This is a genomic window from Plantactinospora sp. CA-294935 (assembly GCF_050936445.1).
Classification (GTDB): Bacteria; Actinomycetota; Actinomycetes; order Mycobacteriales; family Micromonosporaceae; genus Plantactinospora.
Window position 1 is genome coordinate 9,013,672 of record NZ_JBNJMU010000001.1, and the last position, 57,671, is coordinate 9,071,342.

General features: G+C 72.1%; 41 protein-coding genes (1 of these 41 running past the window's edge). 17 read left to right on the top strand and 24 right to left on the bottom strand.

Annotation, left to right across the window (positions count from 1 at the left end; translation table 11 throughout):
• The first annotated feature begins 73 nt into the window (after positions 1-73).
• From ACQEVC_RS39260 to ACQEVC_RS39290, 7 genes are all read left to right on the top strand, one after another.
• Complete coding sequence (locus ACQEVC_RS39260) at positions 74-784, top strand: Crp/Fnr family transcriptional regulator (protein ID WP_432888580.1); 711 nt, start codon at positions 74-76, stop codon at positions 782-784.
• Between the two features lie 116 nt (positions 785-900).
• The gene (locus ACQEVC_RS39265; RefSeq protein WP_318399226.1) at positions 901-1,479 is read left to right on the top strand and encodes a hypothetical protein; all 579 of its coding nucleotides are present in this window, start codon (positions 901-903) and stop codon (positions 1,477-1,479) included.
• Between the two features lie 384 nt (positions 1,480-1,863).
• Positions 1,864-3,075 (top strand): tetratricopeptide repeat protein, encoded by a 1,212-nt coding sequence (locus tag ACQEVC_RS39270; RefSeq protein WP_432888583.1) that lies wholly within the window; start codon positions 1,864-1,866, stop codon positions 3,073-3,075.
• 276 nt (positions 3,076-3,351) lie between these two features.
• Complete coding sequence (locus ACQEVC_RS39275; RefSeq protein WP_432891947.1) at positions 3,352-5,958, top strand: fibronectin type III domain-containing protein; 2,607 nt, start codon at positions 3,352-3,354, stop codon at positions 5,956-5,958.
• 33 nt (positions 5,959-5,991) lie between these two features.
• The gene (locus tag ACQEVC_RS39280; RefSeq protein ID WP_432888585.1) at positions 5,992-6,987 is read left to right on the top strand and encodes an AAA family ATPase; all 996 of its coding nucleotides are present in this window, start codon (positions 5,992-5,994) and stop codon (positions 6,985-6,987) included.
• A gap of 42 nt (positions 6,988-7,029) precedes the next feature.
• Positions 7,030-8,184, top strand: coding sequence for a DUF58 domain-containing protein (locus ACQEVC_RS39285; protein ID WP_432888587.1), 1,155 nt, complete (start codon positions 7,030-7,032; stop codon positions 8,182-8,184).
• Between the two features lie 41 nt (positions 8,185-8,225).
• Entirely contained in the window at positions 8,226-10,541 is a 2,316-nt protein-coding gene (locus ACQEVC_RS39290; RefSeq protein WP_432891950.1) for a DUF3488 and transglutaminase-like domain-containing protein, read from the top strand.
• A gap of 46 nt (positions 10,542-10,587) precedes the next feature.
• On the opposite strand, the gene ACQEVC_RS39295 is transcribed toward ACQEVC_RS39290, so the two are convergent.
• Positions 10,588-11,568 carry an LLM class F420-dependent oxidoreductase gene (locus ACQEVC_RS39295; RefSeq protein WP_432891953.1) on the bottom strand — a complete coding sequence of 327 codons (981 nt, stop codon included), beginning with the start codon at positions 11,566-11,568 and terminating at the stop codon, positions 10,588-10,590.
• Between the two features lie 84 nt (positions 11,569-11,652).
• Here ACQEVC_RS39295 and ACQEVC_RS39300 point away from each other — a divergent pair, with 84 nt between their 5' ends.
• Positions 11,653-12,486 carry a DUF1028 domain-containing protein gene (locus ACQEVC_RS39300; RefSeq protein ID WP_432888589.1) on the top strand — a complete coding sequence of 278 codons (834 nt, stop codon included), beginning with the start codon at positions 11,653-11,655 and terminating at the stop codon, positions 12,484-12,486.
• Positions 12,487-12,602: 116 nt separating this feature from the next.
• Here the strand turns inward: ACQEVC_RS39300 and ACQEVC_RS39305 are convergent, their stop codons facing one another.
• The 5 genes from ACQEVC_RS39305 to ACQEVC_RS39325 all read right to left on the bottom strand — a co-directional run bounded on the left by ACQEVC_RS39305 (position 12,603) and on the right by ACQEVC_RS39325 (position 18,058).
• Positions 12,603-14,792, bottom strand: coding sequence for a transglycosylase domain-containing protein (locus ACQEVC_RS39305; protein WP_432891956.1), 2,190 nt, complete (start codon positions 14,790-14,792; stop codon positions 12,603-12,605).
• A 5-nt stretch (positions 14,793-14,797) separates the two neighbouring features.
• A complete protein-coding gene (locus tag ACQEVC_RS39310) occupies positions 14,798-15,631 on the bottom strand; it encodes a serine hydrolase (protein ID WP_432888591.1) in 834 nt (277 codons plus the stop codon).
• Positions 15,632-16,114: 483 nt separating this feature from the next.
• Positions 16,115-16,795 carry a maleylpyruvate isomerase N-terminal domain-containing protein gene (locus ACQEVC_RS39315; protein ID WP_432888593.1) on the bottom strand — a complete coding sequence of 227 codons (681 nt, stop codon included), beginning with the start codon at positions 16,793-16,795 and terminating at the stop codon, positions 16,115-16,117.
• A gap of 210 nt (positions 16,796-17,005) precedes the next feature.
• The gene (locus ACQEVC_RS39320) at positions 17,006-17,350 is read right to left on the bottom strand and encodes a DUF1801 domain-containing protein (RefSeq protein WP_432888595.1); all 345 of its coding nucleotides are present in this window, start codon (positions 17,348-17,350) and stop codon (positions 17,006-17,008) included.
• A gap of 63 nt (positions 17,351-17,413) precedes the next feature.
• Positions 17,414-18,058, bottom strand: a complete 645-nt coding sequence (locus tag ACQEVC_RS39325; RefSeq protein WP_432888597.1) for a dihydrofolate reductase family protein — start codon at positions 18,056-18,058, stop codon at positions 17,414-17,416.
• A gap of 136 nt (positions 18,059-18,194) precedes the next feature.
• Between ACQEVC_RS39325 and ACQEVC_RS39330 the strand changes: the two genes are divergently transcribed.
• Positions 18,195-20,939, top strand: a complete 2,745-nt coding sequence (locus ACQEVC_RS39330; protein WP_432888599.1) for an ATP-binding protein — start codon at positions 18,195-18,197, stop codon at positions 20,937-20,939.
• 72 nt (positions 20,940-21,011) lie between these two features.
• On the opposite strand, the gene ACQEVC_RS39335 is transcribed toward ACQEVC_RS39330, so the two are convergent.
• Positions 21,012-21,917 (bottom strand): phosphatase PAP2 family protein, encoded by a 906-nt coding sequence (locus ACQEVC_RS39335; protein WP_432888601.1) that lies wholly within the window; start codon positions 21,915-21,917, stop codon positions 21,012-21,014.
• Between the two features lie 429 nt (positions 21,918-22,346).
• A complete protein-coding gene (locus ACQEVC_RS39340; protein ID WP_432888603.1) occupies positions 22,347-25,256 on the bottom strand; it encodes a glycoside hydrolase family 48 protein in 2,910 nt (969 codons plus the stop codon).
• 1,069 nt (positions 25,257-26,325) lie between these two features.
• On the opposite strand from ACQEVC_RS39340, the gene ACQEVC_RS39345 reads away from it, so the two are divergent.
• On the top strand, positions 26,326-27,822 hold the full coding sequence (locus ACQEVC_RS39345) for a GH1 family beta-glucosidase (RefSeq protein WP_432888605.1): 1,497 nt from the start codon (positions 26,326-26,328) through the stop codon (positions 27,820-27,822).
• A 147-nt stretch (positions 27,823-27,969) separates the two neighbouring features.
• Positions 27,970-28,998 (top strand): phosphotransferase family protein, encoded by a 1,029-nt coding sequence (locus tag ACQEVC_RS39350; RefSeq protein WP_432888607.1) that lies wholly within the window; start codon positions 27,970-27,972, stop codon positions 28,996-28,998.
• Between the two features lie 41 nt (positions 28,999-29,039).
• On the opposite strand, the gene ACQEVC_RS39355 is transcribed toward ACQEVC_RS39350, so the two are convergent.
• The 3 genes from ACQEVC_RS39355 to ACQEVC_RS39365 all read right to left on the bottom strand — a co-directional run bounded on the left by ACQEVC_RS39355 (position 29,040) and on the right by ACQEVC_RS39365 (position 33,531).
• Complete coding sequence (locus ACQEVC_RS39355; protein ID WP_432888609.1) at positions 29,040-29,462, bottom strand: roadblock/LC7 domain-containing protein; 423 nt, start codon at positions 29,460-29,462, stop codon at positions 29,040-29,042.
• Positions 29,459-31,903 (bottom strand): nitrate- and nitrite sensing domain-containing protein, encoded by a 2,445-nt coding sequence (locus tag ACQEVC_RS39360; RefSeq protein WP_432888611.1) that lies wholly within the window; start codon positions 31,901-31,903, stop codon positions 29,459-29,461. Before ACQEVC_RS39360 ends, ACQEVC_RS39355 begins: the two co-directional genes overlap by 4 nt.
• 215 nt (positions 31,904-32,118) lie before the next feature.
• Positions 32,119-33,531 carry an FGGY family carbohydrate kinase gene (locus ACQEVC_RS39365; protein ID WP_432888613.1) on the bottom strand — a complete coding sequence of 471 codons (1,413 nt, stop codon included), beginning with the start codon at positions 33,529-33,531 and terminating at the stop codon, positions 32,119-32,121.
• A gap of 309 nt (positions 33,532-33,840) precedes the next feature.
• Between ACQEVC_RS39365 and ACQEVC_RS39370 the strand changes: the two genes are divergently transcribed.
• Positions 33,841-36,072, top strand: a complete 2,232-nt coding sequence (locus tag ACQEVC_RS39370) for an anthranilate synthase family protein (RefSeq protein WP_432888616.1) — start codon at positions 33,841-33,843, stop codon at positions 36,070-36,072.
• A 313-nt stretch (positions 36,073-36,385) separates the two neighbouring features.
• On the opposite strand, the gene ACQEVC_RS39375 is transcribed toward ACQEVC_RS39370, so the two are convergent.
• Positions 36,386-37,510, bottom strand: coding sequence for a TetR/AcrR family transcriptional regulator C-terminal domain-containing protein (locus ACQEVC_RS39375; protein ID WP_432888618.1), 1,125 nt, complete (start codon positions 37,508-37,510; stop codon positions 36,386-36,388).
• Between the two features lie 46 nt (positions 37,511-37,556).
• Between ACQEVC_RS39375 and ACQEVC_RS39380 the strand changes: the two genes are divergently transcribed.
• Positions 37,557-38,225 (top strand): GNAT family N-acetyltransferase, encoded by a 669-nt coding sequence (locus tag ACQEVC_RS39380; RefSeq protein WP_432888620.1) that lies wholly within the window; start codon positions 37,557-37,559, stop codon positions 38,223-38,225.
• 129 nt (positions 38,226-38,354) lie between these two features.
• On the opposite strand, the gene ACQEVC_RS39385 is transcribed toward ACQEVC_RS39380, so the two are convergent.
• The 5 genes from ACQEVC_RS39385 to ACQEVC_RS39405 all read right to left on the bottom strand — a co-directional run bounded on the left by ACQEVC_RS39385 (position 38,355) and on the right by ACQEVC_RS39405 (position 44,147).
• Entirely contained in the window at positions 38,355-39,215 is an 861-nt protein-coding gene (locus ACQEVC_RS39385; RefSeq protein ID WP_432888622.1) for a DMT family transporter, read from the bottom strand.
• Positions 39,216-39,552: 337 nt separating this feature from the next.
• The gene (locus ACQEVC_RS39390) at positions 39,553-40,761 is read right to left on the bottom strand and encodes an ABC transporter ATP-binding protein (RefSeq protein ID WP_432888624.1); all 1,209 of its coding nucleotides are present in this window, start codon (positions 40,759-40,761) and stop codon (positions 39,553-39,555) included.
• Positions 40,762-40,768: 7 nt separating this feature from the next.
• Complete coding sequence (locus tag ACQEVC_RS39395; protein ID WP_432888626.1) at positions 40,769-41,608, bottom strand: carbohydrate ABC transporter permease; 840 nt, start codon at positions 41,606-41,608, stop codon at positions 40,769-40,771.
• Positions 41,609-41,723: 115 nt separating this feature from the next.
• Positions 41,724-42,704, bottom strand: a complete 981-nt coding sequence (locus ACQEVC_RS39400) for a carbohydrate ABC transporter permease (protein ID WP_432888628.1) — start codon at positions 42,702-42,704, stop codon at positions 41,724-41,726.
• A gap of 156 nt (positions 42,705-42,860) precedes the next feature.
• A complete protein-coding gene (locus tag ACQEVC_RS39405; RefSeq protein WP_432888630.1) occupies positions 42,861-44,147 on the bottom strand; it encodes an ABC transporter substrate-binding protein in 1,287 nt (428 codons plus the stop codon).
• Between the two features lie 524 nt (positions 44,148-44,671).
• Between ACQEVC_RS39405 and ACQEVC_RS39410 the strand changes: the two genes are divergently transcribed.
• From ACQEVC_RS39410 to ACQEVC_RS39420, 3 genes are all read left to right on the top strand, one after another.
• Positions 44,672-45,103: a hypothetical protein gene (locus ACQEVC_RS39410; protein ID WP_432888632.1), complete on the top strand. Its 432-nt coding sequence runs from the start codon at positions 44,672-44,674 to the stop codon at positions 45,101-45,103.
• A gap of 151 nt (positions 45,104-45,254) precedes the next feature.
• Positions 45,255-45,539 carry a hypothetical protein gene (locus ACQEVC_RS39415; RefSeq protein ID WP_432888634.1) on the top strand — a complete coding sequence of 95 codons (285 nt, stop codon included), beginning with the start codon at positions 45,255-45,257 and terminating at the stop codon, positions 45,537-45,539.
• A gap of 154 nt (positions 45,540-45,693) precedes the next feature.
• Positions 45,694-47,721 carry a putative bifunctional diguanylate cyclase/phosphodiesterase gene (locus ACQEVC_RS39420; RefSeq protein ID WP_432888635.1) on the top strand — a complete coding sequence of 676 codons (2,028 nt, stop codon included), beginning with the start codon at positions 45,694-45,696 and terminating at the stop codon, positions 47,719-47,721.
• An 84-nt stretch (positions 47,722-47,805) separates the two neighbouring features.
• Here the strand turns inward: ACQEVC_RS39420 and ACQEVC_RS39425 are convergent, their stop codons facing one another.
• Complete coding sequence (locus tag ACQEVC_RS39425) at positions 47,806-48,792, bottom strand: FAD-dependent oxidoreductase (RefSeq protein WP_432888637.1); 987 nt, start codon at positions 48,790-48,792, stop codon at positions 47,806-47,808.
• Between the two features lie 254 nt (positions 48,793-49,046).
• Here ACQEVC_RS39425 and ACQEVC_RS39430 point away from each other — a divergent pair, with 254 nt between their 5' ends.
• On the top strand, positions 49,047-49,373 hold the full coding sequence (locus tag ACQEVC_RS39430) for a hypothetical protein (protein WP_432888639.1): 327 nt from the start codon (positions 49,047-49,049) through the stop codon (positions 49,371-49,373).
• Between the two features lie 154 nt (positions 49,374-49,527).
• Here the strand turns inward: ACQEVC_RS39430 and ACQEVC_RS39435 are convergent, their stop codons facing one another.
• From ACQEVC_RS39435 to ACQEVC_RS39460, 6 genes are all read right to left on the bottom strand, one after another.
• A complete protein-coding gene (locus ACQEVC_RS39435; protein ID WP_432888641.1) occupies positions 49,528-50,283 on the bottom strand; it encodes a thioesterase II family protein in 756 nt (251 codons plus the stop codon).
• A gap of 49 nt (positions 50,284-50,332) precedes the next feature.
• Positions 50,333-52,285, bottom strand: a complete 1,953-nt coding sequence (locus tag ACQEVC_RS39440) for a BTAD domain-containing putative transcriptional regulator (protein WP_432888643.1) — start codon at positions 52,283-52,285, stop codon at positions 50,333-50,335.
• A gap of 19 nt (positions 52,286-52,304) precedes the next feature.
• Positions 52,305-54,095, bottom strand: a complete 1,791-nt coding sequence (locus tag ACQEVC_RS39445) for a fatty acyl-AMP ligase (RefSeq protein WP_432888645.1) — start codon at positions 54,093-54,095, stop codon at positions 52,305-52,307.
• 528 nt (positions 54,096-54,623) lie between these two features.
• Positions 54,624-55,574 carry a TauD/TfdA family dioxygenase gene (locus ACQEVC_RS39450; RefSeq protein WP_432888647.1) on the bottom strand — a complete coding sequence of 317 codons (951 nt, stop codon included), beginning with the start codon at positions 55,572-55,574 and terminating at the stop codon, positions 54,624-54,626.
• Positions 55,575-55,707: 133 nt separating this feature from the next.
• Complete coding sequence (locus tag ACQEVC_RS39455; protein ID WP_432888649.1) at positions 55,708-56,622, bottom strand: TauD/TfdA family dioxygenase; 915 nt, start codon at positions 56,620-56,622, stop codon at positions 55,708-55,710.
• A gap of 137 nt (positions 56,623-56,759) precedes the next feature.
• On the bottom strand, positions 56,760-57,671 hold the 3' portion of the coding sequence (locus tag ACQEVC_RS39460) for an MFS transporter (protein ID WP_432888651.1). It continues 576 nt past the right edge of the window; the window shows 912 of its 1,488 coding nt (coding positions 577-1,488); its start codon lies off the right edge, out of view; it ends in the stop codon at positions 56,760-56,762.

A 57,671-nucleotide genomic window follows, 5' to 3' on the forward strand; every position in this document is an offset into this window, starting at 1 on the left:
GGTGACGTGGTGCATTCGTCGGGTACTATCCGGCGGGTACTGTCGTCGCGTCGATCGATCCGTTGGGGCGCACATGTCCGGTGTCGCGCAGCCACGAGTCCAGACCCTGGCACCCGGCAGTTTCCTGCACCGACTCTCCCCCGCCGACCGCGACGAACTGCTGGCCCTCGGGGTGTCCCGGGAGTTCCCGGCCGGCCGGCGGCTGATCCGCGAGGGTGCCGACGACACGCACGTCGAGCTGCTCCGCCGGGGCTTCGTCAAGGTGACCACGGTGGTGCAGGGTTTCGAGACCCTGCTCGCGATCCGGATGCCCGGCGACATCCTCGGCGAAACCGCGGCGCTGACCGGCCGGCCGCGTACCGCCACGGTCACCACCTGCGGGCGGGTGGTGTCGAACGTCGTCTCCCGGGCCGCGTTCGAGCGCTTCCTCGGGCGGCATCCCGGTGCCGCCCTGCAAATGGGGGCGATCATGGGCGAGCGGCTGCGCTGGGCCAACCAGCGCCGGGCGGACTTCACCGCGTACCCGGCCGACGTGCGGGTGGCCCGGATGCTCGCCGAGATCGCCACCACCTGCGGGCAACCGGTCGACCGGGGCATCCTGGTCGGCGTCGCGCTCAGCCAGCCGGAGCTGGCCTCGATGGTCGGGGTCGCGGACGTGACCCTGCAGAAGGCCCTCCGCGCGCTGCGCCGGCGCAACCTGGTCCGGACCGGCTACCGGCGGCTGCTCGTGCTCGACCTCGACCTGCTCCGACTGGTCGGCGAGGGCAGCGCGGTCGCCTCCTGACCGGGCGGCGCGGTGTCGCCCCGCTGTGCCACACTCCGAGGCTGCGCCTGCACAGCAGGTGGCGATCACGCCGGCCGCACCATGCCGGACATTCCCACAGAAAAAGGAATCTGCCCATGCAGCTCGATGTGCTCCAGTCCCAACGCCAGTTCCACGTCCGGCAGCGGGTCCGGTTCATGGTCAACCAGTACGAGGTACACGCGGTCAACCCGGACGGTTCCGAGGGCGAACTGCTGGCCTTCGCGCAGCAGAAGCGGCTCGCCTTCAAGGAGCAGGTGACGCTCTACGCGGACGACACCAAGCAGCAGCCGGTGCTCGGCTTCAAGGCCCGTCAGGTGATGGACCTCGGCGCGACGTACGACGTGACCGACGCCGCCGGTACCCCCATCGGGCTGTTCCGCAAGGACTTCAAGGCATCGCTGCTCCGCTCCACCTGGCACGTCGAGCAGCCGGGCCTCGGGCAGGCCACCGGCCAGGAGCGCAGCCTGCCGGTCGCACTGCTGCGCCGGTTCATCGACTCGCTGTCCTGGCTGCCGTACCACTTCGACTTCACCATCGGCGGCCAGCCCGCGTTCTCGGTGGTGAAGAAGTGGGGCCTGCGCGACCGGTACGTGATCGACGTCCACCTGCCGCAACTCGACCGCCGGCTGGTCATCGCGATGGCCGTCGGCCTGGACGCCCTGCAGAGCCGCTGATCCCGGCGAGGCGACCGGAGAGGACTGCCGGTGGGGCCGGCGCGGACGCACCGGCCCCACCCGATCCGGGCAACGGCCCGATCCGGTAGGCCCTGAGCAGCGTGTGCCGCGCCGAACTGCCGGTGGTGTCCGTCGTCGGCGTGCCCGGGGCGGGGACGAACCCGGCCCGCGTCGGGTGCGCGTGGACACCGGGGAGGAGCCGCACCGACACCGGAGGTGGGAACCGGATGGCGCGAAACTTCGACGAGGACCGGCCGGCGACCCGGTCGGCCCTGCTCAGCGGCCTACCGGTGGCGGCGCGGAGTCTGGCGGCGAGGCGGAGCGGCGAGGCGGAACAGCGCCCCGGCTGGCGCGGCACCCCGTCCAGGGGGCAGCATGGCGGGCGTGTCTCAGCCTCCACAACTTGCCGCCGTACAGGGCCGGGCCCGGGCGCTCCGCGACGGCGGTGACGATCCGGGCGCCCGACGTCTGCTCGCACAGGCACTCGACGCGGCTCGGCCCGCGTACGGCAAGGACCATCCGGAGGTGCTCGCCACCGTCGGGGTGCTGGCACGGTGGCACCGCGAGGCCGACGATCCGGCGGCGGCCCGGCGGCTGCTCGAAGAGGCGCTGATCGACGGGCAGCGCCGGTGGGGCGAAGCCGACCCGCTGATGCTGTCGCTCAGCTACGAACTGGGTGCCGTCGCCGAGGAGTTGGGCAACCGGCACGAGGCGCGCCGCAACTTCGGCCGGGTCGCCTCGCTCGGGCCGGGTGTGCTCGGCGACGACCACTGGCAGGTCCGGGCGGCCCGGGACTACCTCGGCGAGGCGCCGGGCGGCGCCGCCCCGGAACCGGTCGCGCCGGCACCCGCCGCGCCGCTCTCGGCACCGCCCGCACCGCTCTCCGCACCACCCGCCACGCCGCCAATGTCCGCACCGCCGACCCGACCGGCCGGCGGCGGGCTGTTCCAGTCGGTCGCCACCTCACCGGCGTACCCGCCGGGCACCGAACCGGTGTCGGGCCGGCCGGCCGAACCGCAGCCCTCGTCGTACGCCCCGGAGCAGGCGCCGTCGGCGTACCCGCCGTACTCGGCACAGTCGGTCGCGCAGCTCGAGTCGTACCCGGTGATCACACCGACCCCCGCCCCCACCCCGCCGGCTCCGGCCCCCGAGCCGAACCGTGGTCGCGGCTCCACGGTGGCCGCCGCGGTCGCCGCCGCTGCGGCGGTGGTCGCCGCGATCGTGGTGGTGGTCGCGGTGGTGCTGGACAAGAGCGGCTCGGCGGAGCAGGGACCGACCGACGAGCGCGGTGAGCCGGTGGTCGCCGGTGAACCGCCGACCGACGTGAAGCTGATCGACGAGGGCACCGCGATCACCGTCAGTTGGACCGACCCGAGCGGCGGGACCGTGCCGTTCGTCGTCGCGGGTGCCCGTGCCGGCCAGCAGACCAAGCCGATGACTACACTCAGTGCCGGCGAGACCACATACAAGGTGAACGCGCTGAACCCCAAGCTCGATTACTGCTTCTCGGTGCTCGCCGTCTATTCGACCAACGAATTCGCTCCGTCGGATCTCGCCTGCACGAAGCGGGACGGCGCCGGGGCGACGCCACGCTGATCACAATTCGACAACCGTTCCCACCGCGCTGACCTGCGGAGACGACGGCGGACGACCGGGCTTATCCACAATTCGGGCCGCGTCCGTCCACAACGACACGTTCCGGGTACCCGCGAGCAAAGCCCGGGCCCTATGATGGCACGCGGTTTCGGGAAAGATTCGCTGACGACGGCGGTCGGACACGACCGCCCACGGGTGGGGAGGCGGCCGGCTGTGGTCACCACAGGCAACGGCTTGACAGGCAGTGACGGCACCGGCGGGCCCGACCCCGCCGAGGTGGCGCCGGGCGCGCCCCCGGCCCGCCGCCGCTCCCGGCTCCGGGGCGGAGTGGTCACCATCGCCACCGTGGCGGCGCTGGCCGCCGCGATGGGGCTGACCGTGCTCGGCCTGGGCGCCGCGGACAACGCCGTGGCCAGCTACGATGCCAGTTCCTGGCTCTGGAGCATGACCAAGAGCGAGGTGGCCCGGGTCAACGGGGTCACCGGCCGGGTCGACACCCGCGTGCAGGTCCCGCAGGGTCGCAACCACCAGATGCAGGTCGCGCAGACCGACCGGCTGCTGATCCTGCGCGACCTGAACACCGGCCAGGTCAGCTCGCTGGACCTGGCCACGCTACAGATCATCGCGACCACCAAGACCACCGCCGGGCTCGGGGTCAACGTGGCCCTGCACGAGGACGCCGCGTTCGTCGTCGACGCGGTGCAGGGAATCGTGCGCCAGCTCGACCCCCGGTCGCTGACGCCGGTCGGCGAGCAGATCCACTATCCGCCGGGCATCACCGGCGGCCAGTTCGACGGCACCGGGCGGCTCTGGGTCGCCGTACCCAGCGAGGGGACCGTCTCCGCCATCACCGCCGCCAAGCTCCCGGAGTCCGACAGCGGCGGCGCGGGCGGCAGCGTCAGCCCGGAGCAGGTCTTCAACGACGCGGTCGCCGACCCGAGCCACGACCTGGCGCTCTCCACCCTGGACGACGGCGTGGCGGTGCTGGACCGGACCACCGGCACGCTGACCACGCTGCGCGGCAAGGAGAAGCGGCCGGTCAAGCTGCCGCTCACCGGCCCGGGTGAGATGCCGCCCCGGACCACCGGCCTGCGGGTGCCGGTGACCGTGCCGGACGACCGCAACATCGTGGTGGCCGACAACGGCGCCGTCGGGCAGCAGTTCAAGGTGCCCGGCGCCGGCACCCGGCTCAGCCCCGCCGTCGCCTGGGCGGACCGGTTCTACTGCGCCGACAAGGACACCGGCACGGTCTACTCGTTCGACCCCGGCGGAAAGCTGCTGGAGAAGATCGAGATTCCGGGCGCCAACGGCCCGCTGGAGCTGGAGGTTCGGGAGAACCACCTCTTCATCAACGCCCCGAACTCCGCCGTCGCCCGGGTCATCGACGACAAGCACCAGGTCAAGGAGGTCAACAAGTACGCCAACGACGTTCTCGGTGGTGACCCGCCGCCGAACCCGCCGCCGCCTCCGCCGCCGCCGAAGCCGGTGATCAGCAAGCCGAGCGCGCCGAAGTCGGTGACCGCCGCCGCCGGCAACGCCCAGGCCAGGGTGAGCTGGCGACCCGCCGCGGCCAACGGTGCGACCATCACCCGTTACGTCGTGCAGGGCGCCGGCCGGACCTTCGAGGTAGGCGCCAACCAGCGCTCGCTGGAGGTGACCGGCCTGACCAACGGCGAGACCTACCAGTTCTCGGTGCACGCGGTGAACGCCAAGGGCGCCGGTCCGGCGAAGAAGAGCAACCCGGTGGTGCCCACCTCCGAGGTGCCGGATCCGCCGGCCAGCGTCACCGCGCAGGAGCGGCCGGACGGCACCGTACTGGTCAAGTGGCCGGCCGCCAACGGCCAGGGCTACGACATCAAGAAGTACGCCGTGACCGCGATCTCGGCCGGCGCCAACGCCCCGGTCGGCGAGTCGACCAAGACCGAGCTGGTGATCCCGGCCGGCGAACTCGACTACGGCAACCAGTACGCCTTCACCGTCGTCTCGATCAACGAGAAGGGCGCCGGCTCGGCCGCGTCGCCGGCCAGCAACAGCGTGGTTCCGTTCACCACCCCGGCGAAGCCGGTCAACCTTCGGGCGAAGACGGTCGCCGGCTCCCGCGGCACCCTCTCGATGACCTGGAGCCCGCCCGCCGACAACGGCCGGCCGATCACGAAATACCGGGTCGAGGCGGGCGGCAGGACCAGCGAGGTGACCGACACCCAGGCCACCGTGGGAGGGCTGGGCGACGGTAAGTCGGTCACCGTCCGGGTGCAGGCGATCAACGAGGCCGGTCCCGGCGCCATCGCCACCGACACCGCCCAAACGGTCGCGAAGCCCCGGGTCACCATCACCGGCACCAGCGCCGAGGCCACCTCGGTCACGGTCAACTTCACCGTGGCCGACGGCGGCGGCAAGGCTTCCTGTTCGGTGACCCCGGACGGACGGGCCAAGGTCAACGGCAACTGCTCCAGCATCCGGGTCACCGGGCTGACCCCGGGCACCGCCTACAGCTTCACCGTGACGGCGAGCAACGCGGCCGGCGACGGCAGCGACAAGGTCAGCAAGGCCACCCCTTCCGTCTTCGGCATCGCCACCTGCAAGAACGGCACCTCCGGTGCGGAGGCGACCTACTGCAACGGGAACGGGGAGGGCCGCGATGGAATCGAGATCTTCTCGGTACCCCGGCAGGACAACAACAAGCAGGTCGGCCGAGCAAAGCCGAGTAGCCGGTTGCAGGCGTACTGCAAGGTTCAGGGGCCGGAGATCTACGCCTACATCTACAACAACCACAAGCGCAGCACCTGGTGGGTTCGGGTGAACTTCTCGGGCCGCAACTACATCCCGTTCGCCTGGCTCAACCTGGAGGGTGGCGACAACATCAACATCCTGCCGAACTGCTGACCGCACGCACCACCAGTCAGGAGCACCACGACCGTGAACAACCACGAGCCGCTTACCCCGCACCATGTGCAGGGCTTCGCCAACCTGGCAGCCCGGGTCGCCGACAACATCAACTCGGTGGTGCTGGGTAAGCCGCACGTGATCCGGCTGGCGCTCACCGCGCTCTTCGCCCAGGGGCACGTCCTGCTGGAGGACGTGCCCGGGGTGGGCAAGACCACCCTGGCCCGGGCGATCGCGGCGACCGTGCACGGCCAGTGGCGACGCATCCAGTTCACCCCGGACCTGCTCCCCGCCGACGTCTCCGGGGTGACCATCTTCAACCAGGCCAGCCGGGGTTTCGAGTTCCACCCCGGCCCGGTCTTCGCCAACATCGTCATCGCGGACGAGATCAACCGGGCCTCCCCGAAGACCCAGTCGGCGCTGCTGGAGGTGATGGAGGAGCGCAACGTCACGGTGGACGGGGTCCGGCATCCGGTACCCCGGCCGTTCCTGGTGGTCGCCACCCAGAACCCGGTCGAGATGGACGGCACCTACCGGCTGCCCGAGGCGCAGCTCGACCGGTTCCTGGTGAAGCTCTCCGTCGGCTATCCCGACGAGGCGGTCGAGATCGAGGTGCTCCGCGGCGCCCCGATGCGCTCGCCGGAGGCGCTGGAGCCGGTCACCGACACCAACACCGTCGGCGAGATGGTCCGGATGGCCCAGCGGGTGCACATCGCCGACCCGCTCTACGCGTACGCGGTGAGGCTGGCCGCGGCGACCCGCAACCACCCGCAGGTCCGGGTCGGGGTCAGCCCCCGGGGCGTGATCGCGCTGACCCGGGCGGCCTGCGCGTACGCCCTGATCGACGGACGCGGCTGGATCCTCCCCGAAGACCTCAAGACGCTCGCCGAGCCGGTCTTCGCACACCGGATCCTGCTCTCCCCCGACGCCCAGGTCCGGGGGGTCACCGCGACCGACGTGCTCTACGAGGCGGTCGCGTCGGTGCCGGTGCCACTGCCCTCGGGGCAGTTGGCCTCGGCGGGCACCTGACGTGCGTCGCCTGACCCGCCCGTCCCGGACGACCCCGGCGTCATGACGATCACCTCTCGCGGCATCGGTCTGCTCGTCGGCGCCGCCGTCCTCCTCGTCGCCGGTTTCCGGTTCGGCTACCCCGAACTCGCCCTGCTCGGCACCACCGCCGCCGTCGCGGTGGCCTGCGCCGCCGGCAACGCCGCCTGGCGGCCCCGGCTCGACGTCACCCGGGTCGCCGACCCCGACCGGGTGGGCCGGGGCGAGCCGGCCACCATGACCCTGACGGTGCGCAACAGCGCCCGGCTCCGCTCGGCCAACCTGATCGCCGAGGACCGCTGCGGCACCCGCCCGGTGCCGGTACCGCTGCTCCGGCTGCGCCCCGGCCGGGACACCACGGTCAGCTATCCGGTCCCCACCACCCGGCGCGGCGTGATCGACGTCGGCCCGCTGCGGGTCACCGGACGGGACGCGCTGGGGCTGATCACCGTGGCCCGCTCGCACGGCGAGACCGCGCAGGTCTGGGTACATCCCCGGATCCATCCGCTGGCCGCGGTGCCGGCCGGGGTCGCCCGGAGCATGGACGGGCGGATCGACAAGGTACCGCAGGGGTCGATCACCTTCGACTCGCTCCGGGAATACGTCGTCGGCGACGAACTGCGCCGGGTGCACTGGCGGAGCAGCGCCAAGGTCGGCGAGCTGATGGTCAAGGAGCAGTTGGACACCAGCCTGCCCCGGATCGTCGTACTGCTGGACAATCGGGCCGGTGCCCATCCGGGGCGGGTCGACGGGATCGCCGAGACGTTCGAGTCGGCCTGCGAGGCGGCCGCCTCGGTGGTGGTCGCCGCCCGCCGGGAGGACCTGCCGGTGACGCTGCTGCTGGTCGCCGACTCCGACGGGTCCGGGGAGTTCCTGGACCGGCTCGCCGCCGTCGGCCTGGTGCCCGGGCCGCAGGGCACCGACGGAGACCCGCTGCGCACGACGACGCTGCGACTGCGGCAGGAACGGCTCGGCGACACCCTGGTCTTCCTCACCGGCCCGGGCGCCGCCGCCGACCTCGGTTACGTCGGTGCGCTCCGCCCCGGGTACCCGTCGGTGGTGGCCGGGGTGTTCGGAGCCGGCCGACAGACCCCGGCAGGCAGCGCCGGACTGGTCGTGATCGACGCGGCCGACGGTGCGGAGTTCGCGGCCGAGTGGGACGGGGTCCGCCGGTGGTGAGATTCCTCCGCACGCTACCGGTGCCGCTGGCACTGGTGGCGATGATCGGTCTGGCCGGCGCCGTGCTCGGCGGGGTGTACGCCGACCCGCTGCTCGGCCAGCTCGTCCTCGGCGCGGCGGTCGGCTCGGTCGGGGTGAGCCTGGCCGCCCGGCGACTGCCGTCCTGGCTGGTCGCCCCGCTCTCGGTGCTGGCCCTGCTCGGCTACACCGCCGCCGCGCTCTGGTTCACCGCGCGCCGGGCCGACTTGCCCGGGTCGCTCGGCGACATCACGGCGGACGCCGCCCGCAACGGCATTCCCCGGCTGCTCACCGCGCTGATCCCGGTCGAGCCGATGCCGGACACCGTGATCGTGCCGCTGGTCGCGGCCTGGCTGGCCGGGCTGGCCGGTGCCGAGGTCGGCGTCCGGGCCGACCGGGTGCTGCTCGGCCTGACCGCCCCCGCCGCCCTGTACGCGGGCGCGCTCTACGTGGTCGGCCCGAACGCCGACTCGACGCCCTGGCTGACGGTCGCGTTCGCCGCCGCCGGTGCGCTGGCGCTGGCCGCCGGTGGACGGCCGGCCCGCCCGGAGCGCGGCGGCGGTCCCGACCCGGCCGGCGAACTGGGTCCCGGAGTCCGGGCCGCGCTGCGGGCCCGCACCCTCGCCAGCACCGCGTTGGGCCTGGTCGTGGTGCTCGGGATCGCCGCCCTGGTGGCGCCCGTGGTGGCCCGGCAGGTCGGCACCACCCCGGTCGACCCGCGCCGCTACGTCCAGCCGCCCCAGGTGGACAGCCTCGACGAGAATCCGCTGATCCGGATCTCCGGCTGGGCGCTGAACCCGGACCAGAAGCTGCTCGACGTGGCGACCATCGGGGCGGATGGGCCACGGCCGCCCGGCACCGCCACGCCGAGCCCGGCCGGTGACGGCGAGGAGCCGGCCGTCGAGGAGGACGGCCCGCTGCCCGGCCAGCGGATCCGGCTCGCCGTACTCGGCGACTACGACGGGGTGACCTGGCGGGTCGGCGCGACGTACCGGAACGCGGGCCGGGTGCTGCCCCAGCCGGAGCCGCCGCCGGACGTCCGGGTGAAGCAGGTGGTGCAGCAGATCACCATCGACAGCCTGACCGGTCGGCTGCTGCCGGCGGTACCCACTCCGGGCGAGGTGACCGGCGCCCGGGTGGCGTACGACCAGGACAGCGGGACGCTGATCCGGCCGGAGGGGCTGACTACCGGACTGACCTACTCGGTCACCTCCCGACAGGAGAGTCCCGACTACGGCCTGCTGCCCTCGGCGAACGTGCCGGCCGGCGACGAGGTGGCCCGGTTCCTCAGGGTCGAGCCGGGCGCGCCGGAGCAGATGCAGCAGCTCGCCGCCCAACTCGCCGAGGAGAACGGCGCGCCGTACGCCCGGGCCGACGCGATCGAGACGTTCCTCGCCGAGCACTACCGGGTGGTCGCCGACGCGCCCAGCGGGCACGCCTATCCCAACCTCAACTTCTTCCTCTTCGGCCCGGTCAACGGTGGCGGGCAGCGGGGCACGTCGGAGCAGTTCGCCGCCGCGTTCGCCGTACTCGGCCGGATGACCGGGTTGCCCACCAGGGTGGTGGTCGGCTTCCGGTCGCCGACCGGCACCGGACCGGTACGCGGCGCGGACGCCCTCGCCTGGCCGGAGGTGCTCTTCGACGGCCTCGGCTGGGTGGCGTTCGACCCGCTGCCGAAGCCGAACACCCGCCCCAAGCCGGTCGAGCAGGACTTCAAGCCCGAGCCGGAGGACCCCACGCCGCCGCCGGACGAGGCGACGCAGAGCCCGGTGGCCACGCCGAGCGGTACTCCGAATCCGCAGGCGGCCCCGGGCCGGGGTGGCGGCCTCGGCACCCCGGTCCTGGTCGGCGGCGGTACCGGCGGGCTGCTGCTCCTGCTCGCCGGGCTGGCCACCCTGGTCGTCGGCCTGCGCCGGTCCCAGCGTCGCCGCCGGCTCGCCGAGGGGCCACCGGCGCAGCGGATCGCCGGAGCCTGGCGGGAGGTGACCGACGCGTTACGCCTGGCCGGGCGACCGGTGCCGGATCACCTGGCCGCCACCGAGGTCGCCGAGCACGCCCGGTCCACACTGCACGGTGCGGCGGAGCGGGGGCCGGACGGCGGCGGTGGACCGGAACAGCCGGGCCACCCCGGCGCACTCCGCCCGGCGACGCCGCCGGTCGACGACTTGGCCGCGCTGGTCAACCTGGCCGCGTTCGCGCCCGGCAACGCCACCGACGACCAGGCCCGGCGGGCCGGCGAGCTGGCGGTGGCGTACGCGGCGGAACTCCGCGCCGACCGGCCGTGGTGGCGTCGGGTGCTCTGGTCGCTGCACCCCGGCCCGCTCCGCTGGCGGCGCTGACCAGCCCTCCGGGTCGGGCCGGCGCCGCCCGGCTGTCCGAGTCGGGTCAGGCCGAGGGCAGGGTCGCCGGGCCGAGCTGCGCGATCAGCGTGGTCAGCGCGGCGGCGCCACCGGCCGTCACCTCCGGGGTGGGCAGCAGGGCCAGCACCGGAACGTCGACGCCGGCCGCCGCGTACCGCTCGACGTGGGCCCGGCACGTCTCGAGGCTGCCGTGCACGACCAGGGCGTCGACCAGCTCGTCCGGGATCAGCTCGGCGGCACCCCGGCGGTCACCGGCCGCCCAGGCCCGCCACATCGGCGCGATCACCGGTTCCCTGCCGAGCCAGCGGTGGAACTCCGCGTACGCCGGGACGGTCAGGTAGGTGGCGATCAGGCGGCGGGCGAAGGTCCGGGCGTACCCGGCGTCCTCGGTCGGACAGACGAAGATCCGGGCGGCCACCTCGAAGCCGGGCCGGCGCTCCCCCAGCTCGGCGAGCACCTTCGGCACGTCGTCGTCGGCCAGCCAGTTGAGGATCGTCCCGTCCGCTTCGGCAGCGGCCAGCCGCAGCATCCGGGGTCGTAGCGCGGCCAACAGGATCGGCGGCGGTACGGCCGGCGGCCGCTCCAGCCGGAACCGCCGCACGGTGAAGGTGTCGTAGACCTCGTCGACCGTCTCGCCCCGCAGCGCCGCCCGCAGGAAACGCAGCATGTCCCGGCTGCGCCGGAACGGGTCGGTGAACCGCGTCGCGTTCCAGTCCTGCACCAGCACCGGTGACGAGGCGCCGATCCCGAGCGAGAACCGGCCGGGGGCGGCCTCGGCCAGCGCCGCCGCGCTCATCGCCAGCAGCCCGGGACCTCGGGTGAAGACCGGCGCGACCGCGGTACCCAACCGCAGCGCCGGCTGCCAGGCGGCGGCGAGTGCGAGCGGGGTGAACGCGTCGCTGCCGGCCACCTCGGCGGACCACAGGTCGGTGAAACCCGCCTCGGCGAGTGCGGCGTAGATCGCGTCGTGCCCGTCGAGCGGTACGCCGCCCAGCGGCACGGTCATCCCCCAGCGTGTGGTCACCGGTCGATGGTGCCCGCTCGCTCAGGCCCGGGCAACCGAACCCGCCCGTTCTTGTAGCCTCTGCCGGTGACCTTCTCGATCGTGGCGCGATCCGACGACGGCCGGCTGCACGGGGTCGCGGTCGCGAGCAAGTTCCTCGGTGTCGGTGCCCTGGTGCCGGCCGCCGAGGCCGAGGTGGGTGCCCTGGCCACCCAGGCACACGCCAACCTGGCCTACCGGCCGCAGGGGCTGGCGTTCCTGCGTACCGGTCTGGCCGCGGCCGACGTGCTGGCCGGGCTGGTCGCCGCCGACTCCGCCCGTACGCACCGGCAGCTCGGCATCGTCGACGCGGACGGTACGGCCGCCACCTACACCGGCGCCGACTGCCACGACTGGGCCGGTGGGCGGGCCGGCACCGGCTGGGCGGCCCAGGGCAACATCCTGGTCGGGCCGCAGGTCGTCGACGAGATGCGGGACGCCTGGCTGGGCGGCACCGGCCAGCGCTTCCCGGACCGGCTGCTCGGGGCACTGCGGGCCGGCGACCTGGCCGGCGGTGACCGGCGTGGCCGGCAGAGCGCCGCCCTGCTGGTCGTCGGTCGCGGCGGCGGGTACGGCGGCGGCAGCGACGTCGTGGTGGACCTGCGGGTGGACGACCACCCCGACCCGGTGACCGAGCTGGCCCGGCTGCTGGACGTGCACCGGATGCTCTTCGAGCGCCCCGACCCGGAGACGCTGCTCGACCTGACCGGTGACCTCGCCGACGAGGTGTCGCGGCTGCTCGCCGGGGTCGGTCATCCGGGCGACGGTGCGGCGGTGGAGTCGCGGCTCGCCGCCTGGGCCGGCGTGGAGAACCTGGAGGAACGGCTGGTGCCGGCCAGGATCGACCCCGTCGTGCTGGCCCACCTGCGCGCCCAGTCCTGAGCCGGCGTCCGGCCCACATCGCCCACCTACCGGCCTGGTTTTGCACCGGGCGCCCGGCCCACATCGCCCACCTGCGGGCCCGGTTTTGCACCGGGCGCCCGGCCCACATCGCCCACCTACCGGCCCAGTCCCGAGTGGGCGTCCGGCCCACGTTGCGGGGCCGGCGGCCGGGGGCTGCCGTCGGTCCCGCGGCCGGGCGAGGCGTCGGTGGTGCCGGATTTGCCGTTCGGCGGCCGGCCGGCGGCCGGCGACGAGGGCGGCCGGCCGGAGGGCTTGACGCTTTCGTCCGGGGTGGGCGTGGGCGGGGCCGGCGGTTTCGACGCCCGTTCCGCCGGCTCCGGAGTACGCACCGGTGCCTGCGCCTGGGGTTTCGCCGCGTCGCCGACGTCCGTGCGACCGAGTCGGGCCGGCGCCGGCAACGGTACGGCGGGCGTGCCGGCGAGGGCCGCGACGAGGAATTCCCGCCACAGCTCCAGCGGTAGGTCCTCACCGTTGATCGGTCGCTCACGTACGTCCCGAACCGGTCCGGGGGTACTCCGTCCCAACCAGACCACGGCGGCGAGCTGCGGCGTGTAGCCGGCCATCCAGGCGTCCTGCACGTCCACGGTGTCGCCGTACTGCTGGGTGCCGGTCTTGCCGGCGGCAGGCCGACCGGGTACGCCGCCGTGGTGATCGAGCACACCGCGCAGCACGGCCCCGACGTCGGCGGCGACCGCCGGAGCGAGCACCCGGACCCCCGCCGGCTTCGCGGTGTAGCGGCGTTGGCCACGGATGTCGTCGACGGACGCGACGAAGTGCCGCTCGCGCCGTTCACCCTGGCTGGCCAGCGACGTGAACACGGTCGCGACATCGGCCGGGGCGACCGGGTAGCGGCCGAGCGCGATGTCCGACCGGGTACGCCCCGGCGCCGGCTCGTTGGCGGCGTCCACCAGGGTGGGCCGGTCACCGTACCGGGCCGGCACGCCCATCGCCTGGGCCAGCCGGCGTACCCGGTCCGGGCCGACCCGCTCGGCGAGGGCGTAGTACGGCGTGTTCAGCGACAGTTCCATCGCCCGGTCGAGCGGACAGTCGGCGCATTGCAGGTCGCGACGGTTGACCAGCGGGACGCCGTACCGGTCGGCGAACTGGCGGGGACTGCTCCCGTCCCACCGCGACCGGTAGGAGATGCCCTGGTTGAGCGCCTCGGCCAGCACCAGTGGCTTGAACGTCGAGGCGGGTGGCCGGGGCGCCGACGCGTCGTCGAAGTAGCCGCTGCCCCGGTCGCCGCCGTAGTAGGCGGCAATCCCGCCGGTCCGGGGGTCGATCGCCACCAACGCCGCCCGGAGTCCGAACGGCTGCTCGGCCAGGGCCCGGGTGACCTTGCGGACGGCTGCGGTCTGCGCGGTGGCGTCCAGGGTGGTGACCACCCGCAACCCGCCGGTGTGCAGCACCTGGCGTCCGACGCCCCGCTCGGCGAGTTCGCTCTCCACCGCGTCGACGACCAGCCCCAGCGGGCCGCTCAGGGCGTCCCGGGTCGGTGACCGATCGGTCACCGCCGGATACGGCACGGCGGCGGCGCCCGGCTCCGCCCAGCCGAGCGACTCCATCGCCCGCATGATCCAGAGCCATCGGTCCCGCGCCGCGGCCGCGTCCACCGCCGGGTCGAACCGCCACGGATCCTTGATCAGCGCCGCCAGCACCGCGCCCTGCTGCGGGCTGAGCCGGTCGACGGTGACCCCGAAGTAGGCACCGGCCGCGGCCTGGATCCCGTACGCGCCGCGTCCGAAGTAGATGGTGTTCAGGTACCGCTCCAGGATGGCGTCCTTGGCGTACCGGCGTTCCAGCTTGGCGGCGAGCACCGCCTCCTTCGCCTTCCGGTCGGCGGTCACCTCCTGGCTGAGGTACGCGTTGCGGGCGTACTGCTGGGTGATGGTGGAGGCGCCCTGGGTCCCACCGTCGGTGAGGCCGGCCCAGATCGCCCGCGCGACGCCCCGGGCGGAAACGCCGGAGTGCTGGTAGAAGTCCCGGTCCTCGGCGGCCAGCACGGCCCGACGGACCGGCGTCGGCACCTGGGCCAGCGGCACGTCGGTACGGTCGGCGACCCCCACCCGGGCCAGGATGGTCCGCCCGTCCCGGTAGTAGAGGATCGACGCCTGCACCGGCCGGGGGTCGTCCGGCAGCGGGATCGATCGGACGTACCAGCCCAGTCCGCCGGAGCCGAGCAGCAGCAGGACGAGGAGGACGCTCCCCCAGCGCAGCCATCGCCGGCGGTGCCGCACGACGATCCGGGTCAGCAGTACGCGCAGGCCGCGCCCCAGGGCGGCCATCAGCCTCACCGGGCGTTCCCGGGCCGGCCGAGCGCGTCGGCGCTCACCCCGGCCGGCGTCCCGATCGGACCGGTGGCCGGTGCGAGCACCTGGCCCGCCACCTCGGTGCAGGTCCGGCCGCCGTGGTCGAGACCGCCCCGGGCGGTCGAGTAGCCGGTCTGCACCACCAGCACCCAGCCGGCCGAGATGGCCAGACAGTTGACCGCCCACTGCCCCTCGTTCACGTGCAGCGTCCAGCCGTTCTTGATGGCCAGTCCGGCCCGCTCCGCGCGCGGCAGGGCCGAGACGATTCCGAAGTAGCCCTCACCGCGCACCCGCCGCATCTGGTCGAGTACCCAGTTGGTCCACCTCTGACCGGCGGCGCGGCCGTCGGCCACGCAGCCGCCCATCCGGGCGGCGTCCCGGGCCGTCATCCGGGTGAGCGACCACCAGCCGGGTCGTACCGTCGTCTCGGTGAGCCCGCAGATCGTGATCAGGCGTTCGATGACGGCGTCCTCGCCGTTCCGCTGGTAGATCACCTCGGCGGCATGGTCGTCACTGTCCCGGATCATCGCGGAGAGCGCCGTGATCTCGTCGGGGTGCGGCCGGATGTCGCGCTCGGCGAGCCGACGCAGGTCGTCGGCGACTATCCACACCTTGATCATCGACTCGGCGGTGTAGGTCTGCGTCGCCTCGGCCGAGGTTCGCAGCGTCCTGGTGCGCAGGTCGAGCAGCGCCCAGGCGACCCGGTCGGGTTCGACCGGCGGTGCGGCGGTCACGGCCCGCCACCGATGCACCCCGACCACCGACGCCGCGCCCAGCAGCGCCACGAGCACGCCGACCAGTCCCAGGCGTAACATCCGCCGTCGCCTCCGCCGCCGGGCCGGTGCCGGGGAATCGGGTACGTCGGCCGTCCGGCCGTCGCTCGTCGCGGCGTCCAATCAGCACTCCCCGACTGGAGCCGGGGTGACCGGCGGGTCCGCAACGCGGGACGACTGCGAACAAACCATGATCATCCTCCCAAGCGGCGCTCCGACGCCTATAAGGACGACAGTCAGATCCAATACATTGCCCGGAGGAGTCGAGCAATTTGCCGCCCCTGGCCGGATTTTCCGGGCCTCGGCAGTTTCCGCAGGCGGACGGGGTCCACCCGGCGGCGGTTGGGTTCAGCGACGCGGGTACGCGGCTTCGTCACCCGTCCGGTCCAGACTGCCGCAGGATGTCCGTGGAGATGGGCCGCCCGCCCACTCGCGCTCGGCGGTCACGAGCTCTGTGCCGACGCGTGCGAACCCAAGGCGGGTCGGCACCACGCCGGACGCCGCCGGCCGGACCGGATCTCCCGGTCAGCCGAAGGCGAGCCAGCGCACCCCGCGCCGGTCGAGTTCGGCCCGCTCCGGGCCGGTCAGCGGCCGCCGGCCGGTGGCCTTGGCGACCAGGGTCAGCCGGTCCCAGCGAAGCTCCTCGGCGAGCCCGACGGCCCCCGGGCCGGCCGCCCGGGTCAGCAGCCCGGCGATCATCTCGCCGGCCGGTTCGGTCAGCCACGGCTCCCGGTCCAGCGCGGCGGCCAGGTCCAGTCCGTGCAGCCCCAACTCCACCACCCGGGTCACCAGGAACTCGTCCAGGGTCATCGGGTCGCCGTGCCGGGTCCGGACCAGCCGCCCGGGCGGCGCCGCGAGGCTGGCCGCGTACGTACCGCGCCAGGTCCGCGCGAACTCCTCGGCCAGTTCGTGTCCGCTGCCGAATCCGGCGCCCTCCCGGCGGGCCGTGTCGATCCGGGCCGTGTCGGTCTCCGGAGTGAACTTCGCCGGCCCGAAGTACGCGGCGGCGTCGACCTCGGCGCGCGGCGGCGCCGGTTCGGCCAGCATCCCGACCACCCGGCCGGCCCCGGTGCTCACGTGCGCGGCCAGCTCCCGCACGTTCCACGGTGGACAGAGGGTCGGTCGGGCGAACTCCGGCTCGGTGAGCCCGGCCAGCACCTCGGCGAGCCGGAGGGCCTCGACCCGGAACACCTCGACCACCCGCACGCCGTCAGGTTACAAGTCACCGTGCCCGCAATCGGCGGCAGGCCGGGTGCAGTTACCTGCACCCGGCCCGCCGACGGGAGACCTCGAGACCGGGCGTCGCCCGCAGCACGCGGCCGGCCAGGTGCCCTCGCGCCGCTCCTCGACCGACTCGACCAGCCCGTGCCGCTCCAGCGGTGCCAGACCAGACCCCGCACGGCATACCGCGGCCAGCTACCGGGCAGTCGTGGTCTTTGCCAGGATGCCGGCAAGTACGCCGTAGTCGACGTCCTGCCCTTCGGTGATGTCGACGGCTTTGCGTTCACCGTTGCCCAGGGCCCGAAGGAGTCCCTTGACCTCTGGGATGTCCGTCGCGTTGAACACCATGAACGAGACCTTGGCCTTGGCCACCGCGATGACAGCCGCGTAGTGTCCGTTCTTGAGGTAGTGCGGCTTGCCGTACTGGAGCCGCTCTTCGACACCCGGAATGGTCTGGCCGACCATCGTACGCAGTTTCTCGCACACATCGATCTGCCACGGCTGTGCCTTGTTGATGTACTGGGTAACAATGTCACTCACGGTCTTCTCCTTCATCACTGCTTGCCAAGAGCGAGGGTCCGTATCTAGACCGATCTGCGTGGCTCAGTTGTGTCTCGTCGTATGTCCGGGTCCTGCCGGCATACGGCCTCGTTCACCCTTCACCGGCAGGAGCCCCGGGCTCCTGCCCCCACCCGACGAGCTCGTCCCGACCGGGGTGTAGGTCAACACGACCACGCCCGAGTCGAACGCCTGCGTGCCGACCAGCCGAAGGACCGTCGGCTCGCCCGACTCTTCGAAGAGCCGCACGCCACCGCCCATCACGACGGGGTAGGTGACCAGGCGCAGTTCGTCGAGGAGCTCGTTGCGCAGCAACCACCTGACCAGTGCGACACTGCCGTAGACCAGGATGTCGCCGTCCACCTCGGCCTTCAGCTTCGCGATCGTCTCGGCGACGTTCTCGCTGATGACGGTGGTGTTGTTCCATTCGCCCCGCTTCAGCGTCGTCGAGACGACGTACTTGGGCATGCTATTCATCTTGTCGGCGAAACCAGCCTCGTCGGTCATGTTCGGCCAAGCGGCGGCGAACCCCTCGTAGGTGACCCGGCCGAGCAGCAACGCGTCGGCGGCCCGGAGCTGCTCCAGCCCGGTCCGCATGGAGTCCTCGCTGACGAACTGGAAGGTGAACCGCTGCGGGTCGTCGACGACCCCGTCGGCGGTCGTGAAGATGGACAGAACAATGCGTCCCATGTGTGCCTCCCAAGTGCTTCGGTGACCTGAGGTAGAGCCTCCAGCACGGGGACGGCACGGACATCAGTGGCGACCACGCATTCCACCACCCATTGGGCCACCAATACCTGATCCCGGGGTCAGGCATGATGGTGCGATGACCGTCGCGTATCCCGCCGGAGCGTCGAAGCGAGAGATCGAGGTACTCGTGATGCTCGGCGCGCGCCTGTCCAACGCCGACATCGCCGGCAGGCTGCACATCTCCGTACGGACCGTGGAGAGCCACGTTTCCGCGCTGCTACGCAAGTACGGCGTCGCCGACCGGAAGGCGCTCGCCGAAATCGCCGTACAGGTGCAGGCAGGGGCGCCGGTGCCAGGGCGGATGGCCGGCCTGCCACCAGCGCTCACCACCTTCATCGGCAGGAGCGCCGAACACGAGCACCTGATGGAGACGCTGCGCGGCGCACGGCTGGTGACCGTGGTGGGACCGGGCGGGGTGGGAAAGACGCGGCTGGCGGGCCAGATCGCCGAGGCGGCGGGGCCCTCCTTCCCCTCCGGCGGCGCGTTCGTCGATCTCGTTCCGGCCCGCGGCGGGTACGTCGCGCAGGCGGTTGCCGCCGCGCTCGGCGTCAGCGAGCGCCCGCAGCAGTCGCTGGAGGACGCCGTGGTGGAGCGGCTCGGAGAGGGCCGATCGCTGCTGGTGCTGGACAACTGCGAGCACGTGATCGACGTGGTGGCGCCGTTCGCGGAGCGGGTGCTGGCCGGCTGCCCTGGGACCCGCATCCTCGCCACCAGCAGGGAACGACTCGGCGTGCCGGGCGAGCGTGCCGTACCGCTCGGCCCGCTGCCGCTGGGGTCCGACGCCGAGCGACTCTTCATCGACCGCGCCACCGCCGCGGACCCCGGGTTCGCGGCGGACCCCGTGGTGGTCGCCAAGCTGTGTACGCGGCTGGACGGCATGCCGCTGGCGATCGAGCTGGCAGCAGCACGCAGTGCCACGCTGGGCGAGAACGGGTTGCTGGCCGCGCTCGACGACCACCTACGGCTGGTGGCCGGCGGCAGGGGTGTGGACGAGCGGCACCGCTCGCTGCGCGCGGTCATCGGCTGGAGCCACGACCTGCTCGATGACGAGGAACGGGCACTGTTCCGGCGGCTCGCCGCCTTCGCCGGGGCGTTCGACCTCGACGCCGTCGCCGCGGTGAGCCCCGCCGGGAGCACCCGCGGTGCGGTTGCCGACGTGCTGGGCAGGCTGGCGGACAAGAGCCTGGTCACCGTGCACCGTCGGGAGGGCGTGGCCCGGTGGCGGCTGCTGCAGACGGTGCGCGCGTTCGCCACCGAACGGCTGGACGCGTCGGGCGAGCGGCCGGAGATCCAGGACCGGCACCTGCGCTGGGCGGCGGACGTCGCCACCGAGCTGGAGACGAGGCTGGACGGCGACGATTGGTACGAAGAGTTCGACGCGGTCGCCGACGACCTGAGAGCCGCCCTCGCCGCCGCCCCCGAAGGTCCGGGTGAGCTGCCGCACCGGCTGGCCCGGGCACTGGCCCACCTCGCCTACGCGCGGCGGTTCCTGATGGAATCGCTCGGCCACTACCGGGGCGCCGCCGAGCGCGCCCCCGCTCCGGGCGAGGCCGCGGCGGACCTGTACGCCGCCTCCGCCGTTTCCCACGCCATCGGCGACGACGGTCAGCGCCCCTTCGACCTGCTGCTCGCCGCCGCGGAGCGGGCCCGCGCTGCCGGGGATCACGGGGCCACGGCCATCGCCCTGGCGCAGGCGGTCACCACCGCCCGGCGGCATCCGGCAGGGTTCGCCACGGAGGTTCCGTACGAGCGCCTGCGTCACCTCCTCGACGAGGCGGCGTCCGCGGCTGACGGGTCGAGCGACGCCGTGGTGACGGCCCGCCTCGCCGAGGCGGCGGCGTGGGCCGCGACCTCCGACAGGTACGAGGCGAACTCGGCGCTCGCCGAGGCCGCCGCGGCAGCCGCCCGGGTCACCGGCGATCCGGTGCTGATCAGCGCGGCTCTGGACGCGGTGGCCACGGCCGGCATCGTGGCGGGGCGCGGCGGGGATGTGCGCCGGGTGATGGACGAACGGTTGGCCCTGCTGCCCGCGATGCCCCGGCACGACCCGAACGCCGCCCCGGAGATCGTCGACACGTACCGGATGGCCCACCTGGCCGCCCTCGGCGTCGGCGACCTGCCGGCCGCCCTGTCGATCGGGCAACGGACCATGGACGACGACCTCGCCGGCAGTTCCTACCACTCGGCCGCCCTCCTGATCACCCCGCTGGTGCTCAGCGGGCGCTTCGACGAGGCGCTGCGGATGGCGGGCACCGCGTGGGACGGTTGGCAGCGGGCCGGCCGTCCGCGCACCGGCACGATGTCGCCGCCGATGGCCGCCGTCGCCCTCGTCCACGGGCTGCGCGGCGACGACGAGGGGTACGCGCTGTGGCGTTCCCGCGCGATCGAGGTCATCGGGGAGCTACCCGCGCACTCCACGTTCCTGACGATGGTCGACGCGCGGCTCGCCGTACACGCCGGGCGGGTCGGGGACGCCGCCGTGCTCGTCCGGTTGGCGTTCAACGGCATCCGGAGCTGGTCTCCGCCCTACTCCCGGGCGGTGGGTGCCGAGCTGGCGGTCGTCGCCGGGCTTCCCGACGCGGCGGACCTGCTGTCGGCCGCCGAGCGGCACGAAAGCGCGTGGGCCGCCGCGTGCACCGCCCGCGCCCGGGGCCGCCATTACGGCGACAGCGCCGCCCTCACCGCCGCCGTGGCGGGGTGGGAGCGCATCGGCGCCCGGTTCGAACGCGCAGCCACGCTCCTGCTGCTGCCGGACCGTGCCGACGAAGGCCGGCAGGAACTCGCCGCCCTCGGTGTCGAGGTCCCGGCTCAGCGAGTGTGAGGAGGACTCCTGACTCTCGGCGCCGGCAAGGGTGGGGAGCCCTTCGTGGATGGCTAATTCCGTCAGCAGCTCTCAGTCGGCCGGTCCGGTGACGCCTCGGCCGGTATACCGGGGCACCACCCGGTGCAGGGTGACCAGTACCAGGGCCGTCACCAGGGCGGCGGTGCCGGCAATCCCGGCCGCGCTGCCGCCGTACGCGATCAGAAGCTGGCGTCGGCCGAACTCGGAGATCGGCGTCGACCGCACGCCGTCGGTCCAGCCGAGGGCGACCGCGGCGACCAGCAGCAGGGCCAGGCCGACCACGGCCAACACGGCGGCGGCCTGCCGGTTGCCGTCCGCGGCGGCGACCTGCGCGGTCTCGCGCTGGGTCAGCAGCAGCACCAGGCTGGCCGCCGACGCCCAGGCGCCGACCACCAGCAGCGCCGCTACGGCGTCGCTGGGCCGGTGCCAGCCGGCCGAGAGGGTGGCGACACCGGCCGCGGCGGCATAACCGGCGCCGACCAGCGCACCCCAGCCCCGGACCCGGGGCGGCAGCACCATGACCAGCGCGATCGCCACCGAGGCGGCGACCGCGGTGTGTCCACTGGGCAGGCTGTTACCGGCCGCCTCCCGGGCCTCGTCGACGTCGAAGTCGGGCCGCTCGATGAGGAACTTCAGCGCCTGGGTAGTGAGGTTGGCGCCCACGATCAGCAGCACGGTCACCACCGCCAGGGTGATCCGGACCCGGATCAGCGCGATGAAGCCGATGACCGCGGTGGCGACCAGCAGCGACAGCAGGGAGACCGCGTTCAGCACGCCGCCGACGATGCCCTCGATCCGGTGTTGCCCGATCGAGTTGCCGGTCAGTGCGATCGTGTCCAGTACCTGGCCGTGTTCGGTGCCGACGGCGAACCGCCAGACCACGACGAACGCGAGGATCTGGAGTGCGGTCAACAGGACCAGCCAGGACGCTGTCAGAATGCCGCTTCGGCCACGCACGCCGGACACCGTATCGGACGCTCCCGGCATAGCCGACACCGCACTCGATGCGGGAGTGGCAAGGGGGCGGAGAGCAAGAAGCGGGAGGGGCCGCCACGGGGGAAGCGGCCCCTCCCACTCAGGTCAGGATACTCCGTCTTGCCGTAAGGGGCACCCCGGACTGACTGGAAACTCAGTGCCCTGAACAAGGCTCGGCGCGAAAGTCTTCGCCATGGCAACGGACAGGGGAGGATGCCCCGCCCCCGGACACGAGGCCGGGCGGGCGGCACCGGTTGGTGCCGCCCGCCCGCTGGGCGGTGGTGGTCGCCCTCGTTGCTGTCCGAGGTGGAACGGGAGTGGCGGGCCGGCCGGATCGCTGCGTTGGCCAATCCGGCCGGGCCCGCCACGGTTGGCCTGACCGTGGGAATCAGGCCCGTCTGGTGACCGGGATCAGCCGATCAGCCGGTCGTAGTCGTGCAGCGCCATCGCCACGTCGATCTGCGCCCAGAAGCGGTGGTACGTGAACGTCGGCACCGGGCCGCCGTTCAGGTACGACTCCACCTTGTCCCAGTCCGGGTCGTCCTGGAGGAACGAGCGGATGCTCAGGAACGTGGAGTTGGAGTTGATCGGGTCACCGTTCGGCATGGTGCCGGTGAAGCCGGACGGGATGTAGAGACCCTGGCCGGTGCTGGAGTTGTAGGTGTCGTCGAAGCGGTTGTAGTCCGCCTTCGTCTCCGGCACCGCGACGCCCTTGTCGTCCTTGTGCTGCAGGACGGCGTCGAGCAGGGCCTTCGCGGTCTCCTTGGCCTCGGTGTGGTTGGCCTTCGCACCGTAGTAGATCAGCGTACGGGCGTAGGCACCCGCGACGCCGACGTCCTGGGTGTGGTCGACCACCGAGACCCGCAGGTTGCTGTTGTTCACCGAGGTGGTGCCGGCGGTCCAGTTGCCACCCGGCTGGCCGCTCCAGCTCAGCGTCGACGGGATCTGGTAGTCCGCACCGTTCACCGTGGTGTTGTCCAGCGCCCAGTTGACCCACTTGTCGAGCAGCGCCTTGGCCCGGGCGTCACCACTCTCGTGGTAGTACTCCGCGACCCGCTCCATGCTCCACGCCTGGAAGCCGAACCACTGGTTCGACGGCGGGTCGTGGTAGACCGGCTTGACGTCGTACGTCATGCCGTAGAAGGTCGGCACGCCGGCCGGGCGGGCGCTGTAGTCGCCGTTCCAGCTGTTGGTCGCGCCACCGGCGATGGCACCGTCGGCCGACTGGAGCCAGGTGTAGAAGTCGATCTGCCGGGTGAGGCTGGTGGCCCAGTCGGTCCGCGCGGTCGGCGACCGCGGGGTCAGCTCGGACACCGTGGAGAGGGCGTACGCGGCGAACGGGTTCTGGTAGCCGCCGTGGTTGTGGCTGGAGCCGATCCGCCACGACCAACTGCTGCTGCCGCCCTGCGAGCCACCCCAGGCGTAGTACCAGGAGAGCAGGTAGGCGGAGCTGTTCTTGCCGGTGCCGGCCGTGCAGGACGGCGAGGCGCACCCGGGCTGCTTGAAGTACTTGTCGTACATCGCGTAGCGCAGGTAGTCACCCATCTTGGCGGCGTTGGCGATGGTGGCCGAGATCTGACCCTCGGCACCCTGCTCCTTGGCCCACTTCAGCGCCCAGTACGCGGCCTGGACGGCGCGCGCGTCGGCGTCGGGAGCGTTGGTGTAGCGCCACTGCTGGGCGTAGGACGAGTCACCGATGAAGATCGGCAGGTAGCCGTTCGGGCCGCCGTGCTCGAACGTCTCGCAGGAGGGGTGCGGAACGGTCTCGAAGACCGACTCCTGCGGGCCGCGCTGGTAGGTGTTGATGTACGCCGGCTTGGTGGTGCCGTCGCCGCACTTGCCGTAGCCGTAGACGTTGTCCACGTCGAGCAGCCAGTGCATGCCGTACACCCGGCCGCTGTTGTAGGTGGACTGGAGCTCGGCGGCGAGCGGGTCCTGACCCACCCGGACGCTGGAGTCGAGCTTGCCGCCCTGCTGCGGGTAGAGGTCCGGCCGGTTCGCCTCGGGGGCGTAGTCCGCCGGGTCGCTGGCGTTGTAGTTCGACTGGGTCTCGGACGGGATGATGTACCGGTCCATGACCTCCCAGGCGTCGTTGAACGGTCCCCACTCACCGGTGGTGCGGCCGTACATCGCCTCTAGGAAGAGCCAGTAGCTGAACGCCTCGGAGGTGGTCTCGTGACCGTGGTCCGGGGCCTCGACCAGCAGCGTCTCCACCGAGTGGTACGGCACGCCCTCGGGGCTGAAGTAGCCGCTCGCCGGCGCCTTGATCTTGTTGTAGAGCTCCAGGAACTCCTCGCCGTACTCGCCGGCCGGTCCGCCGCCCTCGTCGTCGGTGACGGTCACCTGGGTGGTGCCGGAGGTACGCCCGCTGGCGCTGGCGGTGACGGTCGCCGTGTCGTTGCTGTCGTCGGCGTCCTGTGCGGCGTTGACCGGGACGTTGACGCCGGTGTTCCAGTTCGACGGGGTGATCGTCGCGGTGCTGGCGCCGAGCGTCACGTCCGCGTCGCCGGTCTTGGCCAGGTTGACGGTGACGTTGCTGGTCGGCGCGGCGCTGAGCTTGACGTTCAGCGCGGCGTTGTCGCCCTCGGGCACCGACAGCGTCGCCGGGACCACCACGCTCGGCTGGGTCGTGCCGCCGACGGTGAAGGCCACCTCGTCGATGCCGCTCAGCCCGGCGCTGTCGTACGCCCGGGCCTGTGCGGTGTACGACCCGGCCGGCAGCGCGCTGTTGGTGTAGCTGTACGGCGCGCTGGTGTCGGTGCCGACCAGCAGGCCGTTGCGGTAGAACTCGACCCGCTCGACCGGCCCCTCGGCGTCGCTCGCGCCGGCCGAGACGGTGACGTCGGCCGGTGCGGTGAAGGTCGCGCCGTTGGCCGGGCTGGTGATGTCAACGGTCGGCGCGGTGTTCTGGGCGCCGTTGCAGGGGTTGCCGTTGATGGTGAAGGCGGTCGGGTTGGCGTTGGTACCCGAGTAGGAGCCGTTGAACCCGATACTGGTCGAGGCACCGGTGCCCAGGTTGCCGTTCCAGGCCACGTTCGTCGCGGTCACGTTCGCGCCGGACTGGGTCCAGTTGGCCGACCAGCCCTGGGTGATCCGCTGGTTGCCGGGGAAGGTGAACCCGAGGCTCCAACTGGTCATCGGGTCGCCGACGTTCCGGATCGTGACGGACGCGCTGAATCCGGAGCCCCAGCTGTTGGCGGTGTAGGTGACGTCGCAGCCGGGGGCCGCGTAGGCGGTGCCGGGGACGACGGCAACACCTCCGACCACCAATATGCCGGCGGCGGCCATCGCCAGTCGGCGTCTTCCTAACCTCAACTTCATGTCGTGACTTCTCCTCGCGGACCGGGCCGCGGTGCTGCCGCGGCTGGGGCGCCTCCTGCGCGTGGTGCGGGGGCGATGCGCGTGGGTGGGTAGGCGCCGGAATGGTGGTGGTCAACCCGTCCCGGACCGGGGTCGGCGGACGCCGGAGGAGACACCGGACGTGGCGGCTCCGAGCTGTGCGGGGGCGCCGTTACCGAGAGACTCGGATGCCCTGGCGGCCCATGATCGCGTCGGCTTGTGGCTCCCTGCCGCGATAGTTCGACAGTGTGGCATGGGAGCGCTCCCGCAGCAAGTGGAGTCCGGCGCAACTCCACTACAGACGGCCAAACAGGCCCGCTGACCTGGGCATAGATTCGATCGAGACAGCACAACGGAGTTTCGTCGACGTTGGCCTGATGTTTCGATCTTATTTTGGGTCTTTCACAAACCCGTGACGCGGGCTACAGTCCAACCAACGTCGATGGGAGCGCTTCCATTGATGAGGATGTAAGTAGTTTGGATCGCACCACCACGGAGGCTGCGAGGATCCGGTCCGCCGGGTCGATCGCTCCCCGTTGGGCGAGCTACGGCAATGTTACGTAGCCGCCGACCGCTCAGCCACAGGGCTGAGGGCGGGCCAGCCCGGACTCCGCCGTCAGCCAGCTCACCACCGTCGGAAGGAGGTGGAACCAGAGCCACTCGCGTGGCCCGGCTCCCGCGCGGCACGCACGACCTGGACGCCAATTCCGTTCGTGCGTGTTTGTAACTCACGCTGGGGACGGGGGTTGCCCTCCCCGTCCCCACACTAACCCCCCGCCAACGACGGGAAAATCGGTCATCGGTACAGCGTCTCGACGCCGAACCGGTCGACCGGCTGCGTCATCGGCACCTCGGACGGCGACCGGCCTCGTCGCGACGCGACGAACGGTCGCCGTGGTCATGGTGCACGTGGGGACGGGCAATGGACGAGGCCCAGACCCGCCATTGCCATCCGAACATCCCATACGCAATCGCCCGGTAGATCGCTACGCTCTTTGTATGGGAGCGCTCCCGGGCGTGGTGCGGAGGGCCCCACTCACGAGGAGACAGCATGTCCGTACTGACTCGGCGGCATCTGCTGCGCCGCGCCGCGTTGTCCGCCAGTGCCGTGCCGGCCGGCCACCTGTCGACGAGCACGGCGGCAGCAGCCGTCGCCGGCGCGACGCTGACCGGTTGCGACGCCGACCCCGAGGCCGACGACGAGCGACGTACGGCGCCGGACGCGCAGCTCGGACTCCGCTTTCCGGACGGCTTCGGGTGGGGCGCGGCCACCTCGGCGTACCAGATCGAGGGGGCGGCCAAGGACGACGGGCGGGGCGAGTCCGTCTGGGACACCTTCAGCCACACCCCGGGACGGGTCCGGGGTGGGGACACCGGCGACGTCGCCGCCGACCACTACCACCGGTACGTCGAGGACCTGGACCTGATGAAGGATCTCGGGCTGCGGACGTACCGGTTCTCCATCTCCTGGCCACGCATCCAGGCCGACGGCACCGGCGCGCCCAACCAACGCGGGCTCGACTTCTACCGGCGGCTGGTCGACGGCCTGCACGACCGGGGCATCGCCCCGATGGCCACGCTCTTCCACTGGGACCTGCCGCAGTCGCTGCAGGACATCGGCGGCTGGGAGTCCCGGGACGTCGCCTACCGCTTCGCCGACTACGCCGAGGCGATCTTCGAGGCGCTCGGCCCCAGCGTGCCGGTCTGGCTGACCATCAACGAGCCCAAGACGGTGGTGCAGAACGGCTACCTGCAGGGTCACCACGCCCCCGGGCTGCGCGAGCCGGACGCGGCCTACCTGGTCGCGCACCACCTGCAACTCGCGCACGGCCTGGCGGTACGCGCGCTGCGCGCCACCGGCAGCGACAGCCGGATCGGCCCCGCGCTGAACCTGCACCCCTGCTACCCGGCCGACGACGCCCCCGGGGCCGCCGAGGCGACCCGGCTCTACGACGGTTACGAGAACCGGCTCTACCTGGACTCCATCTTCAAGGGCGCCTACCCGGCCGACGTGCTGGCCGACCTGGGCCCGGCCAGCCGGATGGTCCGGGGGATCCGGGACGGCGACCTGGCGATCATCTCGTCTCCGGTGGACCTGCTCGCCGTGCAGTACTACACGCCGATCTACGTCACCGCCGACGGCGGCGTGGTCCGCAAGTGGTCGACCTCGGAGGCGAGCTGGCAGCAGATCTTCCCCGACGGGATGTACGACATCCTGACCCGGGTGACCCGGGACTACGGCGACGTGCCGCTCACCGTCACCGAGAACGGCCTGCCCACCCCGGATCTGCTCGCCGGGGACGGCACGGTGGACGACATCGGCCGGATCGCCTTCCTCCGCGACCACCTGGCGGCCGCGCACCGGGCCATCGCCGACGGCGTGCCGCTGGAGAGCTACCACGTCTGGTCGCTGATGGACAACTTCGAGTGGAACGAAGGCTATGAACAGCGATGGGGATTGATCTATATTGACTTCCCCACCCAACGCCGGATCCCCAAGCGCAGCGCGCACTGGTACCGGCGGGTGATCGCCGACAACACCGTCTGACCCGAGCCGACCGACCGGCCAGCACCGAACTCTCGGCACCCCCCTCGCGGTCCGGCGGGGCCGCGGGTGCGGGGCGCGGCGCGGTCCAGGTCGACGAGGTTCACCCGGGTCGGCACCGCCGCCCGACCGTACCGCCGAGAGGGTCGCATGGAGAACCAGAGCTCGACCAGGAGGCACGTCACCGAGACCGAACTCGGGTCGCTGGTCCGGCGCGGCTTCGGCGACCGTACCGGGATCACCGACTGGCGGGAACTGACCGGCGGCACCTACAACGCGGCCTACGCCGTCACCCTCGGTGAGAGCACCGAACTGGTACTCAAGGTCGCCCCGCCACCCGAGCTGAAGCTGCTCAGTCACGAGGTCGACCTGATGCGTACCGAGGTCGACTTCTACCGCCGGGCCGCCCGGGTGGTGACCGCCGTACCCGAGGTCGTCTACGCCGACTTCAACCGGGACCTGATCGGCACCGACTTCGTCTTCCTCAGCCGGGTGGCCGGAACGGACCTGCAGCAGACCCGGGACCAACTGACCCCGGCACAGCTCGCCACCGTACGCGGTGAGATCGCCGCGCACGCGGCCCGGCTGCACACCGTCACCGGTCCGGCGTACGGCTATCCGCTGCGCGGCAGCCGTAGCTGGCAACCGTCCTGGCGGGCCGCCTTCGGTGCGATGGTCGAGGACATCCTCGCCGACGCCCTCCGGCTGGGCAGCGCGCTACCCGCCCCGCCGGACCGGATCGGCGACCTGCTGCGCCGGCACGCCGACGTCCTCGACGAGGTACGCCGCCCCGCCCTGGTGCACTTCGACCTCTGGGACGGCAACGTCTTCGTCGCCGCCGATCCTGCCGGCACAGTCCGGGTGACCGGCCTGATCGACGGCGAACGGGCCTTCTTCGGCGACCCGCTGGCCGAACTGGTCTCGATGACGCTCTTCCGCGAACTGGACGACGAACCGGAGATCCTCGCCGGCTACGCCTCCGCCGGACACGGTCGGCTCGAACTGACCACGACGGCCCGCCGCCGGCTCACCCTCTACACGATCTATCTCTATCTCATCATGTGCATCGAAGGCGCCACCCGGGGCTGGGACGGCCCGGAACGCGCCGAGTACGAACGATGGCTCGCCGGTCAGCTCGACGCGCAACTCGGCCGGCTGGGCCAGGTCCGGCGGGCATGAGACGACACCACACCGTCACCCCGGCGAGCGGACCCGGCCGGTCAGCGGGGCAGCGCCTGCTGGAGCTCGGCCCGCAGCGCCGGTGTCAGCATCTCACCGGCCGCCTTGGCCAGCTTCGCCATCTCGTAACCCACCACGCCGATGTCGGCGTCGTTCGCGGCGAGGGTGGCCAGGATCGAACCGTCCCGGATCTGCATGACCAGGAAGTAGCCCCGACCCATCTCGACCACCGTCTGCTTGACGATGTCGCCGTCGAACATCTCCGCGGCCCCGGCGGTGATGCTGGACAACCCGGAGGTGACCGCGGCGAGCTTGTCGGCGTGGTCCCGGGGCAGGTGCTCGGAGACCGCCACCAGCAGTCCGTCGGCGGAGACCACGATGGCGTGCGCCACCCCGGGTACCCGTTCCGTGAACCCGCTCACCAGCCAGTTCAGATCCCGTGCCTCTTGACTGAGCGTGCTCAATACTTCTCCTCTTCGGTGCGCGCGCCGGCCGGCGCCATGGGTATCACCATCGTGTCCTCCGCCTCGGCCCGCCGGAGACCACCGTAGTACCGGGACAACATGCCGCCCACCTGCTCCGGATCCGGCGCCTCGCGCTGGACCGGCAGCCTGGATCGGGCCGGCTCGTTCTTCGCCCGCAGTTGGGCCATCGGCACCCGGATCGGCAGCCCGTTGGCGTTGGTCCCGCCGGTCACCGGTACCGCCGGTGGGGCGTTCCCGGTGGCCAGCGCTCCGGTCGGCGCCGCCCCGGCGGCGTTGGTCGGCGGCGGCGTGCTCCCCCTGCCCTGCCGGGACCACCAGGTGCTCGACGGCCCGGAACCGGCACCGGCGGCCATCCCGAGCACGTCCTCGGCCCGGGTGGGTGTCTCCCGGCGGCCCGTCCGGCGGAGCTGGCCGCCGTCGGCGCCGCCCTCGCCCGGTGCCGGCGGACGCGTGCCGTTCGAGCCGGCCACCGCACCCGCGACGAGTTCGAGCACCCGCCGACCGGGGCCGCCGACCGGATCCGCCGGGGGAGCCGGGGCGAGCAGGCTGGCCGGCAGCCAGACCGCCGCCACCAGGCCACCCTGCCCGGTGGTCCGCAACCGGACCCGGACGCCCTGCCGGGCGGCCAGGTGGCTGACCACGAACAGACCCATCCGCTCCGACGCGGCGACGTCCGCGTCCGGCGGTACCGCGAGCACCTGGTTGGCCCGCTCCAGCGCGGTCGGGCTCATGCCGAGACCCTGGTCGACGATCTCCACCAGGACGCTGCCGTCCGGTTGCCCGGCGGCGTCGACCTGGACCACGGTGTCCGGCCGGGAGAACGACGACGCGTTCTCCAGCAGCTCGGCGAGCAGGTGCACCAGGTCGGCGACGGCGTGCCCGACGACGTACAGCTCGTCGGCGACGTCGTGCCGGATCCGCTGGTACTGCTCGATCTCGGCGACCGCGGCCAGCATCACCGTGCCGAGCAGCACCGGACGGTTCCACCGCCGGGTCGCCTCGGTGCCGGCCAGCACCAGCAGGCTGTCGTCGTTACGGCGCATGCGGGCGGCGAGATGGTCCAGCTTGAACAGGTTGTCGAGCTGGTCCGGGTCGCTCTCGTCCTGCTCCAGCTCGTCCAACAGCTCCAACTGCCGCTCGACCAGCACCTGGCTGCGTCGGGCCAGGTTGACGAACATGGCGTTGACGTGTCGACGCATCACCGCCTGCTCCAGCGCCACCGTCACCGCGCTGCGGTGCACCGCCACGAAGGCCTCGGCCACCTCGCCGATCTCGTCCATCGACCGGACGTCGGCCGGCGGCACCTCGAACTCGGCGGCGACCGGATCGACCGTACGCAGCCGTTCCAGGGTCTCCGGCAGCTCGACCTGGGCGACCCGCAACGCCTGGCCCCGCAGCATCCGCAGCGAACGGGCGACGGAGCGGCCGATCGCGACCGAGGTGAACAGGGCGGCCAGCAGTACGCCCAGCACGCCGACCGCGGTGAGCAGCGTCCGGCGCAACTGCTCGGCACTGCGGGAGTCCGCCAGCGCCACCGCGTCGTCGACCGCACCCGTCTCGACCTGCCGGAGCAGCTCCTGGCGCTGCTGGCTGATCGTCCACCAGCGGCCCGGTTCGAGTACCGCGGCGGTGCGCCCGCCGGCGGAGAAGGTGGTCTCCTCCATCCGGACCGCGGCCACGAAGTTCGGATCGGTCGACACCTGGTCGTACCGCTCGATCTGCCGGTCGGTGGCCGAGAGCCGGAAGCCGGCGAGGCCGGTGAGCTGCTGTGCCCGCAGGTCGGTCAGCGTGACCAGGTCGGTCTGGTCGTACCGGCCGGCCCGGGCGGCGGCGTATAGCTGCCCCCGGATCCGCGAGTTGACCTCCTTGACCTGGGCGAACTCGACGTACCGCAGCACCGCGTCGGTCAGGTCGCCACGGTCCGCGCCGGGCGAGGGCTCGGCCAGCAGCACCAACAGCACCTCGATGGTCCGGTCGTACTCGGCCAGCACCGGATCGGGGTTGGAGCCGGCCGCCGGCACCGAGGCCCGCACCTCCGGCAGCCGGTCGAGTGCGTCGTCGACCCGGTCGTAGGAGATCCGCCAGGACGCCTCACCCCGGGCCAGCGGCGACGCCGCCGTCCGGAACCGGTCGAGCGCGCGGTCGGCGACCGGGTAGACCGACTCCAGCGCCGGCAGCGGGCGGCCGGGTTCGACCGGCGGCGCCGAGCCGGTGTTCAACGCGGCCAACTCGCCTGCGGTCTGATCCCGCTCGCGCTGCAACTCGTGCACCAGCGCCGTGATCTCGCGACCGACCGCCACCTGGTCGGCGAACTCGTCGAGCAGGTCCGCCTGGCTCACCAACGCACCGGTCTGGGCCCCGGCGAGCACCAGGAACGCGACCGACGGGACCACGAGGACGGCGCCCAGCTTGGTACGCATCCGCCAGTCTCGCACCCGAAAGGCGGACCTGCGGCGATGTGGCACCACCCGGACGTCGAGACGGCGCCGGCGGTGACGCGAGACGGCGCCATGTGACGGTTCCGGGGCAACAGCCACCATGCCTCCTACCGTCCTCGATGCGGGGCGCGCCAAGGAGCGGAGCTATTTCAAATCAGGCCCGGACCTGCTGTCAATGATCAGGGGGCCGGTACAGCTCACGAAGGGTACTGCGGGTGATCAGGTCTTGTCGCTGTCGCCGACTCGTCCTCATCCGTCCGGACGATGCGCTCAAGGCCGGACGCGCCGTCGAGCCGACCGATCGCCACCAGCGCGGCGCCGACCGCACCGATCTCCGGATTCCGGACGTGGCGTACCTCCCGGGGGGCCAGCGCCACCGAGAAGGAACGCCGCCACCACCCGGACGCGGCGACGGCCCCGCCGCCGAGGACGACCTGAACCGATTTGTCCAGGGTGGATTCGATCGCCGCGACCCCTACCGCCACCTGGCGACAGAGTGCGTCCATCAGTCCGGCCAGGATGTCCACCGCGGTGGTGTTGAAGCCGAGCCCGGACAGCACGCCGGAGCCGGCCGGGGCGAGCCCGGGTGGACGGTCGCCGCCTAGCTGGGGATCGGCCGGTACGCCGTCGCCGGGCGGCACCCGGGCGAGGGCCCGGTCGAGTTCCGCCCCCTCGGGCAACTTCATCTCCCGCCGGACCCAGGCGTAGAGGTTGCCGCCGCCGGAGAAGGCGGTACCGGTCACCACGTGCTCGTGGTCCACCCGGTAGCGCCACAGATTCTCCGGCAACGGCGGCAACTCGCCACCCGCCGGGGCGCGCTGGACCAGCCGGACCGCCGCCGAGGTGCCGACGGTGACCGCCGCGCGCCGGCTGTCGTAGCAGCCGGAGCCCACGTTGGAGGCGGCACCGTCGCCGCTGGGCGGCGCCCACCGGGCGGTCCGCAGCGCCGGCCAGCGCCGGGCGTACCCGGCCCGGAGCCGGCCGCGCCAGGCCGGCGGAGCCAGCGTCGGCAGCTCGCCCGGGCGTACCCCGGCCAGCTCGCACGCCTCGGTGTCCCAGTCCAGGGTGCGCAGGTCGAGCAGGCCGGTGCCGGAGGCCTGGGAGACCGACATGACCGCCTCGTCCAGCAGCATGCCGAAGACGTACTCGATCAGGCCGGCGAAGCGGATCTTGTCGTCGCCGCACCTCTCCCGCAGCCAGGGCAGCCGGACCGACCAGTAGAACCGGTGCCACCAGGTGCCGGTACGCCGGTGGTAGTCGTCCGGATCCACCGGCCCGGCCACCCCGGCCGGTGCGGTGGGGCGGGTGTCCAACCAGGTCAGCACCGGGCCGAGTGGATCGCCGGCGGCGTCCAGCGGCACCACCGAGTGCCACTGGGCCGAGGCGACGACCAGTTCGACGCCGTCGAGGTGGTCTGCCCTGGCCAGCTCGTCGAGGCACTCGACCAGGGCGGCGAGGTAGGCCGGCCCGTCCACGGTGGCCCGGCCGTCGTCCCCGATCGTGACGGCGGCCGGTCGCCGGGCCAGCGCACCGGGCAGCGGCCGGGCGGCCGCGTCCAGCACCAGGCCGCGCACCGACGACGTACCCAGGTCGAGAGCGAGAATCCTCATCGACGAAAACCGTACCCGTTCGTCGCTGCCGACCAGGGCAAGGTCGCGCGGTACCGGCCGGACGGACCCCGCGCCGGCCCGGGTCGCCCACCTGGTGGACAGGTGGGCCGAAGGGGTGCCGGCCCGGCCGACGCTGTCCTAGACTCGGGCCGTGCTCGCGCGACTCAACTCCTGGTGGCCCGCCATCCCGGCGGCCGACCTCCGCGCGTAGCAATCTTCCACGCGGCCGCCCCACGCGGCGGCCGCCAGGGTTCCCCCCACGCCTCTCCGGCCACCGCTCGGGACGGCCCCCGGCTGTGAGGACGACCGATGACCCTGCTCAACCATCTGCTCCGCACCATCGCGAGCGGCGCCGACCCCGGCCCGTTCGCCCTGCTGCGCCGGGACGGCGCCACCGGCCTGGAGGTCTTCACCGGTGTACCGCACACCGTCGCCGGGCTCGCCGACATCCCCCTGCTAGCCGGGCCGGCCGGCCCGCGCACCCTCGCGGTGGTGCCGTACCGGCAGGTCGCCGAGCGCGGCTTCGCCTGTGTCGACGACGGCGCCCCGCTGGAGTGCCTGATGCTCGACGAGCCCGAGCGGGTCCCGCTGACCGACGCGCTGGCAGCCCTGCCCGAGGTGCCGGTGCCGGTCCGCGACGCCGGCTTCGACATCGCCGATCCGGAGTACGCGGAGATCGTCGCTCGGGTGCTGCGCGACGAGATCGGCCGGGGCGAGGGGGCGAACTTCGTGATCCACCGCTCCTACCTCGGCACCCTGGCCGGTCCCCCGCTGCCGGCGGCGCTGGCCGCGCTGCGCCGGCTGCTCACCGGGGAACGCGGCGCGTACTGGACGTTCCTGGTGTACACCGGCGGGCGGATCCTGGTCGGCGCCTCGCCGGAACGGCACGTCAGCGTCGAGGACGGCCTGGTCATGATGAACCCGATCAGCGGTACGCTACGCCACCCGGGCCGGCCGGCGGACCGGGAGGAGCTGCTGCGCTTCCTCGCCGATCCCAAGGAGATCGACGAGCTGTACATGGTGCTCGACGAGGAACTGAAGATGATGGCGACCGTGGCCGAGCAGGGCGGCCAGGTGATCGGGCCGTACCTCAAGGAGATGGCGCACCTGACCCACACCGAGTACCTGCTCGCCGGGCGCGGCTCCCGGGACGTCCGGGAGGTGCTCCGGGAGACGATGTTCGCGCCGACCGTCACCGGCAGTCCGATGGAGAACGCCTGCCGGGTGATCGCCCGGCACGAGCGGCGCGGCCGGGGCTACTACGCGGGCGTACTCGCGCTGCTCGGCTTCGACGAGGTCGGGCGGCAGACCCTGGACGCGCCGATCCTGATCCGTACCGCCGAGATCTCGCCGGCCGGCGAGTTGCGGGTGCCGGTCGGCGCGACCCTGGTGCGGCACTCCACCGCCGCCGCCGAGGTGGCCGAGACGCACGCCAAGGCGGCCGGGGTGCTGGCCGCGCTGGGGTTGCGACCGGAGCCGGCCGCCCCCACCGACCAGGCCAGCAACGTCGCCGGCCCCAACCACCAGGTCCGCGTTGTCGCCAGCCCCGGCGACCAGGCCAACGTTGTCGCCAGCCCCGACCACCAGGGCAGCGTTACCGCCAGCCCCGGCGACCAGGCCAACGTTGTCGCCAGCCCCGACCACCAGGGCAGCGTTGTCGCCAGCCCCGGCGTGGTCGGTGTCGGCTCCGAGCCGGCCGCCGAACCGGCACCGGCTGCGGAGGTCCGGCTCGCCGACGACCCGGCGGTGCGGGCCGCGCTGGCCGCCCGCAACACCGGGCTCGCCCCGTTCTGGCTGGAGCAGCGGACGCCGGGCGCCACGGTACGACCGGAGTTCGCCGGCCGGCGGGTGGTGGTGGTCGACGGGGAGGACACCTTCACCGGCATGCTCGCGCACCAACTGCGGGCGCTCGGCCTGACCGTGACGGTACGCCCCTGGGCCGGGGTCGCCGAGCCGGGCGGATTCGATCCGGCCAGCGCCGACCTGACGGTGCTGGGCCCGGGACCGGGCGACCCGGGGCACCCGACCGACCCGAAGATGGTGGCCCTGCGCGGTCTGGTCGGCCGGCTGCTCGACAGCGGGTCACCGACCCTCGGCGTCTGCCTCGGCCACCAGATGCTGGCCGCCCGACTCGGCCTGACCCTGCACCGACGCACCGCCCCCTACCAGGGGCTGTGCCGGGACGTCACGCTCTTCGACACCGTCGCGCGGGTCGGCTTCTACTCCAGCTACACCGCGCTGGCCGATGCCGACGGGCTGGACACGGCGTACGGGCCGGTGCGGCTGGCCCGGGACCCGGTCGACGGTGCGGTGCACGCGCTGCGCGGGCCGACGTACGCCGGGGTGCAGTTCCATCCCGAGTCGGTGCTGAGCCGGGACGGGATGGCGGTGCTGACCGAGGTGGTGGGCCGGCTGCTCCCGACCCCGGCCGGGTCGGCCCCGGCCTCCGGGGCTTTCCGCGCACCGGCGCCGGGGGCAGCGATGCCGCCGGGAGCGGGGCGGGGCGAGACCGGGGCGCATACATCCCGGTATCCCGGGTAGGCATTCGCAAGCCGGTGGTCCGGGCGGGTTGAGAGCCCTCGCCCGGGCCGCCGGTCCACTTGATCCCGATCACGGGGTCGCCGGGATCCAGCCGGACCGGGCCATGCGCAGTCTCCGCTCTGGATCGGCCTGTACTCCCGGGCCCGGCCGGGGATCACACCGCGGCCGGGTCAGTCCCGCACGGTGCCCGGGTCGATATGCCGCTGCCGGCGGACCGGCCGCAGCCCCACCGCAGCCCTGACCGACCCGGTCGTCCGGGCCGACCCGTCGCGACACGCCGACCGGAACTGACCGGCGCCGGGGACCGCCCGGGTCAGCGAGCACCGATCCGGTCGTCCTGCCCGGCCCAGGTGTCGAGGCCGGTCAGCACACCGCGGAGCCCGGCACCGCGCTCGGTGAGGGCGTAGCTGATCCGGGTGGGTGGGCCGGAGTCCACCCGGCGGCGCAACAGCCCCTCGTCGGCGAGTTCGCGCAGCCGTTCGGTGAGCACCCGCCGGGAGACGCCGGGCAGGGCCTCGACGAGATCGCGGAACCGTGCCTCGCCGTGGCCGAGCACGTACAGCAGGTCGAGGACCCAGCGCCGGCCGAGCAGTTCCAGTGCCGCCGAGGTGGCCGCCGGAAGCCGCCGATCCGGAGCAGTGGTTACTTTTTCAAACCTGGTTTCTTCCTCCGTCGCCACCTGGTCGGGCCGGCCGGCCGGAGCGGGCTCGTCGGCCAGGAAGACGGCGATGCCGTCGAGCACCCGCTCCAGGCCGAACTCGAAGTCCTGCCGTACGGACGCCGGAGCGGCGCCAAACTGCGCGGTCAGCCGGGACAGCAGCGGAAACCGCCCCGTGTCGAGCAGCCGGGTCAGGGTGGCGGTCTCGGCCGCCCACCACTGCTCGGTGCTCATCCCGGTCCGCCGCTCGTCCTCGGCCTCGGTCTGGACGTACCGGGCCGCGCCCTGTACGTAGTCACTGACCGTGAGGTAGACCTGGATCGTCGTCGCCGGGTCGAGCCCGAAGCCGTCCACGGCGGCCAGTACCCATTCCACGCTGGCCAGCACGTTCGGTCCGAGCGGCGGCCGTCCGGTGCCCGCGACGATCGGCAGCACCCACGGATGCCGCTGGTACATCGCCCACTCCCGGCGGGCGGAGAGCTCGATTCTGGCCCGCCAGCCGGCCGGACCCGGCTCCGGATAGTCGATCTCGCCGAAGACGCTCTCCACCATCAGGTCGACCAGCTCGGCCTTGCCCGGCACGTACCGGTAGAGCGACATCACCCCCGCGTCCAGGGCGGCGGCGACCCGCCGCATCGAGAGGGTCGCCAGGCCGTACGCGTCGGCGAGCCCGACCGCCACCCGCACGATGCGGTCCAGGCTCAGCCCCGCGCCGGTCCCGGCGTCGCCACCGTCGCGTTCCATCCACTCCCGCCCACCGTCGCTACACAGTACGCACACTCGCGTACACTGTACCCACCAAACCCGCGAGCGTGACGAGGTGACGATGACCGAGACGATGACGGTACGCCCGGCCGAGCCGGCCGACGCCCAGGCGATCGCCGCCACGGTGGGCCGGGCCGGCCAGGACGAGGCGGTGTTGAGTTGGGTGGTGCCGGAGGAGAGCGCCCGCCAGGCGTGTGCGCAGGTGTGGGTCGAGTTCGCCTCCGACTGGGTCGGCGGGGCGCTGGAGGCCGGCGAGATCCTGCTGGCGGGCGACGAGTCGACCGGGATCGGTGGCGTGTCGGTGTGGGAGTTCCGTGCCGGCGGCCGACCCGGATCAGCGGCCGCCGCAGACCCGGCCCGGGACGAGCAGCAGGCCGCCATCCTCGCCCGGGCCTACGGCCGGTACGCGCCCCGGATGGCCCTGGTCGGCGAGCTGATCGCCGCCCGCCACTCCGATCGGGAACCGCACTGGTATCTCCAGCAGATGGTGGTGCTGCCCGAGCTGCGCGGTCGAGGGCTCGGCGGGGCCATGCTGCGGCACCGACTCGCCCGGGCCGACGCGGACGGGATCGGCTGCTACCTGGAGGCGAGTTCGCCGCGCAACCGCGCACTCTACGAGCGGTACGGCTTCCGGGCGCAGGGCGAACCGATCCGGTTGCCGGACGACGGCCCGACACTCCAGCCGATGTGGCGGGATCCCCGGCCCGCCCCGACCACGGCCGGACACTGAACCCCGCCCCAACCACGGCCGGACACTGAACCCCGCCCCAACCACGGCCGGACACTGAACCCCGCCCCAACCACGGCCGGGCACTGAACCCCGCCCCGACCACGGCCGGGAAGTGAACGCCGGGGCTACTCAGCCGCCCTCGTAGCCTTCCCGGCCGGTGGAGCGGGTGCTGGCCAGCCAGATCCCGAAGCCCATCGCCAGCACGGCCGGCACCTCGACCAGGAGCCGGAGTCCACCGAACGACAGCGTCTCGTGGAACGCCGTCACCCCGATGACGACGCTGGCCACCGGGTCCACCAGGGTGATCGAGGTGAGTGGCGCGGCCAGCGGACCGTTCTGGAAGGCGTTCTGGTTCAGCGCCACCGAGGCGAACCCGACGACGGCCAGCGCGTACAGGTGCCAGTCGGTCAGCGTCGAGAGCGGGTCGTCGGTGACCCGGTCGGCGACGGACTTCAGCAGCGACGCGGTGCCGGCGTAGAGCAGCCCGCTGGCGATCCCGAGCAGTGTTCCCCGGGCGGCGCCGGTGGCCCGGTGGGCGAGCAGCAGGCAGATCCCTACCAGGGCACCGCCGATGAACGCGACTCCGAGCCAGCCCATCAGGGACGGCTGGGACACCCCCGCCCGGGGCCGGGCAGCGCCGAGAAAGGCGGCGAGCCCCAAGACACAGGCGGCGACCGCGGTGACGTCGCGGGGATGTGGCCGGCGGTGGTCGAGGGCCGCCTCCAGCGGGATCGCCAGGAACATCCCGCTGATCAGCAGAGGCTGGATCAGGGTCAGCGGCCCGAACCGCAGGGCGACCGCCTGGAGCACCGTACCGGCCAGGTCGGGGGCCTTTGCCAGCAGCCAGCTCTTCCGGCGCAGCAGCCGGATGAGCAACCGCGGATCGGCCGTCCCGTGCTGCGGTTCCCGGCGCGCGGCCCGCTGTTGCAGGGCGGCCCCGAAGGCGAAGCAGGCGGCGGAGCTGAGCGCCAGCGCGACCGCCGCGATCACGCGGCGGTCCCGGCCCCGCAGGGCGGCCCGTGCTCCGTACCCACACAACTACGCTACGTGTTGGAATCGCCGCTCACGGACGGTTCCGGGCGCCGGTCGTCTCACCCGCTCGCCCGCACGGGCCGAGTCGACACGACGGTGCCCGGACCGACCAGGAGGCTTCCCGGTCCCGTCCGGACACCGTCAGCGCCGGGCAACAGTCCGGGCACCGTCGGACCGGTCAACAGCCCGGGCACCCTCGGACCGGTCAACAGCCCGGGCACCCTCGGACCGGTCAACAGTCCGGGCACCGTCAGCGCCGGGCAACCAGGCGTGGCCGATTCCACGCTTCCCGGACTCAGGAGGCGAGCGCCCCCGCGGCCCGGCCCTCGTGCAGGGTGAGGTTGCGGCCGTTCGACGGGTCGAACAGGTGGATCTTCTCCAGGTTGAACCAGAGCCGGTGGCTCTGCCCCTCGGTGACCGGAGACTCCGCCGACAGCCGGGTCACCAGGTTCGCCCCGCCGCCGCTGAACCCGTCCGCGCCCACGTCCGCGGCTAGTTCCTCCAGCTCCGCCGCGCTGGCCCGCTCACCGGAGACGGTGAGATAGACGTACTTGTCCGAGCCCATCGACTCGACGATCTCGACCGGCGCCTCGAACTCCATCCCCCGCCCCCGGGTCTGCTCGTCGACCAGCCCGGCGTCCTCGAAATGCTCCGGACGGATGCCGAGGATCAGCTCCCGGGGGGCGTCCTCGGCCGCCAGCTCGCGCCGGAGCCGGTCGCCGAGGGGTACGTCGCCGACCGCCGTCCGCAGCCTGTCGTCCTCGACAGCGGCATGCAGGAAGTTCATCGCCGGCGAGCCGATGAACCCGGCGACGAAGAGGTTCGCCGGGTGGTCGTACAACTCCTGGGGCGGGCCGACCTGCTGCACCGCACCGCCCCGCATGATCACCACCCGGTCGCCGAGGGTCATCGCCTCGGTCTGGTCGTGCGTCACGTACACCGTCGTGGTGCCGAGTTGCTTCTGCAACCGGGACACCACGGTACGCATCTGCACCCGCAACTTGGCATCGAGGTTGGAGAGCGGCTCGTCCATCAGGAACGCCTTCGGGCTGCGGACGATCGCCCGCCCCATCGCCACCCGCTGGCGCTGCCCACCGGAGAGGTTCGCCGGCTTGCGGTCCAGCAGCGGGGTCAGCTCCAGCACCTTGGCCGCCTCGGCTACTTTCTGCTCGATGGTCGCCCTGTCCAGCTTGGCAAGCCGGAGCGGGAACGCCATGTTCTCCCGGACGGTCATGTTGGGATAGAGGGCGTACGACTGGAAGACCATTGCGATGTCCCGGTCCCGGGGTGCCTTGTCGTTGACCCGCTTACCGTCGATGCGCAGCTCGCCCGAGCTGATGTCCTCCAGTCCGGCGATCATGTTGAGGGTGGTCGACTTCCCGCAGCCCGACGGGCCGACCAGGATGACGAACTCGCCGTCGGCGATCTCCAGGTCGACGTCCCGGACCGCGACCGTCCCGTCCGGGAAGCTCTTGCTCACCTTGTCCAGCACGATGTCAGCCACTGCGACCTCACCCCTTCACGGCGCCGGACGTCAGGCCCGACACGATGCGACGCTGGAAGAACAGCACGAACAGAATGATCGGAATCGTGATCACCACGGCGGCGGCGCAGATCGCCCCGGTCGGATCCTCGAACTGCGACTCCCCGGTGAAGAACGACAGCGCCACCGGCACCGTGCGGGACCGCTCGGTCGAGGTCAGCGAGATCGCGAAGAGGAAGTCGTTCCAGCAGAAGATGAAGACCAGGATCGCGGTGGTGAAGACCCCGGGCGCGGCCAGCGGCGCGATCACCCGGCGGAACGCCTGCCCGGAGGTGGCGCCGTCCATCTTGGCGGCCTTTTCCAGATCCCACGGGATCTGCTTGAAGAACGCCGACAGCGTGTAGATGGCCAGTGGCAGCGAGAAGGTGATGTACGGCAGGATCAGCCCCGGCCAGGTGTCGAAGAGCCCGAGGGACCGCTCGATCTCGAACAGCGGCGAGACGAGCGACACCTGCGGAAACATCGCGATCAGCAGGGAGACCCCGACCAGCGCCTTCTTGCCCGGGAAGTCCAGCCGGGCCACCGCGTACGCGGCCATGGTGCCGAGCACCACCGCGATGGTGGTGGCGATCAGGGCGATCCCGATCGAGTTGCCCAGAGCCCGGACGAACTGGTTGGTGGAGAAGATCGTGCGGTAGTTGTCCAGGGTCCACTCCCGGGGGATGAAGTTCCCGTCGGTGAGCGTGCCGGTGGTCTTGAACGACAGCGACGCGATCCACAGCACCGGGACCAGCGCGAAGACCACCACCACGAGGTCCAGCAGTCCCCACCGCCACTTCGCCGTGGCCGTGGTGTCACTGGCGGCCATCAGGGCCTCCTTTCGTTCGCGACTGCGGTGCTCCGCTTCGCTGCGCTCCTCGCGCTCACCGGAGCCGCCCTTCGCTCGCGAACTGCGGTGCTCCGCTTCGCTGCGCTCCTCGCGCTCACCGGCGGCCTCCCTCGTCCGTGCTGCCCGGGGCAGCGGTGCCGAACAGCTTCACGAAGACGAACGCGATGATCGCCACGGCCAGGAAGATCAGTACCGACATGGTCGACCCGATCCCGAGGTTGAGTCCGCGCATCAGGTTGTTGTAGGCGAGCATCGACACCGACGAGGTCTCGTTCGACCCGGCCGTCAGCACGAAGATGTTGTCGAAGACCCGGAACGCGTCCAGGGTGCGGAACAGCAGCGCCACCAGGATCGCCGGCTTCATCACCGGCAACATGACCTTGGTGAACCGCTGCCAGGCGGTGGCGCCGTCCATCGAGGCCGCCTTGAGCAGGTCCTCCGGCACCAGCGCCAGGCCCGCCATCAGCAGCAGCGCCATGAACGGGGTGGTCTTCCAGATCTCCGCCAGCATGATGATCGCCAGCGCGCTGGCCCGTTCGGTCAGCGGCGCCCCCTCACCGAAGAGCGTGGCCAGATAACCGGTGCCGGGCGTCCAGGCGTACCGCCAGGAGAAGGCCGCCACCACCGTGACGATGCCGTACGGGATCAGCGCCGACGTGCGGACCAGCCCGCGCCCGACGATGGTCCGGTGCATCACGATGGCCAGTCCCATGCCCAGCACCAGCTCGACGGCGACCGTCACGACGGTGATCAGCATGGTCACCCCGAACGCGGTCCACCAGTAGTCGTTGGTCAGCACCGTGACGTAGTTGGCCAGCCCCACGAACTCCCGCTCGTCCGGGAACTTGAGGTCGAAGCGCTGCAGCGACAGCCAGACGGAGTAGAGGATCGGATAGGCGGTCACGGCCAGCATCACCAACGCGGCCGGGGCGCAGAGCAGCCAGCCCAACCGGCGCTCGGCCCGCTTTCCCTCGCTCAGCGCCGCCCGACCGGCCCGGCCGCGCCGGGGCGCCGGGATCGCCGGGGTCGTGCCGGCCCGGTCCACGCCGGTCGCGGTCTCGGTCTCCGTGCTCATGTCGTCACTCCGCTGCGCTCCGCGCCGCCATCAGGCACACCCGCACTGACCTGACTGACTCGCTCACTTCGTTCGCTCATGTCGTCACTCCGCTGCGCTCCGTGCCGCCATGAGGCACACCCACACTGACCTGACTGACTCGCTCACTTCGTTCGCTCATGGCAGCACCCCCTTGGAATCGAGCGCGTCCTGCGTCGCCTCCCGCATCCGGTCCGCGGTCCGCTCCGGGTCGATCGACGACGGCGGGGAGAGCGTCGCCGACAGCACGGTCGAGATGTTCTGGTACGCCGGACTGCGCGGCCGGGTCGCCGGGTCCTTCAACTCCTCGAGAATGGTGTCCCGCATCGGGTACGCCTCGGCCATCTCCGGCTCGGCGTAGACGCTCTCGATGGTCGGCGGTACCCCGTCGTTGATCGCGGAGAACTTCTGGTGCTCCGCGTCGCGCAGGCAGGACGCGGCGTCGAAGGACTCGTCGGGATGCCGGGAGTACCGGCTGACCCCCAGGTTGAACCCGCCGATCGTCACCTTGCTCGGTGTGCCCGGGTCCACGCCCGGATAGCGGGCCCACTTCACCTTCTTCGCCAACTCCGGGTCCGCCTCCTGCATCGCCGGATAGACGAACGGCCAGTTGAGCTGGAAGGCGCCCGCCCCGGACTGGAAGTCGAGCCGCGCCTGGTCCTCGATCGTGTTCGAGAAGGAGGAGGTGGTGATCCCGGCGGTGGCGAAGTTCCGGAGTATCTCCAGCGCCCGGACGGCGCCGTCGTCGAAGACCGCCTTGCTGCCGTCGTCGTTGATGATCTGGCCGCCGGCGCTGGCCACCAGCGTGTTGTAGAGGACGACGAGTCCCTCGTACTGGGCGCCCATGGTGATCACCCGGTACGGCTGGCCCCGCCCCCGCAGGTCCTGGGCCATCCGGATCATCTCGTCCCAGGTACGCGGCGGCTGGGGCACCAGGTCGGAGCGGTACCAGAGCAGTTGCACGTTGGTGTTCTTCGGCGCGGCGTAGAGCTTGCCCTCGTACCGGGCGGTCTCCAGCGGGCCGGCCAGGGTGCCACGCTCGGCCTCGGCCCGGTGCTCGCCGGTCCACTCCAGCAGCCAGCCCGCGCTGGCAAACTCCTGGGTCCAGGTGACGTCCAGGCCCAGGATGTCCATCCCCGAGTCCTCGGCGGCCAACCGGCGGACCAACTGCACCCGCTGGTCGTCGGCGGCCCGGGGCAGCACCCGGTACGCGATCCGGTACCGCCCGCCCGCCTTCGCGTTGCAGTCGTCGACCACCTTCTGGATGTTCTGCTCGGTGGTGTAGTAGAGGTTGATCGTCGGAATGCCGCCGTCCTCCCCGGAGCCGCAGGCGGCGAGCGGCACCAGCAGCGTCAGCCCCGTCAGCGCCGCCGCCAGCCGGAACCGGCGCCGCCGGGGCGGGCCACCCCGCTCGGGCTCAGTCATGTCGGCACCCCGCTGTCCTCCCGGCCGTCGTGCCGACGTCGGCCTCCGCCGATCGTGACCGCCGGTGGCAGCCCGCCGACCGCCTGCGCGCCTGGTGACCGCTCATCACGCCGTCCTCCCTTATGACGGCCGGGGCGGGAACCGTCCCGGCACACGGCGAAAGCACCCCGCCTCCGGCCGCAGGCGAACCGCCGGACCGGGCGTAGGTGTCGGATATCCCCACTGCCCCGCCGCCCACCGGCCGAAACATCGACAAGAATCAACGCCGCAGCGCCCCGGGCGCCGCCGGAGGGCCGATCTCCGGTCCACTGTGGTATTCCCGGCGGCCGGCGCCTCGGCTACCGTGGGTGCTACCTCCGGCGCCAGCAGGTCGCCGTCGATGCCGACACGCCCGGTGGACCTGCCACGTCGCCCGACCGGCGCGGCCCGGGCCGGGCCGTCCGGAGCGGCAGGTTCCGATAGGCGAAACGCGCCCCCGTCCCCGCGATCCTTGGGCAGGATCGTCTGCAAGAGGAGGTGCCGCCGTGCGGAACACCCGGGCGCTCACCCTGTCCTTCGAGGTCAGCGGGCCACCACCGGTCAAGACCGAGGCGCTGTCGATCTTCGCGGCCGGGCACCGGCAGGCCGCCCGGGTCCGTACGCTGCTCCAGGCCGCCTGCGCCGCGGCGCAGCGCAGCGGCTGGACCGCGTTGACCGAACCGGTCGCCCTGGAGATCGTGCTGCGCTGCCCACCGGGTCGACGCACCTCCGACGCGGCGACCCTGATCGGCGGGATCGGCGCCGTGCTCCAGGACAAGAAGCGGGCCACCGACATCGGCCTCGCCCACCTCGGCGTACTCGCCGATGTCGCACTCTACGTGGACGACCGGCAGATCCAGCGGGTCTCGTACCGGGAGGAGCCGGCCGAGGAGATGTCGTACCTGGTCCGGGTGAGCAGCCTGCCGCCCGTGGTGTGAGCCGGACGCCGGGCGCCGCCGGCGGAGGGCGGGACGCCGGAAGCGGTACCCCGGCCCCGGTTTGACCGCCACCTCCGGCTGGGTACGCCGTCCGCGACCGACGGGTGACGGGGACCGGCGGGCGACGGCACCGGCGACGAAGGGAGCGGTCATGTCGGAGCCACACGTCACGCTCGACCCCACCGGGCTCGACCCGGCGCGGCAGCACCTGCGCGGACCGCTGGAGGAGCAGCTCGGCTCCGCGCTGCGCGCGGCAATCGACCGGGTCCGGGCCGACTATGCCGGCGAACCGGTCGAGGAGGTCTGCCGCCGGCTGCTCGACGAGACCCGGGCGGGGCTGCATCCGGACATCGCCGACGGATTCACCCCGGACATGGACGAGTTCTGCCGGGTGGCCGTCGCGATCGTCCGGCGGGACGCCCCCGGATCCCCCTGAGCCCCCGCCCCGGCCTGGTCAAGATCGAGGGCTGTCGGCGTAGGGGCGTTGGCCGTGGGGCTCCGGCCTCCGTACACTCAGTGCGCCGTCACGGCCGACCGTGCACGTCCCGCGTCCCCTGCACCGGATCCGGTCGATCTCTACGGGAGGCCCAGTGCCCGCACTGCCGTCCAGTGTGCCCGCCGCGGTGCTCGACACCACCTCCACCGCCCTGCTGACCACCGCCGAGAACGGCGAGGTGACCTGGTACAACCGGGCGGCCCAGCGACTCGGCCAGCTGATCGGCGCGGACATCGGCTCGCTGCCGTTCGGCGCCGCGACCCCGGACGGACCGCCGGTCGAGCTGCGCTGCCCGACCGTCGACGGCGCGGTCCGGCACCTGCGGGTGACGTGTCGGCGGTTGCCGCCGCTGCCACGCGCCGAACCGGAGCCGGACGGCCAGTTGGTGTACGAGCTGGCCGACGTCACCGAGCAGCGCGCCGACCGGCGCCGCGCCGACGACTACGCCTGGCGGCTGGCCCACATCGAGCAGTTGGCCCGGGTCGGCACCTGGGAGTGGCACCTCCCCACCGACCAGGTGGTGTGGTCACCCACCCTGAAGGCGATGATCGGGCTGGCCCCGGAGACCGCGCTCGACTACCCGACCTACCGGAAGATGATCCACCCGGACGACCTCGAAATGATCGAGGCGACGCTGGACCGGGCGATCCGGGAGGCCAACTCGTTCACCTACACCCACCGGATGTACCTGGCGAACAGCCGGCAGATGCGCGTCCTGGAGTGCTACGGCGAGGTCTTCACCGACGACTCCGGCCGGCCGTTGCGGATGCTCGGCACCGCACACGACATCACCGAGATCCGGCAGGTCCAGGACGAGCTGGCGTACCTGGCCGAGCACGATCCGCTGACCGGGCTGCCGAACCGGCGGGCCCTGACCGCCCGGATGAGCGAGCTGACCGCTGCCGGCGGCCCGGCGGCGGCCGCACTGCTCCTGATCGACATCGACAACTTCAAGGACATCAACGACCTGCGCGGGCACGCCATCGGCGACGAGGTGCTCCGGCTGCTGGCCCGGCTGCTCCCCAACCACCTGCCCGCCGAGGCGGTACTCGGCCGGCTGGGCGGGGACGAGTTCGCCGTCCTGCTGCCGGACTGCGACGCCGACCGGGCACTCGCGATCGGGGCCGGGCTCTGCGACCTGGTCGCCCGTACCCCGCTCGCGGTGCGCGGCGAGCCGCTGCGGGTGACGCTGAGCATCGGCGCCGCCCCGCTGGACACCGCCGACGACGACACCCTGCTGCTCGCCCACGCCGACCTGGCGCTCTACCAGGCCAAGGGCGAGGGCCGCAACCGGGCCCGGCTCTTCGCGCCGGAGCAGCAACGGCTGGCCGCCCAGCGGGTCGACCTGGTCTCCCGGGTACGCCGGGCGCTGGACACCGGCCAGTTGCAGCTCGACGCCCAGCCGATCATCGACCTCGGCGACGACCAGGTGCGCAGCTACGAGCTGCTGATGCGGGTACGCGACAACCATCGCCGGCAGATCGGCCCCGGCGACTTCCTGCCGGCGCTGGAGCGCGGCGACATGATCTACGAGCTGGACCGCTGGGTGGTGGAGACCGCCACCGGAGCACTCGCCGCGGCCCGGGCGGCCGGGGTGGAGCTGCGGCTGGACGTCAACATCTCCAGCCGCTCGCTGGAGGATCCGAGCTTCGGTGACTGGGTGGTCGGCACGCTGGCCGCCGCGGGCGTACCGGCGACCCAGCTCGGCCTGGAGATCACCGAGACCACCGCCATCGCCAACCTGGCCGCCGCCCGCCGGCTGGCCTCCACGCTCACCTCGGCCGGCTGCCGGTTCAGCCTGGACGACTTCGGCGCCGGCTACGGCTCCTTCGTCTACCTCAAGCACCTGCCGTTCAGCGCGGTCAAGATCGCGGGTGAGTTCGTCCGGCAGGCCGACCACGGCGGCTCCGACCCGATCCTGATCGACGCGGTGGTGCGGGCCGCGCACGGGCTCGGGATGCGGACGGTCGCCGAGCACATCGACCGGCCCGAACTGGTGCCGGTACTGCGCGAACTCGGCGTCGACCGGGGTCAGGGATACCACCTGGGCCGCCCGGAGCCGCTGCACGAACTGATGGCCCGGACCATCGCCCGGGGCGGGGTCTCCGCGACCCTCCGCTGAACCCCACGGTCACGGAACGCTGGGACCCGGAACCGACCCTCGCGGTCCACCGCGACGTAAGGGGAGGTGGAAAGGGTTCGATGATCATGGCGTCTGGCCGACGACCAGCGCCACCACCTCGTCGGCACAGCCCCAGCCCAGGGTGACTCCGGCACCGCCGTGCCCGTAGTTGTGGACCAGCCGGGCCGATCCGGCCAGCCCGGACACGTCCTCGGCCAGCCGGGCCCCGCCGAGCCGGCCGGGACGCAGCCCGGCGAGCTGCCCGAGCACCGGCGCTCCGGCCAGCTCCGGGACCAGCGCGACGCACCGGGCCAGGATCGCCGCGCCGGCTTCCTCGTCCGGCCCGGTCTCCGTCCGGTACGGCTCGAAGGTGCCGCCCAGCACCACGTCCCGGCTGCGCGGGTGTACGTAGGTGATGCCGGCGGGGTTCCCCTCGTCGCGTACCGAGGTGGTCAGGCCGGGGTTGCCGACCAGCACGATCCGGCCCCGGATCGGGTGCACGGCCGGGTCGTCGGCGAGTTTGCCGGCGGCCAGCCCGGTCGCGTTGACGACCAGCGGCGGCCGGCGCGCCGACGGCCACACCTCGGCCGCGATCGCGGGCACGTCGGCGAGCCGGTCCACCCGGTGCCGGCGCACCGGCACCGCCAGCCGAGCGAGCCGGTCGACCAGCCAGGCCAGGTACGGGCCCATCTCGACGGTCGGCACGGTGAACCGCCACTGTCCGGCGTACCCGTCCGGGGGTGCGACGGCCCGGAAGTCGGGCACCGCCGGGGCCCACCACGGGTCCCCGGTCACCGGCTCGCGCAGCAGCATCCGGGTCGGCCGCATCACCACGCCCGGCACCGCCTGCCGGGCGTGCCCGGCGAGCACCTCGAAGGTGCGCCCAGCCCAGCCCAGCACCCGGGGATCGCCACTGGTCCGGGTCGGGTACCAGACCGCGGCGGCGACCCGGGAGACCGTGTCGGCCGGCTCGTCGGCGGTCAGCACCGCCACCCGGGCACCGGCCTCGGCCAGCCGTACCGCGGTGGTCAGCCCGACCACCCCCGCGCCCAGCACCACGACGTCCGACATCACATCAGCCTGCCGGTCGAGCCCGCGATAAGTCCAGCGGGAGCGGTTAGCGACCGTCGGTCCGGGTCAGCTCCGGCCGGGGAGGACCTTCGGGCCCGGAGACGGAACACCTCCCGCAGGGTAGTCGCATTCTCACTCCAGGTCCATACAGGAAGACCCCTAAACTGCGCCGGAACCCCGTAAGTAATTAAACTTGCTTGACGAGGGATCAATGAGGGTTTCTGCGCATGAAAGGTACGACTATGCTCAGGACCGTGAAGGAAGAGATGGACCGCGAACTCAGCCCTTCCACCCGGACCCAGCGCTACGTGGTGGTGTCCGAGGTCGTCGTCGAGGTGGAGAACGACTACCGACTCCGGGCGGCGGCACTGGCCAAACTGGACGCCGTGGCGTCGAGCACCCCCGAGGGGCTGGAGCGGATGCGCAGCCGCATCGAGGGTGACACCGCGGTCGCGCTCGACTTCCTCACCGATCCCGTCGCGGCCATCGCCGCCGCGGACGGCATCCGCGCACACGGCCACGGCATCCGGGTACGCCGATATCTCCCCCGCGACGACGGCGACGGCAGCGGTGAGCGGTGAACCTTTTCAACCTCCCCTTGCGGTCCACGATGGCCGCAGGTGAGAGTCGGCGCGCGGGCCGCGCTGTTCAGGTTGACAGAGGTTCATTCCCCGACCGGTCCGCCCCGGCACACCGGGACGGACCGGGGGTCGCCCGGGCACCGGCCCGGCCGCGCTACCGAGGCAGGATCCGCTCGACCAGCAGCGGCACCAGCCGGTCCGTCTGGTCGTCGAGATAGAAGTGACCTCCGGGCAGCGAGTGCACGTCGAGCCCGGCGTTGGTGTGCACCACCCAGCGACGCGCGTCGGCAGTGGTGAAGGTGTGGTCCCGGTCCCCGACGATCGCGGTGACCGGGCAGTTCAGCGGCTCGCCGGCCACGTACCGGTAGGTCTCGATCAGCCGCAGGTCGCCCCGGACCATCGGCAGCGTCAACTCCCGGATCTCGTCGAGTTCCAGTAGCTCCGCACCGCCGCCGCCCAGTTCCCGGAGGTACGCGACCACCCCGTCGTCGTCGCGCAGGTGCACCCCGAGCGAGCGTCGGGCCGACGGCGCCGGACCGGCCGACACGAAGAGCCGGCGTACCGTCAGCGAGTCGCAGCCGCGCAGCCGGCGGGCCACCTCGAAGGCGACCACGGCACCCATGCTGTGCCCGAAGAACACCACCGGCCCGGCCAGTTCACGCTCGACCGCCGCGACGATCTCGTCGGCCAGTACGGTCATGTCGTCGATGATCGGCTCGCCGTACCGGTTCTGCCGGCCGGGGTACTGGACCGCGACCACCTCGATCGATTCCGGGACGAGATCCGCCCAGCGCCGGTACCCGGCCGCCCCGCCGCCCGCGTGCGGAAAGCAGACCAGCCGGACCGTGGCCCGGGGCGCGGCTCCGAAGCGGAGGAACCAGTCGTTCGTGACCCTGCCGTACGTGCTCACCGGTGCAGCCCTTTCCCTCGGTGGAGTCTCCCGGTCGGGGGCCGGGCGGTCACCCGTTCTCCTTGCCGCCCGGGTCGGAACGGCTGCCGAACGTCCGGTCCAGCGCCGCGTACCGCTCGTCGGCCGTCTCCTCGTCGGCGGCCTGTTCCAGGGCGAGCGCCCGGACCAGGTCGTGGAAGAAGTAGCGGGCCTGACTCGAACCGTCGACCTGGACGACGTCCAGGAGCCGGGCGTCGACCAGTTGCTCCAGCAACTCCCGCGCGGTGGCGAGGGTGACGTCGAGCAGCACCGCGGCGGTCCAGATGGCGAACCGGGGCGCGTCCAGCAGGGCCAGCAGCCGGAAGGCGCGCCGGGCCGGCTCGCCCAGGCCCTGCAGGCTCAACGCCACGCTGGCCCGGACCTCCAGGTCGCCGATCCGGAGTTCGTCCAGCCGGCGACGCTGGCTGGAGAGCCGGTCGGCGAGCCGGGCCAGCCGCCAGTGCGGCTTCGCGGTGAGCCGGGCACCGGCGATGCGTACGCCGAGCGGCAGGTGGCCGCAGAGCTCGACGATGCGTACCGCGGACTCCGGCTCGGCGGCCACCCGGGCGGCACCTACGATCTTGGAAAGCAGCTCCAGCGCCTGCTGGTGTTCGAGGACGTCCAGGTCGATCAGGGGTACGCCCTCCAGCGCCGCCAGTCGGGCCCGGCTGGTCACCATCGCGGCGCAGGTCGGACTCTCCGGCAACAGCGGGCGTACCTGCTGCTCGCTGGCGGCGTTGTCGAGGAGTACCAGCACCCGGCGCCCGGCCAGCCGGCTCTGGTAGAGCTGCACCCGGTCGGCCATCGACGGCGGGATCTCCGACGCCTCCGTCCCGAGCGCCCGCAGGATGGTGCCGAGCAGGTCGACGGGATCCGCCGGCTGCGGTCCGGCACCGCGCAGGTCGAGGTAGATCTGCCCGTCCGGGTACGAGGACCGCAGCAGGTGGCCGACGTGGATCGCCAGGGCGGTCTTGCCCAGCCCGGCCATCCCGCCGATCACGCAGGCGAGCCGCCGCCCACCGTTGTCCGGCCGGGTACGCAGCAGCGCGACCACCTGGGCGGCCTCCCGGTCCCGGCCGGTGAAGTCCGCCACGTCCGGGGGGAGCCGGGCCGGCAGCGGCTCGGCCGGGGTACGCCGGACGGTCACCCGGGCCTCCGGCGCCGGCAGGGTGAGCGACGCCTCGGCGGCCAGGATCGACTTGTGCAGGTCCTGTAGCTCGCGCCCCGGGTCGATGCCGAGTTCCTCGGCGAGCAGGTGCCGGTAGTCCTGGTAACTGGCCAGCGCGTCCGCCTGCCGGCCGCAGCGGTAGAGCGTCAGCATCAGCTGGCCGCGCAACTGCTCGCGCAGCGGGTCCGCGGCGACCAGCCCGGTCAGTTCGACGACCAGCCGGCCGTGCTGGCCGAGCGCCAGTTCGGCGTCGATCCGGTCGCCGAGCGCGGCCAGCCGCGCCTCCTCCAGGCGGGGCCGCTCCGCGTCGCTGAGGTATTCGGTCACCCCGGCGAGGGCCGGACCGCGCCACAGCGCGAGTGCACCCCGCAGCGCCTCGGCGGCGTCGGCCGGCCGGCCCTCCGCGAGGGCGTCCCGGCCGCGGGCCGCCAACTGCTCGAAGCGCACCAGGTCGAACCGGTCGGGCGCGACCCGCAGCACGTATCCGGGACGCTGCCGGACGATCTCGGCGTCCGGGGCGAGCTTCGCGCGCAGCCGGGAGACGTACGTCTGGATCTGCGCGGCAGCGGTGACCGGCGGGTCGTCGCCCCAGAGCACGACGGCGAGTCGCGAGTCGGAGACCACCCGCCCCCGGGCGAGCAGGAGTGCGGCGAGCACGGTGCGTACCTTGGACGCGCTGAGCTCGACCGCACCGCTCGAGTCGACCACCTCGACCGAGCCGAGGATCCGGAATTCTATCTCTCTCCACCGCGGGTGGCCGGCCATGCCCGGCTCGGTGGCGTCGACCGGCGCCGGAGTCGGCGGAGTTCCGAACATCAGGACCTCCCGCCGCGCGTCATCGGAAGTCCTTGCCGTGGCTCACCGCGAGCGGCGGCCCGACGGCGCGGTAGCGGCGCCGCGTCTCGATGTCCAGGTCCTCGTAGACCGGGTCGAGCGCGTCGGCCATGAACAGCTCCCGCATCAGCGCCCGCTGCACCTTGCCGCCGGGCGACTTGCGCACCTTGCCGGGACGCAGGAAGGCGACGTTGGCCACCCGTACCCCGAAGCACCGGCTGAGCCAGTCCTTGACGCTGCGGGCCAGCGACGACAGCGTGGCCGGGTCGGCCGGCTCCGCCTGGACCTCGTGCAGGACGACGATCTCCTGCCGGGGCGACGGCACCGCGAAGACCGTGCCGGTCAGGTCGGCGAAGCGGGTGTCGGAGGTGCGTACCGCCTTCTCCATGTCGTGCGGATAGAGGCTCCGCCCGCCGATGACCAGCATCTCCCGCATCCGGCCCAGCACGTACAGCTCGGCGTCGGACCAGACTCCGAGATCACCGGTACGCAGGTAGCCGCCCTCGCCGTCCGCGGTGGTCGCCCCGAAGACCCGGTCGCTCTCCACCTCGCGCCGCCAGTAGCCGCGGGCCACGCTCCGGCCCCGGATCCAGATCTCGCCGAGCCGCCCGTCCGGCAATACGGCGGTGGTGTCCGGGTCGACAATCTTGACGTCAAGACCATTTACCGTACCGCTGCTGACAAGTGATCTCGCCGCGGCCGCGTCGGCCGCCGCCGGCAGCAGGATGTTCTGTTCCAGCCGGCTCGGATCGAACCGTTCCACCGCGAGTGGCTGACCGGGCCGAGTGCCGGAGACGAACAATGTCGACTCGGTGATGTGATATCCGACCCGCACCGCCTCGCGCCGGAAGCCGGCCGGCGCGAATCGGTCGACGAATTCGATCAGCGGCTCGGGCTCGATCGGCTCGGCGCCGCCCACGCAGGCATGCTCCCACCGGGCCAGGTCCAGGCCTCTGACCTGCTCGTCGGTCACCTCCCGCGCGCACAGCCGGTACGCGAAACCGGGCGCGGAACTGAGTCGCGCATCGCATTTGTCGATAGCTTTCAACCACCGGGCCGGATCAGTGAAGAAATCATCGGCCGCCATGAGTACGGTGGTAGCGCCGCGATAGAGCGGCTCAAGCAGTATCTCGATCAGACCGGCGCCGTCGTGCAATGGCAGCCAGCCGAGGGAACGGTCCCGCGAGGTCAGCGAGAAAGCGTCCCGAAATACCTCGAAGTTGTGCGCAAGGTTCTCATGGCTGATCATTACGCCTTTCGGATCGCTCGTCGATCCCGTGGTGTAGCGCAGCAGCGCGAGCGCACTCGGACTGATGTGCGTCGGACCGTCCCACGCTCCCGGGGCAGCCGGCCCGGCGAGGTCGGTGGCGGTGCACAATAGCCCGTCCAGCCCGTCCTGACTCATCCAATCGGATACCGTGACCAGGCTCGCGCTGTCGGTCAGCACAATGCGCGGATCGGAGTCCAGCGCGATCCCGGTGGCGCGCATGAGGTGGTGCTTGTCGCCGTCCGGCAGTGGTGCCGGCACCGGGACGACACCGGCATACATACAGCCCACGATGCTTTTGACGAACTCGAGGCCGGTCGGATAGAGCAGTAGCGCCCGATCACCGGGACGACAGCGGTCCCGCAGTCGACCGGCCAGCTCCCGGGCGGCCCGGTCCAGCTCGCCATAGCGCAAAATTTCCGAACGTTCTTCACGTTCGTCCCAGCGGAGGAGGACAACAGCCTCCCGGTCCGGATCCTGGTCGGCGTGTCGGACGATCCGCTCCACCAAACCCACGATTCCCACCCGCATTTCCCCCCAAAATGTTGGCTACGGGGAAGCAGGGCCAACCACGGCGGGCCACCGAATGAGCGACAGCTCCCAGCGGCCACGACCGCGGACGCCAAGTCTCCCCAAACGCTCACGGACGGTTCCGCCTACAATATCGGTGCACCCATATTCAATCAAGTCAGGTTGGAGACAGCGATAAGAACTTCGAGCGAAACATCTGGAAAACGTCCCGTCGCTTATCGGGACCAGGCCTTCACTACCGAAAAGTAACCTCCTCTGCATTGCCGCAATGTCCCGCTCACCAGGGCATTCGGCCCGGCCGGCCGGGACACTTCCCGTTTCTTTGCCGACGCAAACAACATAGTCGGGCGTCGTCTGGATACGGCCGCGTATCCAGAAGACAAGACAGTTTCACGTACTCGTCCGTAACCGGGCGATCCGCAGCCGGAACAGGCCAGGGCAGAGCCGGAAATAGGGGACGACACGCAAGAAGCCCGCCCGGGCGGCCGTGGGGGCTGCCGGGGCGGGCTTCCGCTCGCGGGGTCAGGCGTTCGAGGGCTCCGCCATCGCCACCGCGATCTGCCGAGGGCCGGTGAACGGCTCGCGACCGTGCGCCGCCAGCATGTTGTCGACCACCAACACGTCGTCGTACTGCCAGTCGAACCGTACGGTCGCGGCCCGGTAGCAGTCACGGAGGTGCGTGATGACGTCGTCCGGGATCCGGGCCCCGTCGCCGTAGTAGGTGTTCGTCGGCAGGTCCTCCTCGTCGAAGATCTCCAGGACCCCCTCCCGGACGTCCTTCGGCAGCGTCGTCACGTGGAAGAACGTCGCGTGGTTGAACCACACCGTCTCGCCGCTGACCGGGTGGGTGTGCACCGGCTTGCGGATCGCCCGGGTCCGCAGCCCGCCGCCGTCCCGCCACTCGGTCTCGATCCCGTTGCCGGCGCAGTACTCGGTGACGGCCGCCCGGTCGTCGGTGTTGAAGATCTGCTGCCAGGAGGTGCCGAACGAGCCGTGGAAGTTGCGCACCACCATCCAGCCCCGCCGGACGAACTCCTCGCGGATGGTCGGGTCGATCGCCCGGTACACCTTGCGGATGTCGGCCAGCGGGGTGGCGCCCCGGGTGGCCGGCGCCTGCCGGCAGTAGAAGTAGAGGGTGAGCGGCCACACCGCCTGGTAGGAGTTCTCGTTGTGCAGGAAGATCTCTTCTTCCGGCGGGTAGTCGGTCGAGGTGTAGACCTGGCCCTTGATGGTGCTCCGCGGCGAGGAGCGCTCCGAGTAGGTCAGCGGCGGGCCGGAGAGCGCGCGGACCACGGCGTCGAAGCCGTCGACGCCGCCGACGGAGAAGCCGCGCAGCAGCAGCGCGCCCCGCTCGTTGAGGATCTTCCGCAGGCCGGCGCGCTCGGCCCGGATCAGCTCACCGATCTCGGCGCCGGCCGACTCGCGGGTGACCAGGTGCGGCATTGTTCCGGTGTCAGTAGTGGAGAGAGTCATGGTCCGGCCCTTCGGTCTGGACAACTCGGCGCGACGACCCGGCGGTTCGGTGAGCCTTTCCGCCCGAACCGCGCGGCGATCGCGCTCGGCGCCTCAACTGCGGCCATGCCGCATGCCAGAGGCGGAAAGAGGTTCAGTCGGACATGGCCACCAGGACCCGGCGCCGTCCGGTGAACGGGCGCCGGCCGTGGCCGACCAGTACGTTGTCGATCAGCAGCACGTCGCCCTGCCGCCAGTCGACGTCGACGGCGTTCTCCAGACCACGGTCGCGGACCTGGATCACGTAGTCGTCCGGGATCGGGGTGCCGTCGGCGAAGGTGACCGACTGCGGCAGCTCGTCCGGCGGCAGCACCTCGGCCAGCGACTTCGCGGTCTCGTCACCGAGCGCCGCCGGGTGCCACTGGTCGGACTGGTTGAACCACACCTCGACCCCGGTGACCGGGTGCCGGGTGGTGGACGGGCGGTCCTGGATCACCCGCAGCCCGCCGTCGGACTTCCACTCCCAACTCGCCTCGGTGCTGCTGAGGAACGCCTCGACCTCGTCCCGGTCGGAGGTCTCGAAGGTGTCCTGCCAGCTCTTGCCGAGGCCGAAACCGTCGTGCAGGTTCTGGGTGTAGCGGACCCCACCGGCGTACGCGGCACGCACCTCCGGGTCCAGGGACTCCAACCACCGGACGGCGTCGACCACCGGAGTGGCGCCACCGGTCTCCGCCGCCGTGTGGCAGAAGAACATCAGCCGGGACGGCCACTGGTGGGCGTACGACAGCTCGTTGTGCATCGAGATGGTGAACTCGGGCGGGTACTCGGTGGAGGTGTAGACGTTCTTCCCCACCTTGGTGCGCGGCGAGTTGCCGTGCACGTACGCCAGCCGGTTGGGCAGCAGCCGGTCCATGACCGGGTCGAGCGTCTCCTCCGTCACCTGGAAGCCCCGGAAGACCAGCGCCTTCTCCGCGGTCAGCAGCTTCTCCAGGTCCGGGGTGGTCGAGAGGTAGTCGACCAGCCCCTGCGGGCTCGCCTCCACCCCGGCGGCCGCCGGATCGATTTCCATCGGTCTCCAGGTCTGGTGACCTTCCATCGGACTCTCCCTTCGAGGGGACTCCCGCGAAGGTGGAGACCGGTAGCGGGAATCGGAAGGTAATGCGTCGGTGACACAGCCGTCATCCATCTAAAGGATGCAGGCAAGATCTATACTTTCTCGATACTGCGGCCATTGGGCCGCTGACCTGCGGAAACAGTCGGGCCGGTGCCGCCGTTCCCGGTCCGGCCACCGGCCGCCGGGGGCAGGTTGTTGCGGCCGGGCGCCGCGTGCCGGCCGAGCCGGCGGACCATCCGGGCGTTGTCCGGCGTCCGGGCGATGCCCCGCACCGCCGGGCTGAGCACGGCGAGCACCACCAGCGACGACATCACCGCGCTGAGCCACAGCACGGTCGCCCGGATCCCCGCACCGGCCAGCAGAACCCCGCCGCCCAGCGCGCCGAGGAAGTTCGACCCCGAGGCCAGCAGCGTGGCCACCCCGCCGACCCGGCCCATCATCGGATCCGGGGTGATCCGGACCATGTAGACCATGCCGACCACGTTGAACAGTCCACCGACGTAACTGTTGACGGCGAAGATCACCGAAAGCTGGACCGGGTTGGTGGTGAACGCCATCAGCGGCACCGTCACCGCCCAGGCGGCCAGCCCACCCACCACCAGGGCCCGCAGGGTGGCCCGGCGCAGCCACCACATGCCGCTCAGCGCGCCGAGCATCCCGCCGATGCCACTGGCCCCGATCACCGCGCCGACCACCGCGGCCGAACCGCCACCGTTGCGGACGATGACCATCAGGGCCAGGGTGAGCGCCTGGAAGACGGCATTGCTGATCGCCACGAACCCCAGCACGGTACGCAGGAAGCGCTGTTGCCACATCCAGGCCACGCCCTCGGCAATGTCGGCGCGCAGTGTCGTGACGCGCCGCTCCGTACGGGCCTGTTGGAAGGGCTTGCGGATCAGCAGCAGCGCGATCAGGGAGCCGAGGTGGGCGATGGTGGTGAACAGGAACGGCGCCCACTTGGCCGCCGTGAACAGCACCCCGCCGACCGGTTGGCCGATCAGCAC

Coding starts and splice junctions, on each gene's coding strand:
- ACQEVC_RS39260 (WP_432888580.1), top strand. CDS start 74: ATGTCCGGTGTCGCGCAGCCACGAGTCCAGACCCTGGCACCCGGCAGT.
- ACQEVC_RS39265 (WP_318399226.1), top strand. CDS start 901: ATGCAGCTCGATGTGCTCCAGTCCCAACGCCAGTTCCACGTCCGGCAG.
- ACQEVC_RS39285 (WP_432888587.1), top strand. CDS start 7,030: ATGACGATCACCTCTCGCGGCATCGGTCTGCTCGTCGGCGCCGCCGTC.
- ACQEVC_RS39290 (WP_432891950.1), top strand. CDS start 8,226: ATGATCGGTCTGGCCGGCGCCGTGCTCGGCGGGGTGTACGCCGACCCG.
- ACQEVC_RS39295 (WP_432891953.1), bottom strand. CDS start 11,568: ATGACCGTGCCGCTGGGCGGCGTACCGCTCGACGGGCACGACGCGATC.
- ACQEVC_RS39305 (WP_432891956.1), bottom strand. CDS start 14,792: ATGGCCGCCCTGGGGCGCGGCCTGCGCGTACTGCTGACCCGGATCGTC.
- ACQEVC_RS39310 (WP_432888591.1), bottom strand. CDS start 15,631: ATGTTACGCCTGGGACTGGTCGGCGTGCTCGTGGCGCTGCTGGGCGCG.
- ACQEVC_RS39325 (WP_432888597.1), bottom strand. CDS start 18,058: ATGGGACGCATTGTTCTGTCCATCTTCACGACCGCCGACGGGGTCGTC.
- ACQEVC_RS39330 (WP_432888599.1), top strand. CDS start 18,195: ATGACCGTCGCGTATCCCGCCGGAGCGTCGAAGCGAGAGATCGAGGTA.
- ACQEVC_RS39340 (WP_432888603.1), bottom strand. CDS start 25,256: ATGAAGTTGAGGTTAGGAAGACGCCGACTGGCGATGGCCGCCGCCGGC.
- ACQEVC_RS39345 (WP_432888605.1), top strand. CDS start 26,326: ATGTCCGTACTGACTCGGCGGCATCTGCTGCGCCGCGCCGCGTTGTCC.
- ACQEVC_RS39350 (WP_432888607.1), top strand. CDS start 27,970: ATGGAGAACCAGAGCTCGACCAGGAGGCACGTCACCGAGACCGAACTC.
- ACQEVC_RS39360 (WP_432888611.1), bottom strand. CDS start 31,903: ATGCGTACCAAGCTGGGCGCCGTCCTCGTGGTCCCGTCGGTCGCGTTC.
- ACQEVC_RS39365 (WP_432888613.1), bottom strand. CDS start 33,531: ATGAGGATTCTCGCTCTCGACCTGGGTACGTCGTCGGTGCGCGGCCTG.
- ACQEVC_RS39370 (WP_432888616.1), top strand. CDS start 33,841: ATGACCCTGCTCAACCATCTGCTCCGCACCATCGCGAGCGGCGCCGAC.
- ACQEVC_RS39380 (WP_432888620.1), top strand. CDS start 37,557: ATGACCGAGACGATGACGGTACGCCCGGCCGAGCCGGCCGACGCCCAG.
- ACQEVC_RS39395 (WP_432888626.1), bottom strand. CDS start 41,608: ATGGCCGCCAGTGACACCACGGCCACGGCGAAGTGGCGGTGGGGACTG.
- ACQEVC_RS39400 (WP_432888628.1), bottom strand. CDS start 42,704: ATGAGCACGGAGACCGAGACCGCGACCGGCGTGGACCGGGCCGGCACG.
- ACQEVC_RS39405 (WP_432888630.1), bottom strand. CDS start 44,147: ATGACTGAGCCCGAGCGGGGTGGCCCGCCCCGGCGGCGCCGGTTCCGG.
- ACQEVC_RS39415 (WP_432888634.1), top strand. CDS start 45,255: ATGTCGGAGCCACACGTCACGCTCGACCCCACCGGGCTCGACCCGGCG.
- ACQEVC_RS39425 (WP_432888637.1), bottom strand. CDS start 48,792: ATGTCGGACGTCGTGGTGCTGGGCGCGGGGGTGGTCGGGCTGACCACC.
- ACQEVC_RS39440 (WP_432888643.1), bottom strand. CDS start 52,285: ATGTTCGGAACTCCGCCGACTCCGGCGCCGGTCGACGCCACCGAGCCG.
- ACQEVC_RS39450 (WP_432888647.1), bottom strand. CDS start 55,574: ATGACTCTCTCCACTACTGACACCGGAACAATGCCGCACCTGGTCACC.
- ACQEVC_RS39455 (WP_432888649.1), bottom strand. CDS start 56,622: ATGGAAATCGATCCGGCGGCCGCCGGGGTGGAGGCGAGCCCGCAGGGG.